The organism is Kitasatospora sp. NPDC041917, assembly GCF_055589745.1.
The window spans coordinates 132432-189833 of record NZ_JBVJBI010000011.1; the positions used below are offsets into that span (position 1 = coordinate 132432).

The 57402-nt window shown below is 74.5% G+C and carries 46 protein-coding genes and 1 riboswitch (1 of these 47 cut by a window edge); of the genes, 25 read left to right on the forward strand and 21 right to left on the reverse strand.

Annotated elements, in window-relative coordinates; translation table 11 throughout:
- Positions 1-122: 122 nt before the first annotated feature.
- Entirely contained in the window at positions 123-1208 is a 1086-nt protein-coding gene (locus ACZ6EM_RS16210) for a pyridoxal-phosphate-dependent aminotransferase family protein (protein ID WP_465772578.1), read from the reverse strand.
- Between the two features lie 93 nt (positions 1209-1301).
- On the opposite strand from ACZ6EM_RS16210, the gene ACZ6EM_RS16215 reads away from it, so the two are divergent.
- The 7 genes from ACZ6EM_RS16215 (at position 1302) to ACZ6EM_RS16245 (ending at position 8802) form a co-directional block, all read left to right on the forward strand.
- Positions 1302-2393 carry an amidohydrolase family protein gene (locus ACZ6EM_RS16215; protein ID WP_380553153.1) on the forward strand — a complete coding sequence of 364 codons (1092 nt, stop codon included), beginning with the start codon at positions 1302-1304 and terminating at the stop codon, positions 2391-2393.
- An 80-nt stretch (positions 2394-2473) separates the two neighbouring features.
- Positions 2474-3151 (forward strand): uracil-DNA glycosylase, encoded by a 678-nt coding sequence (locus tag ACZ6EM_RS16220; protein WP_359903447.1) that lies wholly within the window; start codon positions 2474-2476, stop codon positions 3149-3151.
- A gap of 176 nt (positions 3152-3327) precedes the next feature.
- Positions 3328-4320, forward strand: coding sequence for an SCO1860 family LAETG-anchored protein (locus ACZ6EM_RS16225; RefSeq protein ID WP_465772579.1), 993 nt, complete (start codon positions 3328-3330; stop codon positions 4318-4320).
- Positions 4321-4505: 185 nt separating this feature from the next.
- Entirely contained in the window at positions 4506-5528 is a 1023-nt protein-coding gene (glnII, locus tag ACZ6EM_RS16230; protein WP_401052120.1) for a glutamine synthetase, read from the forward strand.
- Between the two features lie 302 nt (positions 5529-5830).
- A complete protein-coding gene (locus ACZ6EM_RS16235; protein ID WP_465772580.1) occupies positions 5831-6928 on the forward strand; it encodes an LLM class flavin-dependent oxidoreductase in 1098 nt (365 codons plus the stop codon).
- Between the two features lie 116 nt (positions 6929-7044).
- Entirely contained in the window at positions 7045-7638 is a 594-nt protein-coding gene (locus ACZ6EM_RS16240; RefSeq protein WP_452179868.1) for an HAD domain-containing protein, read from the forward strand.
- Positions 7639-7734: 96 nt separating this feature from the next.
- Complete coding sequence (locus tag ACZ6EM_RS16245) at positions 7735-8802, forward strand: cobalamin-independent methionine synthase II family protein (protein ID WP_401050419.1); 1068 nt, start codon at positions 7735-7737, stop codon at positions 8800-8802.
- A gap of 189 nt (positions 8803-8991) precedes the next feature.
- On the opposite strand, the gene cobC is transcribed toward ACZ6EM_RS16245, so the two are convergent.
- Positions 8992-10629, reverse strand: coding sequence for an Rv2231c family pyridoxal phosphate-dependent protein CobC (gene cobC, locus ACZ6EM_RS16250; RefSeq protein ID WP_465772581.1), 1638 nt, complete (start codon positions 10627-10629; stop codon positions 8992-8994).
- A gap of 334 nt (positions 10630-10963) precedes the next feature.
- Here cobC and ACZ6EM_RS16255 point away from each other — a divergent pair, with 334 nt between their 5' ends.
- From ACZ6EM_RS16255 to ACZ6EM_RS16265, 3 genes are all read left to right on the forward strand, one after another.
- On the forward strand, positions 10964-12439 hold the full coding sequence (locus ACZ6EM_RS16255) for an MFS transporter (protein ID WP_465772582.1): 1476 nt from the start codon (positions 10964-10966) through the stop codon (positions 12437-12439).
- Positions 12436-13467 carry a TolB family protein gene (locus ACZ6EM_RS16260; RefSeq protein WP_465772583.1) on the forward strand — a complete coding sequence of 344 codons (1032 nt, stop codon included), beginning with the start codon at positions 12436-12438 and terminating at the stop codon, positions 13465-13467. The genes ACZ6EM_RS16255 and ACZ6EM_RS16260 overlap by 4 nt, the downstream gene beginning before the upstream one ends.
- A gap of 83 nt (positions 13468-13550) precedes the next feature.
- Positions 13551-14387, forward strand: coding sequence for a hypothetical protein (locus ACZ6EM_RS16265; protein WP_452179864.1), 837 nt, complete (start codon positions 13551-13553; stop codon positions 14385-14387).
- 138 nt (positions 14388-14525) lie between these two features.
- On the opposite strand, the gene ACZ6EM_RS16270 is transcribed toward ACZ6EM_RS16265, so the two are convergent.
- Positions 14526-15473: an EamA family transporter gene (locus tag ACZ6EM_RS16270; RefSeq protein WP_465772584.1), complete on the reverse strand. Its 948-nt coding sequence runs from the start codon at positions 15471-15473 to the stop codon at positions 14526-14528.
- 140 nt (positions 15474-15613) lie between these two features.
- On the opposite strand from ACZ6EM_RS16270, the gene ACZ6EM_RS16275 reads away from it, so the two are divergent.
- Entirely contained in the window at positions 15614-16123 is a 510-nt protein-coding gene (locus ACZ6EM_RS16275; RefSeq protein WP_359903417.1) for a MarR family winged helix-turn-helix transcriptional regulator, read from the forward strand.
- Between the two features lie 86 nt (positions 16124-16209).
- Positions 16210-16662 (forward strand): hypothetical protein, encoded by a 453-nt coding sequence (locus ACZ6EM_RS16280; RefSeq protein WP_452179861.1) that lies wholly within the window; start codon positions 16210-16212, stop codon positions 16660-16662.
- 108 nt (positions 16663-16770) lie between these two features.
- Here the strand turns inward: ACZ6EM_RS16280 and ACZ6EM_RS16285 are convergent, their stop codons facing one another.
- Entirely contained in the window at positions 16771-17952 is a 1182-nt protein-coding gene (locus ACZ6EM_RS16285) for an FAD-dependent monooxygenase (RefSeq protein ID WP_401050386.1), read from the reverse strand.
- Between the two features lie 141 nt (positions 17953-18093).
- On the opposite strand from ACZ6EM_RS16285, the gene ACZ6EM_RS16290 reads away from it, so the two are divergent.
- Positions 18094-18681, forward strand: coding sequence for a TetR/AcrR family transcriptional regulator (locus ACZ6EM_RS16290; RefSeq protein ID WP_401050389.1), 588 nt, complete (start codon positions 18094-18096; stop codon positions 18679-18681).
- 42 nt (positions 18682-18723) lie between these two features.
- Here the strand turns inward: ACZ6EM_RS16290 and ACZ6EM_RS16295 are convergent, their stop codons facing one another.
- On the reverse strand, positions 18724-18873 hold the full coding sequence (locus ACZ6EM_RS16295) for a hypothetical protein (RefSeq protein ID WP_452179858.1): 150 nt from the start codon (positions 18871-18873) through the stop codon (positions 18724-18726).
- 147 nt (positions 18874-19020) lie between these two features.
- Between ACZ6EM_RS16295 and ACZ6EM_RS16300 the strand changes: the two genes are divergently transcribed.
- Together ACZ6EM_RS16300 and ACZ6EM_RS16305 are read left to right on the forward strand one after the other, a co-directional pair.
- Positions 19021-19479, forward strand: a complete 459-nt coding sequence (locus ACZ6EM_RS16300; RefSeq protein ID WP_465772585.1) for a protein kinase domain-containing protein — start codon at positions 19021-19023, stop codon at positions 19477-19479.
- Entirely contained in the window at positions 19473-20141 is a 669-nt protein-coding gene (locus ACZ6EM_RS16305; RefSeq protein ID WP_465772586.1) for a protein kinase domain-containing protein, read from the forward strand. Before ACZ6EM_RS16300 ends, ACZ6EM_RS16305 begins: the two co-directional genes overlap by 7 nt.
- Here ACZ6EM_RS16305 and cpt read toward each other — a convergent pair.
- The 6 genes from cpt to ACZ6EM_RS16335 all read right to left on the reverse strand — a co-directional run bounded on the left by cpt (position 20057) and on the right by ACZ6EM_RS16335 (position 27483).
- Positions 20057-20593, reverse strand: a complete 537-nt coding sequence (gene cpt / locus ACZ6EM_RS16310; protein ID WP_465772618.1) for a chloramphenicol phosphotransferase CPT — start codon at positions 20591-20593, stop codon at positions 20057-20059. The two genes, ACZ6EM_RS16305 and cpt, sit on opposite strands and share 85 nt — an antisense overlap.
- Positions 20594-20639: 46 nt before the next feature.
- The gene (locus tag ACZ6EM_RS16315; RefSeq protein ID WP_465772587.1) at positions 20640-22079 is read right to left on the reverse strand and encodes a cobyrinate a,c-diamide synthase; all 1440 of its coding nucleotides are present in this window, start codon (positions 22077-22079) and stop codon (positions 20640-20642) included.
- A gap of 4 nt (positions 22080-22083) precedes the next feature.
- A complete protein-coding gene (gene cobO / locus ACZ6EM_RS16320; RefSeq protein WP_049655361.1) occupies positions 22084-22689 on the reverse strand; it encodes a cob(I)yrinic acid a,c-diamide adenosyltransferase in 606 nt (201 codons plus the stop codon).
- Positions 22690-22695: 6 nt separating this feature from the next.
- Positions 22696-24819: a putative cobaltochelatase gene (locus tag ACZ6EM_RS16325; protein ID WP_465772588.1), complete on the reverse strand. Its 2124-nt coding sequence runs from the start codon at positions 24817-24819 to the stop codon at positions 22696-22698.
- A gap of 136 nt (positions 24820-24955) precedes the next feature.
- A complete protein-coding gene (locus ACZ6EM_RS16330) occupies positions 24956-26494 on the reverse strand; it encodes a cobyric acid synthase (RefSeq protein WP_465772589.1) in 1539 nt (512 codons plus the stop codon).
- The gene (locus tag ACZ6EM_RS16335; RefSeq protein WP_452182124.1) at positions 26491-27483 is read right to left on the reverse strand and encodes a cobalamin biosynthesis protein; all 993 of its coding nucleotides are present in this window, start codon (positions 27481-27483) and stop codon (positions 26491-26493) included. The genes ACZ6EM_RS16330 and ACZ6EM_RS16335 overlap by 4 nt, the downstream gene beginning before the upstream one ends.
- Positions 27484-27590: 107 nt before the next feature.
- Positions 27591-27722, reverse strand: a riboswitch (cobalamin riboswitch).
- 424 nt (positions 27723-28146) lie between these two features.
- Here ACZ6EM_RS16335 and ACZ6EM_RS16340 point away from each other — a divergent pair.
- Both ACZ6EM_RS16340 and ACZ6EM_RS16345 read left to right on the forward strand, forming a co-directional pair.
- Entirely contained in the window at positions 28147-29253 is a 1107-nt protein-coding gene (locus ACZ6EM_RS16340; RefSeq protein ID WP_465772590.1) for an alpha/beta hydrolase, read from the forward strand.
- A gap of 870 nt (positions 29254-30123) precedes the next feature.
- Positions 30124-31449, forward strand: coding sequence for a hypothetical protein (locus tag ACZ6EM_RS16345; RefSeq protein ID WP_380545356.1), 1326 nt, complete (start codon positions 30124-30126; stop codon positions 31447-31449).
- Positions 31450-31660: 211 nt separating this feature from the next.
- Here the strand turns inward: ACZ6EM_RS16345 and ACZ6EM_RS16350 are convergent, their stop codons facing one another.
- The 9 genes from ACZ6EM_RS16350 to ACZ6EM_RS16390 all read right to left on the reverse strand — a co-directional run bounded on the left by ACZ6EM_RS16350 (position 31661) and on the right by ACZ6EM_RS16390 (position 43436).
- Entirely contained in the window at positions 31661-32539 is an 879-nt protein-coding gene (locus ACZ6EM_RS16350) for a CDP-alcohol phosphatidyltransferase family protein (protein WP_380354263.1), read from the reverse strand.
- Positions 32526-33218: a phosphatidylserine decarboxylase gene (locus tag ACZ6EM_RS16355; RefSeq protein ID WP_224280704.1), complete on the reverse strand. Its 693-nt coding sequence runs from the start codon at positions 33216-33218 to the stop codon at positions 32526-32528. Before ACZ6EM_RS16355 ends, ACZ6EM_RS16350 begins: the two co-directional genes overlap by 14 nt.
- Positions 33219-33707: 489 nt before the next feature.
- On the reverse strand, positions 33708-34910 hold the full coding sequence (locus ACZ6EM_RS16360; RefSeq protein ID WP_465772591.1) for an acyl-CoA dehydrogenase family protein: 1203 nt from the start codon (positions 34908-34910) through the stop codon (positions 33708-33710).
- A 230-nt stretch (positions 34911-35140) separates the two neighbouring features.
- Positions 35141-35644 carry a MaoC family dehydratase gene (locus ACZ6EM_RS16365; RefSeq protein WP_452178521.1) on the reverse strand — a complete coding sequence of 168 codons (504 nt, stop codon included), beginning with the start codon at positions 35642-35644 and terminating at the stop codon, positions 35141-35143.
- Between the two features lie 11 nt (positions 35645-35655).
- Positions 35656-36618 (reverse strand): HpcH/HpaI aldolase/citrate lyase family protein, encoded by a 963-nt coding sequence (locus tag ACZ6EM_RS16370; RefSeq protein ID WP_465772592.1) that lies wholly within the window; start codon positions 36616-36618, stop codon positions 35656-35658.
- A gap of 42 nt (positions 36619-36660) precedes the next feature.
- On the reverse strand, positions 36661-38691 hold the full coding sequence (locus tag ACZ6EM_RS16375) for a protein meaA (RefSeq protein WP_401052876.1): 2031 nt from the start codon (positions 38689-38691) through the stop codon (positions 36661-36663).
- Positions 38692-38700: 9 nt separating this feature from the next.
- A complete protein-coding gene (gene ccrA, locus ACZ6EM_RS16380; RefSeq protein WP_465772593.1) occupies positions 38701-40038 on the reverse strand; it encodes a crotonyl-CoA carboxylase/reductase in 1338 nt (445 codons plus the stop codon).
- A 369-nt stretch (positions 40039-40407) separates the two neighbouring features.
- Positions 40408-41331: a TetR family transcriptional regulator gene (locus ACZ6EM_RS16385; protein WP_465772594.1), complete on the reverse strand. Its 924-nt coding sequence runs from the start codon at positions 41329-41331 to the stop codon at positions 40408-40410.
- A gap of 329 nt (positions 41332-41660) precedes the next feature.
- Complete coding sequence (locus ACZ6EM_RS16390; protein WP_387685807.1) at positions 41661-43436, reverse strand: 3-hydroxyacyl-CoA dehydrogenase family protein; 1776 nt, start codon at positions 43434-43436, stop codon at positions 41661-41663.
- A 549-nt stretch (positions 43437-43985) separates the two neighbouring features.
- Here ACZ6EM_RS16390 and ACZ6EM_RS16395 point away from each other — a divergent pair.
- The 4 genes from ACZ6EM_RS16395 to ACZ6EM_RS16410 all read left to right on the forward strand — a co-directional run bounded on the left by ACZ6EM_RS16395 (position 43986) and on the right by ACZ6EM_RS16410 (position 51101).
- Positions 43986-46697 (forward strand): MXAN_6230/SCO0854 family RING domain-containing protein, encoded by a 2712-nt coding sequence (locus ACZ6EM_RS16395; protein WP_465772595.1) that lies wholly within the window; start codon positions 43986-43988, stop codon positions 46695-46697.
- Between the two features lie 77 nt (positions 46698-46774).
- Positions 46775-48238 carry a type I glutamate--ammonia ligase gene (locus tag ACZ6EM_RS16400; RefSeq protein WP_465772596.1) on the forward strand — a complete coding sequence of 488 codons (1464 nt, stop codon included), beginning with the start codon at positions 46775-46777 and terminating at the stop codon, positions 48236-48238.
- Positions 48239-48241: 3 nt separating this feature from the next.
- The gene (locus tag ACZ6EM_RS16405; protein ID WP_465772597.1) at positions 48242-49360 is read left to right on the forward strand and encodes an amidohydrolase family protein; all 1119 of its coding nucleotides are present in this window, start codon (positions 48242-48244) and stop codon (positions 49358-49360) included.
- Positions 49361-49613: 253 nt separating this feature from the next.
- Entirely contained in the window at positions 49614-51101 is a 1488-nt protein-coding gene (locus tag ACZ6EM_RS16410; RefSeq protein WP_401049560.1) for a S8 family peptidase, read from the forward strand.
- Between the two features lie 210 nt (positions 51102-51311).
- Here the strand turns inward: ACZ6EM_RS16410 and ACZ6EM_RS16415 are convergent, their stop codons facing one another.
- Positions 51312-52214, reverse strand: a complete 903-nt coding sequence (locus ACZ6EM_RS16415) for a HipA family kinase (protein ID WP_452178515.1) — start codon at positions 52212-52214, stop codon at positions 51312-51314.
- 91 nt (positions 52215-52305) lie between these two features.
- On the opposite strand from ACZ6EM_RS16415, the gene ACZ6EM_RS16420 reads away from it, so the two are divergent.
- The 4 genes from ACZ6EM_RS16420 to ACZ6EM_RS16435 form a co-directional block, all read left to right on the forward strand.
- Positions 52306-52746: an SRPBCC family protein gene (locus ACZ6EM_RS16420; protein ID WP_452178514.1), complete on the forward strand. Its 441-nt coding sequence runs from the start codon at positions 52306-52308 to the stop codon at positions 52744-52746.
- 262 nt (positions 52747-53008) lie between these two features.
- Positions 53009-54163, forward strand: a complete 1155-nt coding sequence (locus tag ACZ6EM_RS16425; protein WP_380353155.1) for a glycosyltransferase — start codon at positions 53009-53011, stop codon at positions 54161-54163.
- Positions 54164-54559: 396 nt separating this feature from the next.
- Positions 54560-56083: a sugar transferase gene (locus ACZ6EM_RS16430; RefSeq protein WP_465772598.1), complete on the forward strand. Its 1524-nt coding sequence runs from the start codon at positions 54560-54562 to the stop codon at positions 56081-56083.
- Between the two features lie 6 nt (positions 56084-56089).
- Positions 56090-57402: the 5' portion of an O-antigen ligase family protein gene (locus ACZ6EM_RS16435; RefSeq protein WP_465772599.1), read on the forward strand. The gene runs 34 nt beyond the window's last position; only the first 1313 of its 1347 coding nucleotides appear in the window; its start codon is at positions 56090-56092; its stop codon lies beyond the right edge, outside the window.

Consider the following 57402-nt stretch of genomic DNA (forward strand, 5'->3'; position numbering starts at 1 on the left):
GAACTCCAAGCAAAGCCTCGGTTGGGAGGGTGGGGGGGCCCCCCCGCCCCCCTCCCCCCCGCCCCCCCCCCCCCCCCCCACCCTCTTTTTGTGGCCCCCGCGGCCGTGGGAGCCCGGGCCGCTCAGGCCAGGACGGTCGCGCTCCAGGCGGCCTCGGCGGCGGCCAGGGCGGGCGCCGGGTCGGCGCCCGTCGCCCCGGCCAGGGCCGACACGCACGCGCGGACGGTGTCCAGCGCGGCCGCCCGCCCGTAGTGGTTGACCCGCAGCATCGAGCCGGCCAGGGCGCCGCCGCCCGGCTGGACGGGCAGGGCCGGGTCGAGGCGGGCGGCGAGGGCGGTCGCGTCGACGCCGTCCGGGGTGCGCAGGGTGGTGGCGACCGGGGCCGCGTGGGCGTCCTCGACGACGTACGGGGCCAGGGTGCCGAGCGCGCGGACGCCGGCCCGGGTGGCGGCCGAGGCGGCGCGGTGGCGGGCGATCACGGCCGGCAGGCCGTCGGCGGCGATCCGGTCCAGGCAGGCGCCGAGCGCGAGCATCTCCAGCTGGGCCGGGGCGTGCGGCAGCACCGCGCGGCCGGCGTCGGTCCAGCGCTCCTTCCAGTCGAGCAGCGAGAGGTAGGAGCGGCGCGGGGCGGCCGGGTTGGCGGCGATCCGCTCCCAGGCGCGCGCGGAGACGGAGACGGCGGAGACGCCGGCCGGGCCGCCCATCGCCTTCTGGCCGCCGATGACGCACAGGTCGACGCCCCACTCGTCGGTGAGCAGCGGCTCGGCGGCGACGGAGGCGACCGCGTCGAGCATCAGCAGCGCGCCGTGCTCGCGGACCACGGCACCGATCCCGGCGACCGGGTTGGTGTTGCCGGTGGCGGCCTCGGCGTGCACCAGGGAGACGAAGTCGATCTCCGGGTCGGCGTCGAGGGCCTCGGCCACCTGCTCGGCGCTCACCGCGCTGTCGAAGGGCACGGCCAGGTCGACGACCTTCGCCCCGCAGGAGCGCAGCCAGTTGCCGAAGGTCTGCCCGTACGGGCCGGTGACGATGTTGAGGGCGGTCGAGCCGGGGTGCGCGGCGCCGCGGATCGCGGCCTCCAGGGGGAGGAGCGCCTCGCCCTGGGTGACGATCACATCGGCCTCGGTGTGCAGCAGCGCGGCCACCCGGTCCTCGATCGCCGCGAACTCGGCGGCGCTGAGCGGGGGCAGGTCGAGGAAGGGACTCACGTCTTGATCGCCTTTCGCGGGGGTGGGGTGCGGAAACGAGTCTGCCGCATCATGACTGCTTACACGGAACCCGCCCGTCGGTAGAGTGCGGCCATGAGCGATGGCGCGGTGCTGCACGTGCGGGGTCGGGTGCTGGTCGGTCCGCAGGACGTCCGGGACGAACTCTGGGTGGTGGACGGCCGGGTGAGCTTCACCCGCCCGCCGACCGCCGGGGACGTGCGGACGGTGAACGGCTGGGTGCTGCCCGGCCTGGTGGACGCGCACTGCCACGTCGGCCTGGACGCGCACGGCGCGGTGGACGCCGCGACCAGCGAGAAGCAGGCGCTCACCGACCGGGACGCCGGCACCCTGCTGATCCGCGACGCCGGCTCGGCCGCCGACACCCGGTGGATCGACGAGCGCGAGGACCTGCCCCGGATCATCCGGGCCGGGCGGCACATCGCCCGCACCCGCCGCTACATCCGCAACTACGCGCACGAGATCGAACCCGGCGACCTGGCCGCCTACGTGCGGGCCGAGGCCCGGCGCGGGGACGGCTGGGTGAAGCTGGTCGGCGACTGGATCGACCGCGAGCGCGGTGACCTCGCCGCCTGCTGGCCCGGCGACGCGCTGGCCGAGGCGATCGCGGCGGCGCACGAGGAGGGTGCCCGGGTCACCGCGCACTGCTTCTCCGCCGAGTCGCTGCCGGACCTGCTGGCGGCCGGGATCGACTGCGTCGAGCACGCCACCGGGCTGACCGAGGAACTGATCCCGGCCTTCGCCGAGCGCGGGGTGGCGATCGTGCCGACGCTGGTCAACATCGCCACCTTTCCGGACCTCGCGGCCGGCGGCGAGGCCAAGTTCCCGGCCTGGTCGGCGCACATGCGGCGGCTGCACGAGCGCCGGTACGACACCGTGGGCGCCGCGCACGACGCCGGCATCCCGGTGTTCGTCGGGACGGACGCGGGCGGCTCGCTGGCGCACGGGCTGGTCGCGGACGAGGTGGCGGAGCTGGTGAAGGCGGGGCTGAGCCCGGCGCAGGCGCTGTCGGCGGCGAGCTGGGGAGCGCGCGAGTGGCTGGGACGGCCGGGGCTGGAGGAGGGCGCGCCGGCGGACTTCGTGGTGTACGCGCAGGATCCGCGGGCGGACGTCCGGGTGCTCGCGGACCCGCGGCTGGTGGTGCTGCGGGGGCGGCCGGTCGGGTAGCCGCGGACCCGGTCGACCTGCCTCGATCCCATGATCATCCGCTGAAAGCACTGTCGGCGTAGGCCGATAGGGTGGCGACCATGGCACCGCGTCCACTGAACGAGATCGTCGAGCCCGGCTGGGCCACCGCCCTGGAACCCGTCGCCGGACGGGTCGCCGCGATGGGCGACTTCCTGCGCGCCGAACTGGCCGCAGGCCGAACCTACCTGCCCTCCGGCCCGAACGTGCTGCGGGCCTTCCAACAGCCCTTCGCCGACGTACGGGTGCTGATCGTCGGGCAGGACCCGTACCCGACGCCCGGCCACGCCGTCGGGCTCAGTTTCTCGGTGGCGCCGGAGGTGCGGCCGATCCCGGCGAGCCTGATCAACATCTACCGGGAGTACGGCACCGACCTGGGCCTGCCGCAGCCGTCCAACGGGGACCTCACCCCGTGGACGCAGCAGGGCGTGCTGCTGCTCAACCGCGTGCTCACCGTGCAGCCGCGCAAGAGCGGCCAGCACCGCGGCAAGGGCTGGGAGGCGGTCACCGAGCAGGCGATCCGGGCGCTGGTGGCGCGCGGCGGCCCGCTGGTGGCGATCCTGTGGGGGAGCGACGCCCGCAACCTGCGCCCGCTGCTGGGCAACGTCCCGTCGGTGGAGTCGGTCCACCCCAGCCCGATGTCGGCCGACCGCGGCTTCTTCGGTTCGCGGCCGTTCAGCCGGGCGAACGAGCTGCTGGTGCGGCAGGGGGCGCAGCCGGTGGACTGGCGGCTGCCGTAGCCGCCGGTGCGGCGCGGCCGCGGTAGGCCGGTACGGCGCGGCTGCCGTAGCAGAACTGGGTCAGCGCAGAACGCCAATCTCACTCCAACGAGTGAAATGACTTTCTGTGTTACTCATGTGACGGATTGTTCGAGAAGACTGGCGGCTCATCGTTTCATCTGTGTGGGGGTATCGCCATGTCTTCTCGCCGAATCGTTTCCGCCGCCGCGGCCACCGCCGTGGTGGCGAGCACCCTGCTCACCGCCGCGCCCGTCCACGCGGCCGAGCCCGCCCCGTCACCCGGCAAGGCGCGCGCCGTCACCGCCGAACTCGACCTGGACGTCAGCCTGTTGAACAAGGCGGTGGACGTCCCGGTGAACATCGCGCTGAACAAGGTGGAGTCGCCGGCGCAGCGCGACGGATCGATCCTGACGGCCACGGTGGCCGGGGTCGACCAGACCGGCCCGGTCGAGCTCGTCAAGGCCGACATCGGCAAGTCGGTGACCAGGGTCGACGCCAAGGGCGCCACCGCCTCCGTCAAGCTGGTCAACGCCGACGTGCACGCCCCCGGCCTGCCCACCACCGCGCTGCTCGGCCTGGAGGCGATGAGCGCCGAGGCGACCTGTCCGGTCGACGGGCAGCCGACCGCCGACGTGGTCGCGCCGGTCAAGCTCAGCGTGCTCGGCAAGCCGGTCACCGTCGGCGTGTACGGCCCGACCAAGGTGGACGTGCCGCTGGTCGGCAGCGTCTCGGTGGAGTTCTCCAAGAAGACCGTCACCACGACCACCGCCGCCGCCTCCGCCCTGGAGGTGCAGGTGGAGGTGAACCCGCTCAACCTGAACGTCGCCAAGGTCACCGGGAAGGTCACCGTCGCCTCGGTGAGCTGCGAGAAGCCCTCCGCGCCGTCGACCGCCCCGACCGCCCCGACCGGCCCGGCCACCACGGGTACCGCGGGCACCGCGCCCGCCGGTGCGCCCGCCGCTCAGCCGGTCGCCGACACCACCACCTCGCGGGCCGCCGGCCCGCAGGCCGCGGTGGAGAAGTCGGAGAAGGGGGAGAAGCTGGCCGCCACCGGCGGCAGCAGTGCCACCGGCCCGCTCGCCGCGGGGGCCGCCGCCCTGGTCGCGGGCGGGGCGGCCGCGCTGTGGGCCACCCGGCGCCGTCGCGCCGCGCACGCCCGTCGTCACTGACCATGCCCGTGCCGTCACCGACGGCACCCGGAACGGCGGGAGTGCCACCCCCGGCACTCCCGCACCGTGACCGTGCCAATGCGGACGGTTGGTTCACATGCGCGTTACACGAGAGGAACAACCGGGAAACGGCGGCTTGCAACGCTACGCGGGCACCCACCACCCAGCAATGCGAGGGACACGACGTGGCAATCAAGGCCGAGTACATCTGGATCGACGGCACCAAGCCGACCGCGAAGCTCCGTTCCAAGACTCGCGTCCTGCCCAACGCCGACAAGATCCCCACCTGGGGCTTCGACGGTTCCTCGACCAGCCAGGCCGAGGGCCACGCCTCGGACCGCGTGCTGGACCCGGTGCGTGTGGTGCCGGACCCGATCCGCGGCGGCGACAACATCCTGGTCCTCTGCGAGGTCCTGGAGACGGACGGCACCCCGCACGTCTCCAACACCCGCGCCCTGCTGCGTGAGGTCGCCGAGAAGTACACCGCGCAGGAGTCGATCTTCGGCATCGAGCAGGAGTACACCTTCTTCAAGGGCTCCCGCCCGCTCGGCTTCCCGGAGGGCGGCTTCCCGGCCCCGCAGGGCGGCTACTACTGCGGTGTCGGCGCCGAGGAGGTCTTCGGCCGCGAGATCGTCGAGCTGCACCTGGACCGCTGCATCGACGCCGGCCTGGCCATCTGCGGCATCAACGCCGAGGTCATGCCCGGCCAGTGGGAGTTCCAGATCGGCCCGGTCGACGCGCTGACCGTCTCCGACGACATGTGGATCGCCCGCTACCTGCTGTACCGCACCGCCGAGGAGTTCGGCATCGACGCCACCCTGGACGCCAAGCCGGCCAGGGGCGACTGGAACGGCGCGGGCGCCCACACCAACTTCTCCACCAAGGCGATGCGCGAGGGCTACGACGCCATCATCACCGCCTGCGAGTCGCTCGGCGCCTCCCAGGAGAAGGTGCTGGAGCACGTCAGCCAGTACGGCGACGACATCCAGTCCCGCCTCACCGGCAAGCACGAGACCGCCCCGTGGAACGCCTACAGCTACGGCGTCTCCGACCGCGGCGCCTCCGTGCGCATCCCGTGGCAGGTCGAGGTGGACAAGAAGGGCTACATCGAGGACCGCCGCCCGAACGCCAACGTCGACCCCTACGTCGTCACCCGCCTCCTGATCAACACCTGCTGCGCCGCCCTGGAGAAGGCCGGCCAGGTCTGATCCACCGGCCGTACCCGGCACCCGCACCACGTCACGCCCGCAGGCCCCCTCCCGGTGCAGGAGGGGGCCTGCGGGCATTGCGGCGTCGGGGTGTCGAGGTGTCCGGGGGCGGGGCCGGGAGCCCGGGGGCTTGATAGGGGTGGGGGAGGCGCGGAGAATCGGGGCATGACTGCTCCGGGCCGCCCCCTTCTCGTGCGCAGGCTGCACGTGGACCTGGGGCGGGTGTGGGCGGACGGGTGTCGCCGCGAGTGGGTTCCGACAACCGACCGCAGGCAGCACCGGCCCCAGGAGTGTGTCCGTCCATGGCTCTCACCTTCCACTGGTTCCTCCCCACCAACGGCGACAGCCGGCTGATCGTCGGCGGCGGGCACGGCTCCACGCCCGGCGCCGCCGGGTCGGACCGGCCGCCGGGCATCGGCTACCTCGGCCAGATCGCCCGCAGCGCCGAGCAGTTGGGCTTCGAGGGCGTGCTCACGCCGACCGGGGCCTGGTGCGAGGACGCCTGGCTGACCACCGCGATGCTGAGCCAGGTGACCGAGCGGCTGAAGTACCTGGTGGCGTTCCGGCCCGGGCAGATCAGCCCGACGCTGGCCGCGCAGATGGCCGCGACCTACCAACGGCACTCCGGCGGGCGGCTGTTGCTCAACGTGGTGACCGGCGGGGAGTCCGCCGAGCAGCGCGCCTTCGGGGACTTCCTGGACAAGGACGCCCGGTACGCGCGGACCGGGGAGTTCCTGGACATCACCCGACGGCTCTGGGCGGGGGAGACGGTCGACCACCACGGGCCGCACCTGCGGGTCGAGGGCGCACGGCTGAACCGGCTGCTGGACCCGGTGCCGGCGGTGTACTTCGGTGGTTCCTCCCCGGCCGCCGGCGACGTCGCGGCCCGGTACGCGGACGTCTACCTGACCTGGGGCGAGCCGCCCGCCCAGGTCCGGGAGAAGATCCGCTGGATCCGTGAACTGGCCGCCGCCCGGGGCCGGACCGTCCGGTTCGGCATCCGCCTGCACGTGATCACCCGGGACACCGCCGCGCAGGCCTGGGCGGAGACCGAACGGCTGCTCGCCGCGATGGACCCGGCCCGGGTGCGGCAGACCCAACGGGCGCTCGCCGAGAGCGAGTCGGAGGGGCAGCGCCGGATGCTCGCGCTGCACGGCGGCTCCGCGCAGCGGCTGGAGGTGTACCCCGGCCTGTGGGCCGGCGTCGGCCTGCTGCGCGGCGGCGCCGGGACGGCACTGGTGGGCAGCCACCGGGAGGTCGCGGACCTGATCTGCGAGTACCACGCGCTGGGCATCGACGAGTTCGTGCTGAGCGGAATGCCGCACCTGGAGGAGGCGTACTGGTTCGGGGAGGGCGTGCTCCCGCTGCTCGCCGCCCGCAACCTGTGGGACCGCCCGTGACGCCTGGGGCCGGGGCGGGCCGGGCGGCGCGGCCGGGACGCCCCGGGGCTCCGTCCGACCGATCGCGGCCGGCAAATCGCTGGTCAAGCGCCCTCACCGGACCGAGAATTCATGGCATGACCCAGCAGCCCCTGCTCCTGCTCGACGTGGACGGACCGCTCAATCCCTACGCCGCGCCGAAGCGGAGGCCCGAGGGCTACGCCACCCACCGGCTGCGCCCCTCCTGGTGGGTGGCGAAGCAGGAGCACCTGGCGGCGGTCCGGGCCCGGCAGGCGACGCGCGCCAAGCACGCCAGGCCGCCCGCCGTCCGGGTCAAGCCGCTGCGGGTCTGGCTCAACCCGTCCCACGGCGAGGCGCTGCTGGCGCTGCCGTACGAACTGGTGTGGGCCACCGGCTGGATGGGCGAGGCGAACACCCACATAGGCCCGCACATCGGCCTGCCCGAACTGCCGTACATCCGCTGGTCCGACCTGTTCGGGGTGGATGCGGACGGGCTGCACTGGAAGACCAGGGACGTGGTCGCCTGGGCCGCCGGACGCCCGTTCGTCTGGGTGGACGACGAACTCGGCCCGCAGGACGAGGAGTGGATCGCCGCCCACCATCCCGGGCGGGCGCTGGCCCTGCACGTCAACCCCCGGATCGGTCTGCTGGCCGAGGACTTCGCCACGCTACGGGATTGGGCGGAGGGGTGTGCCGTTCCGGGGGCGTGAACGCAGAAGGGTGGGGCGCGCGGAGTGTGAACGGTCGGGCGGAATGCGCCGTGCGCCCCGTTGTGCTCGGGGCGCCGCCCTTTCTACCGTCCCGTCATGACCATTCTCACGGAGCCCATCGGCAGCATCCCCCGGCCGAGCACCCTGCTGAACGCCCTGACCGAACACGCCGAAGGGCGGCTGTCCGACGCCGACCTGAAGAAGCTGCAGGACGAGGCCACCGCCGACACCCTGGCCAGGCTGGCGGAGCTCGGCTGCCCCGTCCTGGTGGACGGCGAGCAGGCCAAGCCGAGCTTCGTCACGTACCCCCTCGCCGGTCTGACCTCCCTCGCCGGGGACGGCGCCGTCATCCCCTTCGCCGACGGGCACACCCGGCAGCTGCCGCGGCTGACCGCCGGACCCTTCCGGTACCGCGTCCGTGCCGAGACCTATCTGCGCGAAGCCCTGCGCCACACCTCGCAGCCCGTCAAGCAGGCCGTCATCGCACCCTCCGCGCTCAGCCTGCTCTACCCGGCCGGCGGCATCGACGGGTACTCGCGCGAGAACTTCCTGAAGGACCTGGCCGACGAGGCCGAGGCCGACATCCGCGGCTGCCTGGACGCGGGCGCCCACGTCGTCCAACTCGACTTCACCGAGGCCAGGTTGTCGCTCAAGCTGGACCCGTCGGGCAGCCTGCTGGACGACTTCGTGGCCCTCAACAACCAGGTGCTCGACCGGTTCACCGAGGAGGAGCGGGCCCGCCTCGGCGTGCACACCTGCCCGGGCGGGGACCAGGACTCCACCCACAGCCTGGACGTCGACTACGCCGAGCTGCTGCCGAAGCTCTTCCGGCTCAAGGTCGGCAACTTCTACGTGCAGCTGGCGAGCGAGGCCGACCCCGACCGCGTGCTCGCCGTCATCGCGGATCAACTCCGCCCCGGAATCCGGGTGTTCGTCGGGGTGACCGACCCGATCGACCCCAGGGTGGAGAGCCCGGAGGAGGTGCGCGACCGAGTGCTGGCCGCGGCCCGGCACATCCCGGTCGACCAGCTCGGCACGACCGACGACTGCGGATTCTCGCCGTTCGCCGACGACGCCTCCACCTCGCGGGACACCGCCTTCGCCAAGATCGCGGCCCGGGTGAAGGGCACCGCCATGGCGGCGGAGGCGCTCGGGCTCCAGTAGCGCTCGCCGCGTCGGTGGGGGCTGAGCTGTTTGCGCGTCGGGCCGGCTGGTTGCCTGGCCGCCCGTCCGCCCGTCCGCCCGTCCGCCCGTCCGCCCGTCCGCCCGTCCGCCCGTCCGGCCGTCCGCCCGTCCGGCCTGATGGGCGGGCGGTGGGCGGTGGGCGGCCGGAGGGCGCTGGTGCTGTGCCGGTCAGGCCGAACCGAGCACGGCCTCAAGGGCATTGAGGAATCGGTCGGTGGTCTCCTCGTCCCGGACGGCGATCCGCAGCCACTCCTCACCCAGCCCCGGGAAGGTGTCCCCGCGCCGGACGGCGAAGCCGTGCTCGCGCAACCGCTGCCGGACGGTCGCCGCATCCGGCAGTCGGACCAGGACGAAGGAAGCGGCCGGCTCGCCGTACAGCCGCACCGACGGGAAGGCGGCCAGGCCCTTCACCAAGTGCTCGCGCCGGAGCGCAAGTTCGGCCGCGGCCAGCTCGGCCTCGGCGAGCGCCGCCGGGCCACTGCACACCTCGGCGGCGGCCAGCGCCGGGGTGGAGACCGGCCAGAGCGGCTGGGCGGCGCCGAGGTCGGCGATCAGCGGTGCGGGCCCGAGCACATAGCCGATCCGCAGTCCGGCCAGCCCCCAGGTCTTGGTGAGGCTGCGCAGCACGACGACCCGGCCGGGCAGATCCCGGACGGAGGCGAGGGACTCCCGCTCGCCCGGCACGGTGTCCATGAACGCCTCGTCCACCACCAGGGTGCGCCCGGGCCGGGCCAGCGCGGCGACGGCCTCGGCGGGGTGCAGCACGGAGGTCGGGTTGGTCGGGTTGCCGAGGACGACCAGGTCCGCCTCCTCGGGGACGGCGCCCAGCCGGAACCCGTCCTCGGGGGAGAGCAGCACCCGGTGCACCCGGTGCCCGGCGTCCCGCAGGGCCGCCTCGGGCTCGGTGAACTGCGGGTGCACCACGACGATGTGATGCGGAGTCAGAACCCTTGCCAGCAGGACGAAGGCCTCCGCGGCCCCCGAGGTGAGCAGCACCTCCTCGACCGGGCGGGCGTGCCGGGCGGCCACCGCGGCGCGAGCGGCGCTCCGGTCGGGGTAGGCGGCGAGGTCGCCGAGGGTGGCCGCGAGGTGCTCGCGCAGCCACGCCGGGGGAGTGCCGGTGCGGACGTTGACGGCGAGGTCGACCAGGCCGAGCCCGTCGGCGCGTACCTCGGCGTCGCCGTGGTGGCGCAGGTCGGGTTCGGGGGCGGTCACGCGGGGTCTCCTTGCGGGTGCTTCGGGTTTCGGGCGGCTCAGGTGGCTCAGGTGGTTCGGCTGGTGCCGGTCGGGGCTGATGGTGCCGGCTGTGCGGCCGGGGTCGGTGCCGGTGTCGGTGCCGGTGCCGGTGGTCAGGGGCGGTGGCGGCGGGTCCGCGTCCACGTCGAGCGGTGCGAGGCGTCCGCGCGCCGCCGTCCGGGCGATCGCGACCGTGGCCCGCGCCGACTTCCGCTTGGTGACCACGAGCCGGCCGCCAGGCGCGCTCGCCAGTGCCGCCGCCTCGGCCACGCTCGCGGTGCCGACAGCCGTACCGACGGTGGCGGAGGGGTTCGGCACCGGTACGCCCGCCAGTACCTCGGGCGGGTGCTCGTCCACGGGCACCCCCGCGAGGTGGTCGGCCGCCCAGCGCACCGCCGGGTGGTTTGCCCTGCCCGTCACGGTGGCCAGCCGGGCCACGGCGGATGGCGTCAGGCCGGTCTCCCGGAGGGTGTCCGTGAGCAGTCGCAGGACCTCGGTCCGTTCGGCGCCGCTGCTCGCGCCGATCCCCACCACCAGAGTGCGGGGGGCGTCGGCGACCGGTTCGCTCACGTGCCGCACCTTTCGTCCCGAACTCCGGTGATCCCACCACGCCCGGCCGGAACGGGTCAATCGCGGTGGGTGTGACGTCCGACGCCGGTCCGCCGTCCGCCCCGGGGCCGCCGCGGCGCGGCAGCTGTTCGCCTGTTCTTCATCTGCGTTGTGCGGTACACGACACCACGGCGCTCCTACTGTTCTCGGCGCTCCCGCCCAGGAATCCCCGACCTCCGGAGGACCCCATGGCCTTCGCACGATTGCGCGCCCCCGGAACCCTCGCCCCCGGCAGTCGTCCCCGGCCGCGCTCCGCCGGCGCCGTCGGCCGCACCGGAATCCGGAACTGACGGCCGTGTACGTCGCGGACTCGCGCAGCTCGAAGGCCCCTGCCGGGCCGTCCCCCGCCGGGCCGTCCCCCGCTGGGCCGACCCCCGACGGCCCGTCCCCCGCCGGGCCGACCACCGCCGCGCCGGCCGTGGGCCCGGTGCGGCGGGGCGCCGTGCCCGGGGCGGTGGTCGCCCTCGGCGCGGTCAGCCTGGTCACCGACATCTCCTCGGAGATGGTCACCGCCGTCCTCCCGCTCTACCTGCTCACCGGTCTCGGCCTCTCCCCGCTCGGCTTCGGTCTGCTCGACGGCATCCAGAACGGCTTCAGCGCACTGGTCCGGCTGGTCGGCGGCCACCTCTCCGACCGCCGCGGCCGCGACGGCGCGGCTCGCCACAAGACCGTCGCGGCCGTCGGGTACGGGCTGTCCGCGCTGTGCCGGCCGCTGCTGCTGTTCGTCCACACCGTGCCGCTGATCGGTGCCGTGATCGCCGTCGACCGCACCGGCAAGGGCCTGCGCACCGCCCCCCGGGACGCGATGATCTCGCTCGCCACCGAACCCGCCCACCGCGGCCGGGCGTTCGGGGTGCACCGGGCGATGGACACGGCCGGCGCCCTGCTCGGGCCGCTCACCGCGTTCCTGGTGCTGCGGCTGGCCGGCGGCCCGCTGCTCGCCGACGGCGGCGAGCGGCACGGCTACGACGCGGTGTTCGCGGTCAGCGCGTGCGTCGCGGCGCTCGGGGTGCTGATCCTGCTGCTGTTCGTGCCGAACCGGCAGCAGGGTGACGACTTGTCGACTTCCGCCCCCTCGCTGCGCGACAGCCTCACCCTGCTGCGGCTGCCGGGGCTGCGCCGGCTGACGCTCTGCGCCGTCCTGCTCGGCCTCACCACCGTCAGCGACTCCTTCCTCTACCTGCTCGTCCAGCGCCGGCTGGACCTGCCCGTCGGCCTCTTCCCGCTGCTGCCGCTGGGCACCGCCGCCGCCTTCCTGCTGCTCGCCGTCCCGCTCGGCGCGCTCGCCGACCGGATCGGCCGCCACCGGCTCTTCCTCGCCGGGCACGGGGTGCTGCTGCTCGCGTACGGACTGCTGCTGTCACCGCTGCGCGGGCTGCCGGCGGTGCTCTGCGTGCTGGTGCTGCACGGGACCTTCTACGCGGCCACCGACGGCGTGCTCGCCGCCGCGGCCGCCGACGCCGTACCCGCCGAGCAGCGCGGCGCCGGACTCGCCCTGGTCGGCACCGGACAGGCACTGGCCCGGTTCGCCTGCTCGCTGCTGTTCGGCGCGCTGTGGGGGGTGGTCGGCGGCCCGGCGGCGCTGGGCTGGTCGGCGGGGGCGCTGGCGCTGTGCGTGCTCGGCGCGGCGGCGGTGCTGCGCCCGTCCGGGCCCGCCGCGGGGCCGGCCGGGCCCGTCACAGGGCGGCCCGGGTCCGCCGCCGGTCAGCCCGTCCCCGTCGCGGAGCAGCCCGGACCCGTCGCCGCGAAGACCCCGGAGGAGACCCGATGAACCTGCGGAACCGCACCAGGATGATCATCCTGCTGGTCGCCGTCGTGCTGCTCGGCGCGGTCGGCACCGGGGCCGTCCTCAACGCCGCCGACCGCACCGCCCGCCGGGACCAGGCCCAGCCCGGCGGGCCGTCCGTCACGCCCGGCCCGGTGTCACTACAGGTGCAGTCCGGCGGACGACAGCTGTTGTTCCGCAACATGGCCTGGGGCCCGCACCGGGACGAGATCACCTCCGTCGCCGCCGACCGCCCCGACGGCCCGCGCACCGCCTCCGGCGTCCAGTGCCTGCGCTTCCACGCGGCCGCCGGCACCGGCATCTGCCTCCAGGCCCAGCACGGCGCGCTGGAGGACACCTACCGCGCCGTCGTCCTGGACGACCACCTGCGCGAGCTCCGCTCGTTCCAGGCGGCCGGCATCCCCACCCGCTCCCGGGTCTCCCCGTCCGGGCACCTCGCCGCCTGGACGGTCTTCGTCAGCGGCGACTCGTACGCGGGCAGCGACTTCTCCACCCGCACCTCGATCGTGGACGTCCGGGACTGGAACCTGCGGGAGAACCTGGAGGACTTCTCGGTCGTCCTGGACGGCCACCCGTACCAGGCGCACGACATCAACATCTGGGGCGTCACCTTCGCCGACGACACCACCTTCTACGCCACCCTCGCCAGCGCCGGGCGGACCCACCTCGTCCGCGGCGACCTCGGCGCCCGCACCCTCACCACCCTGCACGACAACGTCGAGTGCCCCTCGCTCTCCCCGGACGGCACCCGCGTCGCCTACAAGAAGCGCGTTCCCGGCCTGCCCGCCGACGCCCCGTGGCGGCTGTACGTGCTCGACCTCGCCACCATGACCGAGACCGCCACCGCCGAGCAGCGCAACATCGACGACCAGGCGCTCTGGTCCGGCGAGGGCACCCTGGTCTACGCCCTGCCCGGCGACTACGGCGCCGACCTGTGGACCGTCCCGGCGGACGGTTCGGGCAGTGCGCAGCCGGTCACCAGGGCTGCGGTCGCCCCCGCCTACCTGGGCTGAGGAACTCTCGGCTACGGTCCCACGTCGAGCAGAGTGTGACGTCCTGATCAGGCGTCCTGAACGAACGGGGGAGCGAGACGACCGTGGACGGCATTCCACCCGAGCGCACGGTGACCGACTCCTGGCCCGCCCTGCACGGCCGCCCGGTCCTGCGGCGCACCGTCGCCGTCGGGCTGGTGCTCTGCGTGTCCGTCGTCGCCGCCCTCGTGGTGCGCGGAGTCAACGCGCTCACCGCCGGCGGCACCGGCCGCGAGACCGACCGCGACCGCGCCGAACGCCTGGCCGGCCTGCACCCGTCCCAGCATCCCGGCGTCGGCCGCTTCTACGTCCCGGTCGGCGCCGTCTACACCCACACCTCCGGTGGCGCCCCGGTCGCCTACCTGCACTACCGCCTCGGCGGCGGCAGGGCCCCCGGCCTCGGTGACTTCCTCAGCGCCTACGACCTCCCCTCGCCCGGGCCGGCCGCCCCGCTCCCGGCCGACCTGCTCGCCGCCCTCGGCGGCGACGAGCCGGCCGAGGCCCCGGAGCTTCCCGAGTCCGCGCCGACGCCCGCGCCCGGCCCGTCCGCCACCGCCGACCCCGCCGCCGCGCCCACCGAGAGCCCGTCCCCGGACGCCGAGCCCATCGACCCGGCCGGGCCCTCCGACCCCACCGCCGCCGCCCCGGACCCCGGCGACCCCGATGCCGACCCCGAGGACCCCACCGTCGAACCGGCCCCCGCGGCCGCCCCGGACGAGCCCACCCCCGACGACCCCGCCCCCGCCCCCGCCCCGCTTCCCACCCAGACCTGGACCCCCACCCCCACCCCGACCCCCACCGACCTCCCCACCCACGCCCCCACCGCCCGCCGCATCTACGTCGCCACCATCCCCGGCGGCCTGCCGGGCGCCGCCGACATCTACATCCGCGCCACCGGCTGACCCGCCGCCCGGGGTCCGGGTTCCGCCGTCCGCGCGGCCCGTCCGTCATCGCTCGCCGCCCGCCGAATACGCCTGCACCCCGCCGGGACGGCGGGGCGCAGGCGTTCAGGGAGATGCCGGCCTTCGGGAGGAGCCCGGTCAGCGGGCGGTGGCCGGTTCGGGCTGGGGGGTGGGCGCGGTGGCCGGTGCCGATGCCGGTGCCGGTGTCGGGGCGGGGGTGCGGCGGGCGGGGGCCTGGCCGACGAGCATGGCGGCGAGGGCGAGGAGAAGGCCGAGGAGCTGCCAGGGGGTGAGGGTCTGGCCGAGGACGACGAGGCCGCCGAGGGTGGCGACGACCGGGTTGATCAGGCCGAGGAAGGAGGCCGGGCCGGCGCCGAGGTGCTCGATGCCGCGGAACCAGAGGAAGTAGCCGAGCGCGGTGCCGAACAGGCCGAGGTAGGCGAAGCCGGCCAGGTTGGCGGCGCTCAGGGCGGGCGGCGCGCCCTCGACCACGGCGGCGAGCGGCACGAGGAAGACCGAGCCGGCCAGGAGCTGCCAGGCGGTGAGGTCGAGCAGGGTGGCGCCCTCGGGGCGGCCCCAGCGGCGGGTGAGGACGGTGCCCATGGCCATCAGGGAGATCCCGGCGACCATCGAGGCGATCCCGACGCCGTCCAGCCGGGCGCCGCTCTTGAGCACCAGCAGGGCCACTCCGCCGACCCCGACCAGTCCCGCGATCACCGCCCGCCGTCCGGGCCGCACCCGCAGCACGCCGATCGAGAACCCGGCGACGAGCAGCGGCTGGATCGCCCCGATGGTGGCGGCGACGCCGCCGGGCAGGCGGTACGCGCCGACGAACATCAGCGGGAAGAACAGCCCGATGTTGAGCATCCCGAGTGCGGCCGCGCGTCCCCACCAGCGCCCCTTGGGAAGTCGGCGGCCGATCAGCAGCAGGAGCAGTCCGGCCGGCAGGGCGCGCAGGGCGGCGAGCAGCAGCGGGCGACCCTCGGGCAGCAGCTGGGTGGTGACGAGGTAGGTGGTGCCCCACGCGGCCGGGGCGAGTGCGGCGGTGACGGCGATCCCCGCGCGCTTGCGGTCCATGACGGCCATGACGTCCCCCTGAACGTTGATTATCTGAACGTTGAGATACTTTCTACGCCCAGGATCGGAGAACGTCAAGTATGTGAATGTTAAGATATCTGCGTTGGACGGAAGGCTTCGGATCGGACGGCCCCGGGAGGGCGGCGGACATGCAGCAGCGCGACACCGTGGACGACATCGTCGAGCAGTGGGCCCGGGCCCGACCCGACCTGGACGCCGGGCCCATGGCCCTGATCGGCCGGCTCCGACGGCTCAACGTCCGGGTCGACAACGCCCTGCGCGAGTACTTCACCGCCTGCGGCCTGGACTCCTCCGAGTTCGACGTGCTGGCCACCCTGCGCCGCTCCGGCGAGCCGTACGAGCTCAACGCCCGCGCGCTGCTCAAGTCCGCGATGGTCACCTCCGGCGCCATCACCAACCGGGTCGACCGGCTGTCCGCCAAGGGCCTGGTCGAGCGCAACCCGTGCCCGAGCGACCGCCGCGCCGTCCTGGTCCGCCTCACCCCGGCCGGCAAGGAGCTGATCGACGGCGCCCTGGCCGGCCACGTCGGCAACGAGGAACGCATCCTCTCGGCCCTCGACGCGGACGAGCGCACCCGGCTCGACGCCCTGCTGCGCAAGCTGCTCATCGCGCACGGGGACACCGAGCCGCTCCTCTGAACCGGGGCCGGGTGCGCCGCGCCGCGTGTCCGGCGGTGTCCCGGCCGCGTTGTCCTCTGCGGAAGCCCAGCGGAGGAGAGACCCCGATGAACGAGAAGACGCCCAGGGACATCGCCGTCGACGACCAGCTGCGGGCCGCCGGCGCGGAGGGCGCCCGGTGGCTCACCGCCTCCGGGTGGGGGCCGCCCGTCAGGGTGCCTTTGCAGCACGCGGCGAAGTGGCAGCAGGAGACCCGGGCCCGGATGCTGGCGGCCCAGCAGGACGAGTCCTGCACGTGGTGCGACCACCTGCTGTACGGCGGCCCCCAGCCCGTCGTCGTGCACGCGGAACACCCGACCCACCTGATCTGCCGCGCCTGCTCGGTCGCCGCCCGCCCCCGCCGCATCTGCCTGGACTGTGGGGAGCCGGCCTCCTCCGAGTCCCCGGCCGACGGGCGCGAGGACGTCTTCATGGGCGCGGTGGCGATCTACACCCGGCTGCGCTGTGTCGCCTGCCACCGGTCCGACCCGCTCGACGGCACCTTCGGCAAGCTCGCCTGACGGCCGCCCCGCCCCGCCCCGGCTCCGCCCCCGGCCCCGGCCCCGCCCCCGCCCCCGGCCGCGGCTCCGAGTGCCGCGGCGGACGTGCTCGGCGGAGGGCGGGTCCCCTTACGCCGCCCCGCCCGGGGTCGGCGGCCGCCAGTTGTACGTCCGGGCCGCGCGGCTCAGCAGGGCGCGGGCGGGGAGGAGGCCGGCGAGGGTGAGGGCGGTGGTGCGCAGGAGCGCGGCGGCGGGGGAGCGGAGGGCGACGAGGTCGCCGATGCGGCGGGAGCCGGCGACCACGGCGGAGGTGCGGGGCAGTCGGGCGGCGGTGTAGGCGGGCAGGGCGGCGGCGGGGTCGGTGCCGGGGGTGAGCGGGGAGGCCAGGACGAGGGCGTCCTCGATGGCCTGGCAGGCGCCCTGGCCCTGGAAGGGGCACATCGCGTGGGCGGCGTCGCCGAGGAGGGCGACCCGGCCGTAGTGGTGGGCGGGCAGCGGGTCGGCGAGGTCCCGGACGTCGTGGCGCAGGACCCGCTCGGGCTCGGCCAGGGCGAACAGTTGCGGTACGGGGGCGCACCAGTCGCCGTACCGGCGCAGGAGTTCGGCCCGCTCGTCCCCGTCGGCGGCCCGTTCACCGGCCGGGGCGAGGGCGGCGCCGTACACGTAGACCCGGCCGTCGGCGAGCGGGACGATCCCGGCGAGCTTCCCGCGGCCCCACACCTCGCCGGCGGCGGCCGGGAGGCGGCCGGGGGTGACGATGGTGCGCCAGGTGGTGAATCCGCTGTAGCGGGGGCCGGGGTGCCGGGGGAAGAGCAGGCTCCGGGTCGCGGAGTGGATGCCGTCGGCGGCGACGACCAGGTCGGCCGTCTCCTCCCCGTCGGCGGTGCGGACGACGGCGGGCCCGGTCGTGCTGCCGGGGGTGACGAGGGTGGCGGGCGAGCCGGTGCGGACGGTGCCCTCCGGGAGCGCGTCGACCAGGGCGGTGATGACGTCGGCGCGGGCGACGGCGGCGATGGTGTCGCCGAAGCGGGCCTCGAAGGCGGACGTGCTGGTGCGGACGAGCCAGCGGCCGGAGGGGTGGCGCAGGCCGACGGCGGGGTGCGGGGTGGCGAGGGCGCGCAGGTGCCCGCCGATGCCGAGCCGGTCGAGGCAGCGCAGGGCGTTGGGGGCCAGGGCGAGTCCGGCGCCGACGGGTTCGAGGGAGTCGGCGCGCTCGTGGACGCGGACGGGGACGCCCTGTCGGTGGAGGGCGAGGGCGGCGGCGAGGCCACCGATGCCGCCGCCGATGACGATCGCCTGGTGCAGGCCCATGAGGGGACTCCTCTTCTCGCGCGCTCTGGCCACTACAGGTGTAGTGTCCGGCGCTCGAAACGGTACTACATATGTAGTGAGTCGTAAACTACGGCTGTAGTGAGTTGGGGGAGCCTCTCCGGAAAGGCCATGATCGGACCCATGACACCCCCGCGCCCGACCCTGATCGCCGACGCCGCCATCGACCTGATCGCCGACGCCGGCCTGCGCGGGCTCACCCACCGCGCCGTGGACGACGCGTCCGGCCTGCCCGCCGGCTCGACCTCCAACCTCGCCCGGACCAGGGCCGCCCTGCTGGAGCTCGTGCTCACCCGGATCGTCGAGCGGGAGACCGCCGACTACCCCGTCCTCGTCGAGGGCGAGCTGCCGGAGGCCGCCGTCCCGCCGCGCGAGCTGCTGGCCGAGGTCGGCGCCGAGGTGCTCTTCCAGGCACTCACAGGCGGCCGCCGGATCACCCTGGCCCGCCTGGAGCTCGCCCTGGAGGCCACCCGCAGGCCCGAACTGCGCTCCCTCTACGACCGTCTGGGCGCGCGCTTCGCCCAGCGCGCCGCCGAGCTGCTCGCCGCCGCCGGTTCGAGCGACCCGACGGGTGACTCCCGCCGGTTGATCCGCTGGTGCGACGGCGTGCTGTTCAACGCGACGGCCGGCAGCGGGCACTGGCACGTGCCGATGCCCGAGGAGCTGCGCGAGGAGATCGACCGCTACCTCGCCGTGCTGCTCGACCGGTAGGCCTGGGATCCGGCGGCGCCCGCCTGTACTCCCGCTGCTCGATCAGGCAGGGGGAAGCATGGTGAACACGCTCGACATCGCGGTGCTGATCGTGATCGGGACGGCGCTGCTGTCGCGGCCGGCGACGCCGGCGGTGCTGGTGCGGGCCCAGGCGGCAACGCGCCGCCGGGCGTTGGCGGCCACCGGCGCCACGCCGCCCAGGCGCTCCCGGCACCGCCGAACCCGTACGCGCCCACCGCGCCGCCGCAGCCCCCGTACGTCCAGTCCCAGGCGCCGTACGTCCCCACGCAGTTCGCGCAGCCCGGCCCGCTCGCCCGGCCCGTCCCGGCCGCCCCGCCGGTGCTGCCGAGTCCCGTCGGCAACCCCCTCAGCCTCCACGAGCCCCGCACGATCGGCGGCTACCAGCTCCTCGGCCGGATCGGCTCCGGCGGCATGGGCACGGTCTACCTCGCCCAGCGCCAGGGCTCCGCCACCCAGGTCGCGCTCAAGACCATCAACCTCGAACTCCTCGACGACGCCGACCTGTTGCGCCGCTTCCAGCGCGAGTCCGAAGTGCTGGCGATGGTGCCGGGCGCCTGCACCGCCCGGGTGCTCGACACCGGCGTGGACTCCGGACGCCCTTACCCGGCCATGGAGTTGCTGGACGCCCGCCCGCTGGACGCCTACCTGCGCGAGCAGGGGCCGATCCGCTCCGCGGAGGCGCTGCGCACCCTCGCACTGGCGCCGGCCGTGGCGCTGTCGGGGGTGCACCGGTTGGGGCTCGTCCGCCGGGCCTCAAGCCCGCCGACATCATGCTGACCACGGCCGGCCCGCGTCTGCTGGACTTCGGCATCGCGGCGATCGTGGACGGCACCCGGCCGACCGCCACCGGCGGCGGCCCGGGCACCCTGACGTACATGGCGCCGGAGCGGTTCGGCGAGGAGCGGGTCGGTCCGGCGGCCGACGTGTGGGCCTGGGCGTGCTGCGTGGTGTGCGCGGCGCACGGCTCCAGCCCGTTCGCGGCGACCAGCACCGGAGCGGTGATCCGCCGGATCGTGGAGACCGGGCCCGAGCCCGCGGCGACGGCGGCGGTCCGGGCCGTCGAGCCGGCGCTCGCCGCCGTCGTCACCCGCGCGCTGGCCATCGGCCCGGAGCAGCGCCCGGCGGACGGTACGGCCCCTGCTGGCGGCGCCGGCGGCCGCCCAGTCGCCGGCGCCGGACCCGGCGGCCGTCCACGACCAGATCACCCGGGGTTGGCAGACCCTCGCGCTGTAGCGGAGGCGGCGAGCCCGGACCCGGCGCCCCGGCGACGGGGTGCGGTCCCGGACCACGGGACGGGGTGCGGCCGGGCACGACGGGGTGCGGCCGCGTCCGACAGGGTCCGGCCGGGGGCGGCTCAACCGTCGGACGCCACCCGCCCGGCGACGAGCCGGGCGCAGTCGTCCACCGAGGCCCGCGAGGTGTCGACGACCAGGTCGTAGCCGACGCCCTGGTGCACCGCCGAGGCCTGCGCGGCGGCCATCCCGGCCACCCGGTCGCCGCGCGCGGCCTCTCGCGCCGCGGCCACCGCAGGATCGCAGCGCACCCCGACCCAGAGCACGTCCAGACCCTCCAGTGCCGCCCGCCACCGGGCCTGCGAAGCAGCGCCGCCGAGGAACACCTCGTCCACCACGATCCGCGCCCCGGCCCGGGCCATCGCCGCCACCCCGAGCGTCCAGGCGGCGTCCAGCGCGGCGAAGACCGGGCCGACCTCGACCGTCCCGTTCCCGCCCTCCAGCCCGCCGATCCCCTCGCCGCCGTCGCGCAACGACGCCGGCAGCGCCTCGACCATGGTGTCCGCGCCGAGGTGCAGCCACGGGGCCGGCAGCAGGTCCTGCAGGCGCCGGGCGATGCTCGACTTGCCGGAGCTGGAACCGCCGTTGAGAACGATCACATGCATGGGCGGAGCCTATGGCCGCACACCCCGCGGCGTCGCCGCGTTATCCGGGGGCGCCCCAGGGGACGGGACGAGCCGTGGACTGCACGGCTCCGGAGGCTCCCGCCGCGAAGCCCGCCCCGGCCGCGAAGCCCGCCGCCGCGGCCGTGAAGGAGGACGCCAGCGCCGGCGCGCCCGCCCAGTGCAGGTGCAGGTAGGAGGCGTGCACGTTGCCGCCCGCGAAGCCCTCGGTGCGAGGGCCGGCGGGAAGGCGCCAGCCCCAGGCCGGGAGTTCGCCCGCCCCGGGTTCGCAGACCGTGCGGTGGAACTCGTGGCCGCGCAGCCTGGTGCCGGCCGGGCCCAGCGGGGAGTCGTGCAGGGCGACCGCCTCCCGGTAGCCGAGGGTGAGCCGCTCGGTCATCCGGGCGTCGGTGGCCAGCACGCCGCACATCGGCAGGCCGTCCAACTCCCGCCCCAGGTAGAGCAGTCCGGCGCACTCGGCGGCGATCGGCCCGCCCGCGGCGGCGAACCCGGCGATGGCGGCGCGAAGTTCGGCGTTGCCGCTCAACTCGCGTACGTACAGCTCCGGGAAGCCGCCGCCGATCACCAGGCCGGCCGTCCCCTCGGGCAGCGACGAGGCGCGCAGCGGGTCGAACGGGACCACCTCCGCGCCCGCCGCGCCGAGCAGTTCGGCGTTCTCCGCGTACGAGAAGGAGAAGGCCGCGCCGCCCGCCACCGCGATCCGCGGCCGGCCGGCCACCGGGGTGACCTCGGCCGACGGGTCCCACGGTTCGGCGTCCAGGTCCGGCGCCGTCCGGGCGAGTTCGAGCAGGGCGTCCAGGTCGACCGAGGAGGCCACCAGTTCACCCATGTCGGCGACCGCCCGCAGGGCCTCCGCCGAGCGCTCCACCGCCGGAATCAGCCCGAGGTGGCGGGACGGCGTGGCGACCGCCGCGGAGCGGCGCAGCGCGCCCAGCACCGGCACGCCGGAGCCCTCCTCCAGGGCCTCGCGCAGGAGGTGCTCGTGCCGGTCGGAGGCGACCCGGTTGAGGATCACTCCGGCGAGCCGCACCTGTGGGTCCCAGGAGGCGAAGCCGTGCACCAGCGCGGCGACCGAGCGGGACTGCGAGGAGCCGTCCACCACCAGCACCACCGGCGCCCGCAGCAGCTTGGAGACGTGCGCGGTGGAGGCCAGCTCCCCGCGCCCGGAGGCCCCGTCGAACAGGCCCATGACCCCCTCGACCACCGCGACGTCCGCCCCCGCCGCGCCGTGCAGGAACAGCGGTGCGATCCGCTCCGGCCCGCACAGGAATGCGTCCAGGTTGCGGCCCGGGCGCCCGGCGGCGAGCGCGTGGTAGCCCGGGTCGATGTAGTCGGGGCCGACCTTGTGCGGCGACACCGCCAGCCCGCGCGCGGCGAGCGCCGCGATCAGGCCGGTGGCGACGGTGGTCTTGCCGGCGCCCGAGGAGGGCGCGGCGACGACGAGGCGGGGGACGGTGCTCAACGGCCTACCACTCGATACCGCGCTGGCCCTTGCGGCCGGCGTCCATGGGGTGCTTGACCTTGGTCATCTCGGTGACCAGGTCGGCGAATCCGGTCAGCGCCTCGGGCGCGTACCGGCCGGTGATGACGACGTGCTGACTGCCCGGACGGTCCTTGAGTACGGCCACCACCTCGTCCGGGTCGACCCACCCCCAGTGCATCGGGTAGGTGAACTCGTCCAGCACGTAGAAGCGGTAGGTCTCGGCCGCAAGGTCCCGCTTGACCTGCTCCCAGCCCTCCTTGGCCGCCTCCTCGCTGGACATCTCCTGCTCGGCGGAGCGCTGGATCCAGGACCAGCCGGAGCCCATCTTGTGCCAGTCGACGGTGCCGCCCTCGCCGGAGGCGCCGAGCACGCGCAGCGCGTTCTCCTCGCCGACCTTCCACTTGGCGGACTTCACGAACTGGAACACCCCGACCGGCCAGCCCTGGTTCCAGGCCCGCAGCGCCATGCCGAACGCGGCCGTGGACTTGCCCTTGCCGGGGCCGGTGTGCACGGCGGTGATCGGCAGTGTACGGCGCTGACGGGTCGTCAGGCCGTCGTCGGGGACGCTCTCGGGGACACCCTTGGGCATGTCGGCTCAGGCCGCCTTTCGCATCGCGGTGGTTGCACGGTTCGCAGAACGGTTGTCGGACCGGCTCTCGCGGACGAGCGAGGCCACGCCCTCGGCGCGCAGCTCGTCCAGGCCGACGGTGGTGCCGCCGAGCAGCCCGGCCAGGGTGCGGGCCAGGCCCAGGCGGACCGGGCCGGACTCGCAGTCCAGCACCACGCTCGCCGTGCCCTGCGCCGCGAACAGCGCGGCCGCGCGGTGCGAGCGGGCGAGCGCGTCCCGCCCGCCGGTGGCCCGGCCGTCGGTCACCACGACCAGCAGCGGGCGCCGGCTCGGGTCGCGCAGCCGCTCCACCCGCAGCACCTCGTGCGCGCGCAGCAGGCCGGCGGCCAGCGGGGTCCGCCCGCCGGTGGGCAGCGACTCCAGCCGGGCCGCCCCGACCTCCACCGAGGAGGTGGGCGGCAGTGCCAGCTCGGCACCCGCGCCCCGGAAGGTGATCATGCCGATCTTGTCGCGGCGCTGGTAGGCGTCCATCAGCAGCGACAGCACCGCGCCCTTGACGGTGGTCATCCGCTGCCGGGCGGCCATCGACCCGGAGGCGTCCACCACGAACAGCACCAGGTTGGACTCCCGCCCCTGGCGCACCTGTTCGCGGAAGTCGTCCTTGTGCACCACCAGCGCCCGCCCGCTGCGCCCGCGCGCAGCCTGGTGCGGCGCGGCGGCCTGGAGGGTCGCGGTCAGGTGCAGCCGGCCGAGCGCGCCCTGCGGGCGGCGGGCGCGGATGGTGTGTCCGCCGGTGGTCTCGGCGGGGGAGCGGCGGCCCTGGGCGCCGTGACCGGTGCCCTTGACGGTGAACAGCTGGGTCCGGTACGGGTCCCCGGCCGCGACCGGCGCCGACTCCCGCGCGGGGGAGGGGTGTTGGGCGGGCACGGGCTGCCGCGCCGACTCCTCGGGGCCCTCGGGGGAGGGTGCCTCGGGGGCCGACGGCTCGGGAGCGGACCCCTCGGGGCCGCCGTCGGACGGCTCGGGCGCGCCGCCGCCGTCGGGGCCGCCCCCGTCCGGGCCGCCCTCCGGCCCGTCGCCGTCCGGCCCGTCGCCGTCCGGGCCGGACCCGTCGCCCTCGGGCTCAGGCTCCTCCTGCTGCGCGTGCTCCTCCAGCGTCCGGTCCAGCTGTTCCTCGTCCAGCCCCGGCGCGTCGAAGGGGTTGCGGCGGCGCCGGTGCGGCAGCGCCAGCTGCGCCGCCTTGCGGACGTCCTCCTCCTGCACCTCGGTGCGCCCGTCCCAGGCCGCCAGCGCGACGGCGGTGCGGGCCATCACGATGTCAGCGCGCAGCCCGTCCACCTCGAACGCGGCGCACACGGCGGTGATCTGACGCAGCGCCACATCGGTCAGCTCGACCTTGGGCAGCAACTCCCGCGCCGCGACGATGCGTTCGGCGAGAGCCCGCTCCTCCGCGGCGAACCGCTCGGCGAAGCCGGTCGGATCCGCGTCGTAGGCGAGCCGGCGGCGGACCACCTCGGCGCGCTCGGCCGGATCCCGGGTGGCGGCGATCTCGACGGTCAGGCCGAACCGGTCGAGCAGCTGCGGCCGCAGCTCGCCCTCCTCCGGGTTCATCGTGCCCACCAGCAGGAACCGGGCCGCGTGGCGCACCGACACGCCCTCGCGCTCGACGTAGGAGCGGCCCATCGCGGCGGCGTCCAGCAGCAGGTCCACCACGTGGTCCTGGAGCAGGTTCACCTCGTCGATGTAGAGCACGCCGCGGTGCGCCCTGGCGAGCAGCCCGGGCTCGTACGCCTTGACGCCCTCGGCCAGCGCCCGCTCCAGGTCGAGCGAGCCGACGATCCGGTCCTCGGCCACGCCGACCGGCAACTCGACCAGCTGGGCCGGCCGTTCGGAAGCGGGCGGGGAGACGTGCGGCCCGTCCGGGCACTGCGGGTCGGGCGCGGCCGGGTCGCAGGCGAAGCGGCAGTCGTCCACGGTGGCGATGGACGGCAGCAGGCCGGCCAGCGCGCGCACCATGGTCGACTTCGCGGTGCCCTTCTCACCGCGCACCAGCACGCCGCCCACGGCCGGGGAGACCGCGTTCAGCAGCAGCCCGAGCCGCAGGTCGGCCATGCCGACGATCGCGGTGAACGGATAGCGGACGTCACTCATGCCGTACCCCACTCCTGTCGTGCCCGGTTCCGCGGCACCGTCCGGTCCTGTGATCCTGCCCGGCTCCGTGATCCTGCCCGGCTCCGTGATCCTGCCCGGCTCTGCTGCCGTACTCGGCACTGCCGCCGTACCCGGCTCATGCGTCACTCCCAGGGGCCCCGGGCGGGACGAACGGCAGCGATCCGGCCGCCGGCACCCCGCCCTCGATCAGCTTCCACAGCGCGTCGGTGTCGGCGTGCTCCTCGATCAGGTCGCCCAGCCGGTCCAGCCGGGCCTCGCGCGCCGCGGCGAAGGAGGTGTCCGGGGCCGGGACGAACGCCCGGCCCGACAACGCGGCGACCTCGCGCAGGAGTTCGCGGCGGAACCCGTCGTTCTCCAGCGCGCCGTGCCAGGTCGTGCCCCAGGCCGGGCCCACCCGGCAGCCGTCCAGACTCCGCCCCCGGCCGTCGGAGACGAACGTGTCCCCGCCCTCGACGGTGACCACGCCGTGGTGGATCTCGTAGCCCTCCACCCGCTGCCCGTACGCCTCGCCGACCGGCCGCGCCAGCACCTTCTCGGCGCCGAACCGCACCTGCGTCGGCAGCAGGCCGAGGCCCTCGACGGCCCCCGCCCTCGACTCGACCTCGTCCACGATCGAGCGCGCCAGCATCTGGTAGCCGCCGCAGACCCCGAGGACCGGCAGCCCGGCCGCCGCCCGGGCCCGCAGCGCCGGCTCCAGACCGCGCTCGCGCAGCCAGGCGAGGTCGGCGACGGTGGCCCGGGTGCCGGGCAGCACCACCAGGTCGGCGTCGGCCAGCTCCTCCGGGCGGGTCGCCCAGCGCACCAGCACGCCCGGCTCCTGCGCGAGCGCGTCCATGTCGGTGAAGTTGGACAGCCGCGGGAAGCGCACCACGGCCACCCGCAGCACGTCCGCGCCGTACGGCCCGGGCCCGTCCGCCCGGTCCACCACCGTCGACAGGTCCAGCGAGTCCTCGGCGTCCAGCCAGAGCCCGGGCAGCATCGGCAGCGTGCCCAGCACCGGACGGCCGGTCAGCCCGTGCAGCATCTCCAGCCCGGGCGCGAGCAGCCGCGCGTCACCGCGGAACTTGTTGACGAACCAGCCGGCCACGTGCCGCTGGTCCTCCGCCGACAGCAGCGCCAGCGTCCCGTACATCGCCGCGAAGACCCCGCCGCGGTCGATGTCCCCGACCACCACCACCGGCAGGGCGGCGGCCGTCGCCAGGCCCATGTTGGCGATGTCGCGGTCGCGCAGGTTGATCTCGGCGGGCGAGCCCGCGCCCTCGCAGACCACCACGTCGTAGCGGCCACGCAGGTCCGCCAGGCACTCCAGGGCGCGCTCCAGCAGGACGGGCTTGCGCTCGCGGTAGTCCAGCGCGCCCACCTCCGCCACCGGCCTGCCGAGCAGCACCACCTGGCTGCGGCCGTCCGCGCCCGGCTTGAGCAGCACCGGGTTCATCGCCGCCTCCGGCTCCACCCGGGCGGCCTGCGCCTGCATCGCCTGGGCGCGGCCGATCTCGGCGCCGTCGGCGGTGACGAAGGAATTGAGCGACATGTTCTGCGCCTTGAACGGCGCGACCCGCACGCCCTGGCGGACGAGCCAACGGCAGATCCCGGCCGTCACCACGCTCTTGCCCGCGTCCGAGGTCGTCCCCGCGACCAGCAGCGCCTTGCTCATGCCCGTCCCCTCTTCCTCAGCAGCATCCGCAGCAGGACGTGCCCCGCGACCGTCGTACCCAGCGCCAGTGCGCCCACCCGCCGGGAGAGCGCACAGGCGCGCTCGATGTCGTCCACCGTCACCGGCCGCAGCTCCGCACCCAGTACGGGCCGGTGCTCCACCCTCTCGCCGTACCGCAGCGCCCCGCCCAGCCGTACGCCCACCGCGCCGGCGAACGCCGCCTCGGCCTGGCCCGCGTTCGGGCTCGGGTGCGCGGAGCCGTCGCGCCGCCAGACCCGCCAGGCCGTACGGGGCTCGGGCGCGGCGGCCACCGTCAGCAGCGCCGTCAGCCGGGCGCCCGGCCAGCCCGCCAGGTCGTCCAGCCGGGCCGAGGCCCAGCCGAACCGGGCGTAGCGCGGCGAGCGGTGGCCCACCATCGCGTCCAGGGTGTTCACGGCGCGGAAGGCCAGCAGGCCGGGCGTGCCGGCCAGGGCGCCCCAGGTCAGCGCGTTCACCACGGCGTCGGCGGTGTTCTCGGCCACCGACTCGACCACCGCCCGGGCGATCTGCTGCCCGTCCAGCGCGCTCGGGTCCCGCCCGCACAGGTGCGGCAGCCGCTCCCGGGCGGCCGCGAGGTCGCCCGCGGCCAGCGAGCGGCCGATGGTGCGCGCCTCCCGGGTCAGCGAGGTGCCGCCGAGCACCGTCCAGGTCGCGGCCGCCGCCAGCACCGCCCGGCCCAGCGGACGCCGGCCCACCGTACGGTCCAGGGCGAGCGCGCCCGCCGCGACCGCGCCCACGCACAGCGCCGTGTACCCGGCCCCCGCGCCGCGGTCGTCGCGCCACAGCCGACGCTCCAGCCGGGTCGCGGCGCTGCCGAAGACGGCCACCGGATGGCCCCGGCGGGGGTCGGCGAAGCGGGCGTCGGCGACATGGCCCGCGACGGCGCCGAGCGCGAACGCGGCGGCGCGGGCCAGCGGGCGCGGCGAGGAGGAGGGCCCGAGCGGGGTCATCGGGGGCACGGCGGAAGGCAGCTCGGAGTCCGGTGGGGCGGGGCAGCCTGCATCGCGTGCGTGTCCTCACTCAGGGTCCGCGCCCTGGATCGACGTGACGGGGGCGAGAGTCTCCTGGCTTCCGGGTCGAACGCACCCCCGGAGCCTTCCAGCGGCCGTCGACGGCCGCCGTGGCGATGTTCCGAGCGTGCTCCCCGGTGACAGTGGCGGGACCGCGCCGGAATTCCACCGGCTTCCTCTCCATGCCTCCGTTTGGCCCCAGGATCCCATCACGGGCCCGAACCGGGAGTCAACCGAGGTCACGGAGGGGTTGGTCACACGCGGACGCCGCCGACAGGCCGGGGATCGTCCGGCGCGGGGCCGCTGACACGCCGGGGGATCCCCGGCGCGGCACCGGGCCGCGGCCGGGCCGCTTCGTGCGTTCGGCGGCTGGGGCAGGACCGGGGCCACGCCTGCGGTTCGGTGGCAGGCACCGCGGAAAGCCCCCGCCGCCGCCCTCGCCGCCCTCGCCGCCCTCGCCGCCCGCTTCCGGTACCTCCTCGGCGCCGCCGGGCCGCCGCCCGGGTGACCCGGACGGCCCAGCCCGGTGGCCGGGCGGACGGAGCGCCGGTGAACTGGTGCCCGAACACCGTCCGGTCCGTGAGCAACAGAGCGGGGAGCGAAATGCGTTGGGGAACCGCCGCCGTCGTGGCGGCCGCCGCGGTCGGGGCCGCCGTGCTGGTGATCGGCCGTCGGGCCTCCGAGCGGACGGTCCGTCCGGTGGCCGCCGTCCCGGAGTCCGGGCCGGTCGTGGTCCGCGGCCTCGCCCCCGGCCGCGTCACCTTCACCCGCGGCCCCGAGAGCCTGCGCCCCGGCCGCTGGGCGGTCGAGTGGGCGGACGGCGGGCACGCGGTCGTCGAGGAGGTCCTGCACAGCGACGAGCGGGGCGTCACCCGCCGGCTGCTCCGCGCCGACCGGGGCACGCTCACCCCCGGCACCGAGGTCCGCTTCACCCCCCGGGTCCACCTCGGCGACCCCACCGAGGCACTCGGCCTCCCCTTCACCGACACCACCGCCGACGGCGAGCTCGGCGCCCTTCCCGCCTGGCGGCTCGACGGCAAGCGCGGCACCTGGGTGATCCTGGTGCACGGCCCCGAGGCCGACCGCCAGCAGACCCTCCCGGTGCTCCCCGTCCTCGACCGGCTCGGCCTGCCCGCCCTCGCCGTCACCTACCGCGGCGACCAGGGTGCCCCCGCCTCCCCGGACGGGCTCAGCCACTTCGGCGAGACCGAGTGGCGCGACATCGAGGCGGCGGTACGGCTGGCGCTCGACAGCGGCGGGGGCAAGGTGATCCTCTACGGCTGGTCGGTCGGCGCGACCACGGCCCTCCAGACCGCGGCCCGCACCGCCTGGCCGCACGCCGTCAGCGGCCTCATCCTCGACTCGCCGGTGCTCGACCTCCCGGTCTCCGCCCGCCGGGACGCCGCCCGGGCCGGCTTCCAGGGCGTCGCCGCCGAGCTCGGGGCCCTGGCCGCGGAGGGCCGCACCGGCGTCGACCTCGCCGACTTCGCCCGCATCGCCGACGGCACCGACCTGCGGGTGCCCACCCTTCTCCTGCACAGCCCCGAGGACCGGATCGCGCCCTTCGGCACCGCCGAGAAGCTGGCCGCCGCCCGTCGCGACGTGGTCAGCCTCCAGGCCTTCCCCGGTGCCGACCACGCCACCCTCTGGAACACCGCTCCCGACCGGTACACCGAACTGCTCCGCCGCTGGCTCACGCCGCTGCTGTAGGGCGCCGCCGGCGGGTCCTCGCCGGCACGTCTCCCGGACGTGCCGCGGTCGGTGCTCCGCTTCCGCCCCTGCGGATCGGAACGCGGCCCCACCGCCGAGGTCGGAGCGGGCCCGTTGGGTCGACCCGTCGATCCGATCCGTCCGATCCATCCGATTCGTCCGACAGGATCCGCGAGGCCCGCAAGACCCACGGGCCGCGCCCTCGCCCCCCTCCTCGTGCGGGCGTTTCCGGCTGGGCCGCGCCGGCTTTTCCGGCGCGCTTCCCCCCTGCCCACGAATGAACGTTTCCCCCATTCCGCCGTAGGCGCGCGAGAAGTCGGCCGGTCCGACTTCTCGCGCGGCACGATCCCCCCGCCCCGCCCGTCATCCGTCCGGATTCGGACTGGACAGCTCCGCCGGAAGTCGGCGGAAGGGGATTCCCCGTGCGACCGGCGCGAAAACCACCCCGATGTCAGGGGCAACAATTTGCCCGGCCACTGACCCCCCACCCGTACGCACGGTAACCGCCCGAGCATTCCCGGCGACCAGGATGATGCGAGTGGCATGGGCAGGTCACACGTTTCCGGCCAGGCGGTTTGCCGCTGTTGCCCGATCTTGCGGAGGTGCCGCCACCGGTCGCCCGGTCGTACGGACAACCGGATGTGACAGAAGGCCGGTACAAGGGGAAGACTGCTCGACGTGACGTCTCGGAACCCGCGCGACCGTGATGCCCCGCTCCCGCCGACGATCGGTACCGGTGCGACGGTGACCCGTCTCCCCGGAACGGCCCAACGGCCCGCCGGTGGCAGGCCGGGCGGGGCGGGTGTCCCCCGTAACGGAGTACCCCGGCGGCGAGGGCCCGCTCCGGCTCCCGGGCGGGGCAGGGTTCCCGTGCCCGAGGGCTTCCCGGCACCCGCCGAGCTGGCGCCGCTGGCCCGCCGGATGCTGGTGGACGCCGTCCGCGTCGCCCGCTGGGCCGGTGAGCTGGCCGAGGTCGACAAGCGCGGCGAACTGCTCCCCGAGGACGCCCGCGAGGCCGGCCGGGCGCTGGCCATGACGGTCGGCGCCGCCGCCAAGGCATGGGGGCAGGCGCTGCTGGTGGGCCTCGTGGAGCCCCGGGACGGCGGAGCCGGCCCCGGCTGGCGCCTGCACGCCTGGGAGCACGACGACGAGGCCGTGGTGCGCGGATGGTCGGCGATGTTCGACGCCTGGACCCTGCTCGCCCCGGTGCCGCCCGCCGCGCTGCGCGGCGTGTTCGCCGTGCTGGCCGGGCAGGCCGTGGACCAGGCCCCGCAGCTGCTCTCCTTCCTGCACCTGGTGGACGGCCCCGTCGCCGAGAGCGAACTGCTGGAACTGCTGCGCCGGGGCCTGGACGAGCGCCGGGTCGGCACCGGCCTCGGCGGACCGGGGCTGTCGCCGGTGCCGCACGCGGCCTCCGCCGTCTCCGCCGTCCGCGGCACCTGCCGCGCGCCGCAGATCGACACCCCGGCCGCGCCGGCCGACGTGGCCGCCGTCCTGGACTGGATGCTCGACGGCCTGGAGGCCGTCGGCGCCCTGGTGCGCAGGAACGATGCCGCGGAGCTGTCGCCGCTCGGCCACTGGGCGGTGCGGGCCAAGCTGGAGGAGATCTGCACGGTCGCGCAGACCGCGGCCGGGCACATCGAGCAGAGCGCCTTCGAGCTGCTGAACGCGTGTGCGGACTACTCGCCGGGCCCGGCCCGCGCCGAGTTCCGGGCGTGGGTCGCGGCCCGTCCGGCGGACCGGGCCGTGGGCGAGCTGCTGGAGGCCGCCCGGGGCGACGACGCGCTGGTGCGCGGACTGGCCTTCGAGGCGCTGAGGGTGGCCGGTGGCCCGGCCGAGCAGGCGGTGCGCGCGGCGGTGGACGCGCCGGTGCTGCGCCCCTATGCGCTGCTGTGGCTGGCGGAGCGCGCCGACGAGGGCGTCTCCCCGGCGGACGTGCTGGGTGCGGAGGACGCGGCCTGGCTCTGGGTGGACACCGCGGCCGCGGTGCTCGACCACGGCGAGACCGAGCTGCTGGTGGGCCATGTCGAGGGCGCCTCGGCGGGCGACCCGGTCCGGCTGTTCGCCCGGGCCCGGCAGTCCGGTCACCCGCGGGCGGCCTCGGTGCTGACGGCGGTCTCGGGCGTGCACCCGGACCCGGGCGTGGCCCGGGCGGCCCGCCGCTCGGCGTTCAGCGTGCACACCGGTGGCGCCTGAGTTTTATGACTTTTGCGGGGACGTTCGGGGTCCACGGCGACCGCGACGGCGGCTCCGGCGTCCGCCGTCGAGGTCCGCTCCGCTCTCCGCTCGGGTCTCCGCTCGGACGGCGCCTGAGCCCCGCACCCGCGCCGCTCGATTGTTATGACATACGAGAAGGGCCCGGAACCAATAGGTTCCGGGCCCTGACTCTTATGACTTTTGCGGGGACTCAGCCGAGCCGGGACTCCGCCCGCCGGGCGCGGACGTCGCCGACCTTCTGCCCCACCTTGCGGCGGATGACCAGCAGCGGTGCCATCGCCGCGAGCGTGATCTGGGCGAACGCGCCGACGTGCATCAGCTGGTTGCCACCGGGCAGGCCGGTGGCCCAGGCGGCCAGGCAGCCGATGGAGACCACGATCCAGCAGAGCGTCGCGGTGGCCAGCAGCCCCTGCGGCTTCGGGTACTCGATCCGGCTGACCATCAGGTACGCGGCGCCGAAGATGGCGAGCAGACCGGGCAGGAACGGCGGGTCGAGCAGCACGATGGCGATCACCGTCATCGCGCCCATCGGGCAGGGCATGCCCTGGAACACCCCGGGCCGCATCTTGACGGCCGAGAAGCGGGCCAGCCGCAGGACCACCGCGAGCAGCACCGTGATGGCGATGAGCGCCGACAGCTTGCTGTTGGAGCCCTGGGAGACCATGCCCCAGACCGCGACGAAGTAGGCCGGCGCGATGCCGAAGCTGATCAGGTCCGCCAGGTTGTCCAGTTCCGCTCCGAGGGCGGAGGAGCGCAGCTTGCGCGCCACCAGGCCGTCGAAGAGGTCGCACATCGAGCCGATCAGCAGCAGCGTGACCGCGGTGGCGGCGCTGTGCCGGTCCGGAGCGGCGTCCGGGTTGGTGATGTGCGGGACCAGGACCCCGGTGGTGATCGAGTAGATCGCCAGGAAGCCGCAGACGGCGTTCCCCAGGGTCAGGAAGTCGGCGGTGGACAGGTGCTGAGGAGAGCGCGGGGCGCGCAGCTCGCGGTCGCGCGCCCAGCGGCGGCGGCGCAGGGCCGTCTCCTCGTCGTCCAGGCCGACGATTGTCTCAGGATCAGTCACGGTCAAGGCGCGTCACCCCGGCTGTGGTCTTCTGGCCGACCTCGACGCCGACCTCGACGCCGGCCGGCAGGTAGGTGTCGACCCGGGACCCGAACCGGATCAGACCGATCCGGTCGCCCTGCTCGACCTTGGTTCCGGCGTCCACGTACGGCACGATGCGTCGGGCCACGGCCCCCGCGATCTGCACCATCTCGATGTCGCCGAGCTCGGTGTCGAAGTGCCAGACGACCCGCTCGTTCTGGTCGCTGTCCTTGTTGAACGCGGGGACGAAGCCGCCCGCGACGTGCTCGACCGACGTCACCGTGCCCGGCAGGGGCGCGCGGTTGACGTGGACGTTGAGCGGGCTCATGAAGATCGCGACCCGGGTGCGGCCGTCCGGCCAGGCGTCGATGCTCTGCACCACGCCGTCGGCGGGGGAGATCACTCTGCCCGTGCCGATCTCACGCTCGGGGTCGCGGAAGAACCACAGCATGCCCGCGCTGAGCGCGCAGGCGGGTACCGCAGCCAGGGCCCACTTGCCGCTGCGCCGGGTGAGGGCGGTGGTCACGGCGGCCGTGGCGAGAGTGGGGACGAACCAGGGGGTGGCTCCGCGCGCGATGGTCACGCGGGGTCGCCGACCGGCCGTCGGGGCTGCGAGGGCATCGCGGTCCGTGACGGAGGTGTGAGGGGACGGGCTGATGGGCATCGAAGACCTTTGTCGCGGGGGATCATGGCCGCTGGACGGGGGCCACCGCGGGATCGGTAATAGAGGGACGGCTTGCTGTCCCGGTGGATGCTATCGGGAGCACACGGTGGGTGGGCAACCCGCCTGCTCGTTCATGTGTCCGGTGGCGGCGCGTGTGCGCGTCCACTCCTACGACCGTAGCTCGACCCGGTCCGGTTCCCAAGGGACCCGACAGGGCTGGTGACTCTTGTCTCAACGGGTACGCCGACGGAACCCGGCGGGGCGAAACGGCCGTAGCGGCCGCAAGCGGGTGTGCGGAAGCGGCCGCCGGGCGTGTCGTTGCAGCTGTACGCCCTGCGGCCGCTTCCGGAGGGCCGTGCCGGACCCAGGCGGACCAGGCCGGGCCCGTGACGGGGCACGGCGCTCCGCCGGCGCGGGCCCGCACGCCCGTCGACCGGCGGTTCGAGGGGGCCGCACGGCGACGTGGTCCGTCGGCGGGCGGCCCGGGGATCAGTCGGCGATCCGGTACTCCTCCAGGAGTCGGCGTCCGACGATCATCTTCTGGATCTCCGCAGTACCTTCACCGATGAGCAGCATCGGGGCCTCGCGGTAGAGGCGCTCGATCTCGTACTCCTTGGAGAAGCCGTAGCCGCCGTGGATGCGGAAGGCGTCCTCGACGACCTCCTTGCAGTACTCGGAGGCGAGGTACTTGGCCATGCCGGCCTCGAGGTCGTTGCGCTCGCCGCTGTCCTTCTTGCGGGCGGCCATGACCATCATCTGGTGGGCGGCCTCGACCTTGGTGGCCATCTCGGCGAGCTTGAACTGGATCGCCTGGTGCTCGGCGATCTTCTTGCCGAAGGTGGAGCGCTGCTGGGCGTAGGAGATACCGAGCTCGAAGGCGCGGCGGGCGACGCCGCAGCCGCGGGCGGCGACGTTGACGCGGCCGACCTCGACGCCGTCCATCATCTGGTAGAAGCCGCGGCCCGGGACGCCGCCGAGGATGCGGTCGGCCGGGATGCGGACGTCCTGGAGGACCAGCTCGGTGGTGTCGACGCCCTTGTAGCCCATCTTCTCGATCTTGCCGGGCACGGTCAGGCCGGGAACCGTGGGGTTCGGGCCGAAACCGGCCTCCTTCTCGATCAGGAAGGTGGTCATGTTCTTGTACGGCGTGTTGCCGCCCTCGTCGGTCTTGCAGAGGACCGCGACCAGGGTGGAGGTGCCGCCGTTGGTGAGCCACATCTTCTGACCGTTGAGGACGTAGAACTCCCCGTCCCTGACGCCCTTGGTGGAGATGGCCGAAACGTCGGAGCCGAGGCCCGGCTCGGACATCGAGAAGGCGCCGCGGATCTCGCCGGCGGCCATCCTCGGCAGGAAGTGGTCCTTCTGCTCCTGGGTGCCGTGGGCGTTGATCATGTGCGCCACGATGAAGTGGGTGTTGACGATGCCGGAGACCGACATCCAGCCGCGGGCGATCTCCTCGACCACCAGGGCGTAGGTGAGCAGCGACTCGCCGAGGCCGCCGTACTCCTCGGGGATGGTGAGGCCGAACAGGCCGAGCTGCTTCATGCCCTCGACGATGGCGGTCGGGTACTCGTCCTTGTGCTCCAGCTCGGTCGCGACCGGAATGATCTCCTTGTCGACGAAATCCCGCACGGTGGCGAGGATGTCCCGCTGGATCTCGGTGAGGCCGTCGGTCTGTGCGAGGCGTCCCATCGTGCGGCTCCGGAAAGGTCTGAGGGGCTACGGAAAGTCGGGGATTCCCCCCCGGGGGGGGATTGCGGGGGCCCTGCCGGCGTGGCTGCGGCAGCAGGGCCCCCGGTACCGGGTGGGGCGCGGCCGATGACGGCGGCCTGCCCGTCCGGGGTCTCTCGAGGGGGCTCTCCGTCCGTGGAGGGAGAGCCCCCTATAGAGGGGAGAGGCCGAGAAGGTGGGGAGGGAGGGGCTCAGGAGAGCGGGGTCGGACGACCGGGCTGCTCGCCGCCGCGCTCCTTGATGTACGTCTCGGTCGGCACCATCACCTTGCGGCGGAAGACGCAGACGACCGTGCCGTCCTGCTTGTACCCCTTGGTCTCGACGTACACGATGCCGCGGTCGTCCTTGGACTTGGACGGCCACTTGTCGAGCACGGTGGTCTCGCCGTAGAGGGTGTCGCCGTGGAAGGTCGGTGCGACGTGCCGCAGCGACTCGATCTCCAGGTTGGCGATCGCCTTGCCGGAGACGTCCGGGACGGACATGCCGAGCAGCAGCGAGTAGATGTAGTTGCCCACCACGACGTTCCTGCCGAAGTCCGTCGTCATCTCCGCATAGTTGGTGTCCATGTGGAGCGGGTGGTGGTTCATGGTGAGCAGGCAGAAGAGGTGGTCGTCGTACTCGGTGACCGTCTTGCCGGGCCAGTGCTTGTAGACCGCGCCGACCTCGAACTCCTCGTAGGTGCGTCCGAACTGCATGCCGTGGGCCCTCAGCTTTCCGGGATCTCGAACTTGGTGGTGCGCTGCATGCCCGCGGCCCGGCCCTTGCCGGCGACGACCAGCGCCATCTTGCGGCTGGCCTCGTCGATCATCTCGTCGCCGAGCATGGCGGAGCCCTTGGCGCCGCCCGCCTCGGAGGTGCAGTAGTCGTACGCGTCGAGGATCAGCTCGGCGTGGTCGTAGTCCTCCTGCGAGGGCGAGTAGATCTCGTTCGCGGCGGCGACCTGGTCCGGGTGGAGCACCCACTTGCCGTCGAAGCCGAGGGCGGCCGAGCGGCGGGCGACCTCGCGGTAGCCCTCCTGGTTGCGGATCTGGAGGTACGGGCCGTCGATCGCCTGGAGGTCGTTGGCGCGGGCGGCCATCAGGATGCGCATCAGGATGTAGTGGTAGGCGTCGGCGTTGTAGCCGGGCGGCTGCTCGCCGACGACCAGCGACTTCATGTTGATGGAGGCCATGAAGTCGGCGGGGCCGAAGATGATGGTCTCCAGCCGGGGCGAGGCCTCGGCGATGGCGTCGACGTTGATCAGGCCCTTGGCGTTCTCGATCTGCGCCTCGATGCCGATCCGGCCGACCTCGAAGCCCATGGTCTTCTCGATCTGGGTGAGCAGCAGGTCGAGCGCCCTGACCTGCTCGGCGTCCTGCACCTTGGGCAGCATGATGCAGTCGAGGTTGGGGCCGGCGCCCTCGACCACGGTGATCACGTCGCGGTAGGTCCAGTGCGTGGTCCAGTCGTTGACGCGCACGACGAGGGTCTTGCCGCCCCAGTCGCCGTTGTTGAGCGCGTCGACGATGTTGTGGCGCGCGCTCTCCTTGACCAGCGGGGCGCAGGCGTCCTCCAGGTCGAGGAAGACCTGGTCGGCCGGCAGGCCCTGGGCCTTCTCCAGGAAGCGCGGGTTGCTGCCCGGCACGGCGAGACAGGAGCGGCGCGGGCGCAGACGGTTCACAGCAGTCATAAGAATCGAGGGTTCCTTCCCAGTGGTCAGCTGGTCAGCTGTTCAGTTCGTGGCCGCGGTCGGTGCGGGCGTCCACGGCTGGAGCTTGTTGGCCAGCCGGATCTCGTCCACGATCCGGCCGATGATGGTGGTGATGCCGAAGTCCTTCGGGGTGAACACGGCGGCGACGCCGGCGGCCTTGAGGGCCTCGCCGTCCGCTGCCGGGATGATGCCACCCACGATCACCGGGACATCCTCCACCCCGGCGCGGCGCAGCCGCTTCAGGACGTCGGGCACCAGCTCGCTGTGCGCGCCGGAGAGGATGGACAGGCCCACGCAGTGCACGTCCTCCGCGACGGCGGCGGAGACGATCTGCTCCGGGGTCAGCCGGATGCCCTGGTAGACCACCTCGAAGCCGGCGTCGCGGGCCCGGACGGCGATCTGCTCGGCACCGTTGGAGTGCCCGTCCAGGCCGGGCTTGCCGACCAGCAGGCGCAGCTTGCCGGCGCCCAGCTCCGCGGCGGTGGCGGCGACCGCGGCACGGACCTGCTCCAGCTCGCCGCCGGGCTCGGCGGCCACGGCGACGGGCGCGCCGCCGACGCCGGTGGGCGCGCGGTACTCGCCGAAGACCTCGCGCAGGGCGAAGGACCACTCGCCGGTGGTGACGCCGGCCCGGGCGCAGGCGAGCGTGGCCGGCATCAGATTGGTCCCGGTGGCGGCGACGGCCTTGAGCTCGGCCAGCGACGCCTGGGCGGCGGCCTCGTCGCGCTCGGCGCGCCAGGCCTCCAGGGCGGCGAGCACGGACCGCTCGGAGGCCGGGTCGACCACCATGATCGCGGTGTCGAGGTCGGCGGTGAGCGGGCTCGGCTCGGTGGTGTCGAAGCAGTTCACCCCGATGATCTTGTCCTCGCCGGACTCGATCCGGGCCCGGCGGGCGGCGTGCGAGGCGACCAGGTTGGACTTCAGGTAGCCGGACTCGACGGCCGGGATCACCCCGCCCATCTCCAGCACCTTGGCGATCTCCGCCTCGGCGCCGGCCAGCAGCTCGTCGGTCTTGGCCTCGATCACCTCGGAGCCGTTGAAGATGTCGCCGTACTCCAGCAGGTCCGACTCGTACGCCAGCACCTGCTGGATGCGCAGCGACCACTGCTGGTCCCAGGGCCGGGGCAGGCCGAGCGCCTCGTTCCAGGCGGGCAGCTGGACGGCACGCGCGCGGGCGTCCTTGGAGAGGGTGACGGCCAGCATCTCCAGGACGATCCGCTGGACGTTGTTCTCCGGCTGGGCCTCGGTCAGGCCGAGCGAGTTGACCTGGACGCCGTAGCGGAAGCGGCGCTGCTTGGGGTCGGTGACGCCGTAGCGCTCCAGGGTGACCTTCTCCCACAGCCGGGCGAAGGCGCGCATCTTGCACATCTCCTCGACGAAGCGCACGCCGGCGTTCACGAAGAAGGAGATCCGGGCGACCACCTCGCCCATCCGCTCGGCCGGCACCTGGCCGGAGTCGCGCACGGCGTCGAGCACCGAGATGGCGGTGCACATCGCGTAGGCGATCTCCTGGACGGGCGTGGCCCCGGCCTCCTGCAGGTGGTAGCTGCAGATGTTGATCGGGTTCCACTTGGGGATGTTACCGACCGTGTAGGCGATCATGTCGGTGATCAGCCGCACCGACGGGCCGGGCGGGAAGACGTGCGTCCCGCGCGACAGGTACTCCTTGACGATGTCGTTCTGGGTGGTGCCGGTGAGCTTGGCGACGTCCGCGCCCTGCTCCTCGGCGACCACCTGGTAGAGCGCCAGCAGCCACATCGCGGTGGCGTTGATCGTCATGGAGGTGTTGGTCCGTTCGAGCGGGATGCCGTCGAACAGGGTGCGCATGTCGCCGACGTGGCCGACCGGGACGCCGACCCGGCCGACCTCGCCGCGGGCGAGGACGTGGTCGGAGTCGTAGCCGGTCTGGGTCGGCAGGTCGAAGGCGACGGACAGGCCGGTCTGGCCCTTCGCCAGGTTCCGCCGGTAGAGCGCGTTGGAGTCGCTCGCGGTGGAGTGGCCGGCATAGGTGCGCATCAGCCAGGGCCGGTCGCGCTTCTGGGGCTCAGTCATCGGCGGGTCTCACACGTTCCTGAAGCGGTTGATGGCCGGCAGGTGCTTCTCGCGCAGCTCGGGGTCGGTGATGCCCAGGCCCGCCTCGGGGGCCAGGCAGAGCACGCCGACCTTGCCCTGGTGCTTGTTGTGGTGCACGTCCAGGGCGGCCTGGCCGGTCTCCTCCAGGGAGTAGACCTTGGACAGGGTCGGGTGGATCTTGCCCTTGGCGATCAGGCGGTTGGCCTCGAAGGCCTCGCGGTAGTTGGCGAAGTGCGAGCCGACGATCCGCTTGAGCGACATCCACAGGTACCGGTTGTCGTACTGGTGCATGTAGCCGGAGGTGGAGGCGCAGGTGACGATGGTGCCGCCCTTGCGGGTGACGTACACCGAGGCGCCGAAGGTCTCCCGGCCCGGGTGCTCGAAGACGATGTCCACGTCCTCGCCGCCGGTGAACTCGCGGATCTTCGCGCCCAGCCGCTTCCACTCGCGCGGGTCCTGGGTGTGCTCGTCCTTCCAGAACCGGTAGCCCTCGGCGGAGCGGTCGATGATCGCCTCGGCGCCCATGGCGCGGCAGATCTCGGCCTTCTGGTCGTTGGAGACCACGCAGATCGGGGTGGCGCCGCCGGCCAGCGCGTACTGGGTGGCGTACGAGCCGAGGCCGCCGCTGGCGCCCCAGATCAGCACGTTGTCGCCCTGCTTCATGCCGGCGCCGTTGCGCGAGACCAGCTGGCGGTAGGCGGTGGAGTTGACCAGACCGGGGGAGGCGGCCTCCTCCCAGGTGAGGTGCTTGGGCTTGGGCAGCAGCTGGTTGGTCTTCACCAGGGCCAGCTGGGCCAGGCCGCCGAAGTTGGTCTCGAAGCCCCAGATGCGCTGCTCCGGGTCCATCATCGTGTCGTTGTGGCCGTCCGCGGACTCCAGTTCGACCGAGAGGCAGTGCGCGACGACCTCGTCGCCCGGCTTCCAGGCGTTGACCCCGGCGCCGGTGCGCAGCACCACGCCGGCGAGGTCGGAGCCGACCACGTGGTACGGCAGGTCGTGGCGCTTGGTGAGCGGCGACAGCCGGCCGTAGCGCTCCAGGAAGCCGAAGGTGGAGACCGGCTCGAAGATCGAGCTCCAGACGGTGTTGTAGTTCACCGCGCTCGCCATGACGGCGACCAGGGCCTCGCCGGGGCCCAGCTCGGGCAGGGCGACCTCGTCGAGGTGAAGGGACTTCCGGGGGTCCTTGTCGCGGCTGTCGAGGCCCGCGAACATCTGCTCCTCGTCCTTGTGGAGCGTCACCGCGCGGTAGGACTCGGGGAGCTTGATCGCCGCGAAGTCCGCCGACGTGGTGTCGGTGCTGATGATCGCGTCGAGGATTTCCTGCATGGCTGCCTCCGAAGGCGTACCTGTGTGAGGGCACAGGGCGTCTGGGGGAGCCGGGAGCGGACACCGGCTTCGCTGAGGTGGGTGGTGGGCGGGTCAGACTGGGCACCCGGGGTGGACCGGGCCGTTCTGGCTCTGCTCCCGGGGTGTGGGAACGCCGGACGACGGCGCGCCGAGGTGGGGAGCCGCGGCGCCGCGACTGGTGAGTAACAAGGTAATGGCACCCTGTGCCACTCGTAAAGACACCGGGTGTCACGAATTCCGGCGGCCTCCGGGGCGGCGTGACGCGCGTTGCGCGGGCATGCGAAGGGCCCGCGCCGACTTCTCGGCGCGGGCCCTCGATACCCGCTCTGACCTGCGTGAATACTGCGCTTATGGCTCCCGGGCGCCACTCAGTGCGGCCCGGATGCTGTCCACCACGACCTCCAGTGGAGCGTCCGTCCGGGCGACTGTGATGAGCACCTCACCTCCGGGACTGGCACTCAGTGCGCTCTCCGCCCCGGTGTCCCCCGGGGTCCCATTGGCACCCGGTGCCACCACCGATCCCCGACGCCTGGCACCCGGCGCGCTGGCGGCCCAGAAGGTCCGCCGGATCACCTCGAAGGAGTGGTCCAGCTGCGCCTCCACGTCGCCCCGGCCGCCGGCCCGCAGCCAGCGCCGCAGCACGTGGTTGTGCGCCGCGACCACCGCCGCCGCCGAGACCTCGGCCAGCATCGAGTCGTCCTCGCCGCCGCGCTGCCAGCCGGACGGGATGGACTCGCCGGTGTCGAAGCGCCCCAGCAGGTAGCGGGTGAACAGCCGCTCGTAGCGGGCCACCACGGCGATCTCCCGCTCGCGCAGCGCCGGGACCTGACGGATCAGCTGGTACCGCGCGACCGACACCCCCGGGGTGGAGGCGTACATCCGCAGCACCTCCTTGATGCCGCGACAGACCACGTCCAGCGGGTGCTCCTCCGGCTCCGCACTGGCCAGCAGGTCGGCCACCCGCACCAGGGTGTCGTCGTGGTCCGGGAAGATCGCCTCCTCCTTGGACCGGAAGTACCGGAAGAAGGTGCGCCGGGCCACCCCGGCGGCGGCCGCGATCTGGTCGACCGTGGTCTCCTCGTAGCCCTGCGAGGCGAACAGCTCCATCGCGGCCGTGGCCAGGTCCTGGCGCATCTGCTGGCGCTGCGCCGCCGCCCGGCGGCTGCCCGGCCCGCCGTCCGGCCCGGTGCCCCCGGTCGAGGGGGCGGTCCGGCCGTCGCCGCCGTGCGGCCCGGCGGGGTGCTGCGGGGAGCTTGACTGAACCCGATCCATGTCCGGAACGCTACACGGCCCGGACGGCGCGGCCACGGCCCTTCCCCGCCGCACCGGTGCGACCGGACCGGTCACGGCCGGGCGGGGCCAGCGGGAGGACACCGTCCCGGGGCTCCAACCAGGGCGCGCGGAGGCCGCGGAGGGCGCGGATCCCTGCGGCGGGGCGCCGTTGCCGGAAGCCGCGCCGCCGTAGGGCTGCGTCCCGTGCGGTGGCGCCCCGTACGGCGGGGATCCCTGCGGCGGGGATCCGTACGGCTGTGCCGCGTGCGGTCCGGCCGGCGGCGCCCCGTACGGCGTCTCGTACGGGCCGCCCCCGGCCTGCGGCGTGGTCATCGGCGCGCGTGGTCGCGGAAGCCGCGGCCGGTCTTGCGGCCCAGGCAGCCCGCCGCGACCAGGTGCTCCAGCAGCGGCGCGGCGGCCAGGCCGGGCTCGCGGAACTCCTGGTGCAGCACCTGCTCGATCGTCAGCGAGACGTCCAGGCCGACCACGTCCAGCAGTTCGAACGGGCCCATCGGGTAGCCGCAGCCGAGCTTCATCGCGGTGTCGATGTCGTCCACCGTCGCGTAGTGCTCCTGGAGCATCCGCACCGCGTCGTTCAGGTAGGGGAAGAGCAGCGCGTTGACGATGAAGCCGGCCCGGTCGCCGCACTCCACCGGGTGCTTGCGGACCCCGGCGGTCAGCTCCAGCACGGTGGCGGTGACGTCCGGCGCGGTCAGCACGGTGGAGACCACCTCGACCAGCTTCATCGCCGGGGCCGGGTTGAAGAAGTGCATGCCGATCACGTCCTGCGGCCGCGAGGTGGCGGTCGCGCAGCTGATCACCGGCAGCGAGGAGGTGGTGGTGGCGAGCACCGCGCCAGGCCTGACGATCTTGTCCAGGGTGGCGAACAGCTCCCGCTTGACCGCCAGGTCCTCGGCGACCGCCTCGACCACCAGGTCCACCTCGGCCAGCTCGGCGTACTGGCCGACCGGGGTGACCAGCGCCAGTGCGGCGTCCCGCGCCCCGGCGGACAGCCGGCCCTTGGCCACCGAGCGCTCCAGCGACTTCGCCAGCTGCGCCTTGGCCTTCTCGGCCTTCTCCTGGCTGCGGGCGGCCAGCAGCACCGGGTGCCCGGCCTTGGCGAACACCTCGGCGATGCCGGTGGCCATCGTCCCCGAGCCGCAGACGCCGACGGTGCGCACCGGCCGGCCCGGCACCTTCGGCCGGGCCGGCCCGGTGGCCGCGTCCACGGCCCGGGACGAGCCCGGCGCCTCGTAGGTGTAGAAGCCGCGGCCGGTCTTGCGGCCCAGCAGCCCGGCGGCGACCAGCTGGCCGAGGATCGGGGCGGGCGCGTGCAGGCGGTCCCGGGACTGCTCGTACATCGCCTCCAGCACGGTGCGGGCGGTGTCGATGCCGATCAGGTCGAGCAGCGCCAGCGGGCCCATCGGCAGGCCGCAGCCGAGCCGCATCGCGGCGTCGATGTCCTCCCGCGACGCGTACTTGGACTCGAACATCGCGGCGGCCTGGTTCAGGTAGGCGAACAGCAGGCCGTTCACCACGAAGCCGGCCCGGTCGCCGGCCGCCACCGGCTCCTTGCCGAGGTCGCGGGCGAAGGCGGCGGCGTCCTCGGCGGTCCGCGGGGAGGTCAGTACGGTGCGGACCACCTCGACCAGCTTCATGCCGTGCACCGGGTTGAAGAAGTGCAGGCCGAGCACCCGCTCCGGACGGGAGGTCGCGGCGGCGATCCGGGTCACCGACAGCGCGGTGGTGCCGGTGGCCAGCACGGTGGCCTCCGGGCAGATCCGGTCCAGCTCGGCGAAGACCTCCCGCTTCAGCTCCAGCTGCTCGGGCACCTCCTCGATCACCAGGTCCGCCCCGGCGGCGGCCGCCAGTTCGTGGCCGACGGAGATCCGGGCCAGCAGCCCGGTGCGCTCCTCGGCGGTCAGCCGCTCCCGGTCGACCGCGTGCGCGGTGGCCTCCTCGATCCGGGCCAGTGCCCGGGCGGCCGAGTCCTCGGTGGCCTCGATGCCGATCACCCGGCGGCCGCTCTTGGCGACCGCCACCGCGACGCCGGCACCCATCGTGCCGAGGCCGACGACGGCGACAGTGGGGAAGGGACGCTCCATCTGTCCTGACTCCTAGTCATGAAGGGCCCACGCGTGCTCCGGCGGGCGCGCCGCCGCGCCCGGACGCGCGCCGGGGGCGGCCGCCGCCGGAGGAGGGTCCACGCGCGGGGGCTGGGGAGATGACGGGGTGCGGCGCATCCGGGCAGGGGCCGGTCCGCTCCGGCCGAACTGCGGGTGTGCCGTGGTGCTCAGGCGCTCGAAGGTGAAGGAAGCGGCTCTGATACGAGGAGGAACCCGGCCCGCCGCGGTCCGCGGCACCTGCCGGTGAAAGCGCACCGCGCGGGCGCCGGAGAAGCGGCGACCGCGGCCTGCCGCCGGTGCGGCTCCCGAAGCCCGGCGGAGGTGCGTGTCCGGCCACTGTAGCGAAGCTACTGATGAGTAGGAAGGGGGCGTGGGCGGAAAACCGTTCGGGGCCGCGGGCGGGCGTTCGCTAGGGTGATCGACGCGGGGGCGGCTCCGCGGCGTGCTTCCTTCTCACTCATCTGCAAAATGAACCCGAGTGCGCCCACTCTCCGCCCCCGCTTCGTCGTATCCACCGGGGGAAGAGCAGTGAAGAAGCAGAACGCCGTGGCGCCCGAGGCCGCACTGGACGCCTACCTGCTGCACCGCCACGGGATGGTCCGGGTCGAGCCCGGAGCCGGGCCCGACGAGCCCCTGCCGTGGTCCGCCCAGGGGCTGGTCGCCCTGGAGGCCGACCTCGTCCGGCGCGGCCACGTGCTCACCGCCCCGCTGCGCGCCGCGCTCGGCCGGCTGCGCCCGCTCGACCTCGCCGCGGCCGGCACCCGGCTGCTGCGCGGCATCGACGCGATGCTCGGCGCCGACCGCGGCCACACCCCGCTGTTCCGCCGCTTCCCCGAGGGCGTGCCCTCCCACGCCCACGCCGACTACTCCGCGCTCGTCCGCGGCCACCTCCTCTGCCAGGCGAGCCAGATCTGCCCGGTCTGCGAGCGCGACAGCCTGGAGGCCGGGATCGGCGCCCTCGCCCCCTGCGCCCACCTGCTGTGCGGCGACTGCTACCTGGAACTGGTCGAGAACGGCGGCGACCCCCACTGCCCGCTCTGCCGCACCCCGCTGGAGCGCAGGCGCCGCCTGTCCAACGACACCAGGGCCGCCCGCAACGCCGCCCGCGAACTGCGGGCCGGCCGGCAGCTCACGCCACTGCGCCAGGCCGGCCCCGAGGACGTGGGCCTCCTCGCCGCCACCGGGCTGGCCGCGCTGCTCGCCCGGCAGACCCCGCTGAGCCCGCAGGACCGCGAGGACCTCGCCCTGCTGCTCCACCACGCCCCGGACGACCCGGCCGGCTGGCTGCCCGCCGAGATCCCCGTCCGGGAGACCCGCGCCACCGTGCTGGCCGCCCTGCTGCACCGCGACCGGGAGGCCGCCCGGCCGCTGCTGGCCGCCCACCTCACCACCGCCACCGACGTCCTGCGGCTGATCTGGGCGTGGTCCGGCGCCGAGCCCGACCTGCTGCCCGAGACCGCCCGCACCCTGCGGCTGCGCAACCTGCCCCGCCCGCTGCGCCGCGACCTGCTCGCCGTCCTGGACGCGTTCCCGGTCGGCACCCTCGCCGAGGACCTGCGCCGCCACCGCGAGCCCTGGCTGCGGGCCGGCGAACTGCTGCACCCGTACGAGCACCGCGCCCGCTTCCCGTACGCGGCGGCCGCGTTCGCGGTGGTCCGGCAGAGCGATCTCGACCTCCACGGCCTCGGCGCGCTGCTGCGCGAGGCGCCCGCCCCGCTGCGGGTGAGCGAGACGCCCGGCGGCCACACCCGGCTGACCGTGGAGACCTTCGCCGCCCGGGTCGAGCGCGCCCTCGGGCAGGGCGACCTGCCCGCCGCCGTCCGGCTGCTGGCCGGCCGTCCGGGCGAACTGGTGCGCCGACTGCACCACCTGCTGCGGGTCCACGCCGCCTGGCTGCCCGGCGAACCGCTGCCCGCCGAACTCGCCGAGGCGCTGCCCGGCGCCCTGCGCGCCGTCGCCCCCGGCCCGCTGCTCGGCGCGTACGGACGGCTGCGCGCGCCGCGCGAGTACGGCGAGCGGCGGCTGTACTTCCCGCGCGGCCGGGTCGCCTCGGCGCACGCCCGGGCCGACCGGGGCACGCCCGTCCCGGCCGCTCTCAGCGCGCCCGTCTGCGCCCTGATCGAGGCCGAACTGCTGCGCCGGGCCGGGCGGTCGGCCCACGGGCCGGAGCGCTACCAGGTGGCCGTACTGGACGCCGCGCTGGCCGACCTGGTCGTCCCCTTCGCCGAGCGTGCCAGCGCCAAGACCCTGGTCGCCGTGCCGCGCGGCAGCGTGCAGCGGATCCCGGACGGGCAGCGGCTGCGGCTGTTCCTGCACTGGACGCAGCGCCCGCACCAGCGGGTGGACCTCGATCTGTCGGTCGCCTTCTACGACGAGGAGTGGCAGTTCGTCGGCCTGTGCGACTACACCCGGCTGGTCACCGGGCCGCGGGCCGCCGTCCACTCCGGGGACTACACCAGCGCCCCGCCGCCGCACGGCGCCACCGAGTTCGTCGACCTCGACCTGCCGGCGCTGGGCGAGGCCGGCGCCCGGTACGCCGTGGTGGTGGTGTTCAGCTACAACGACATCCCGTTCGAGGACCTCACCGACGCCTTCGCCGGATTCATGGCCCTGACCCCGTCCGAGGCGGCCCGGCAGCGCAAGAGCGGCTTCCACCCCAAGGGCGTCCGCCAGCGCCTCGACCTCGCCGGGGACGCCAGGATCTGCGTGCCGATGATCGTCGACCTGCGGCGCCGCGACTACACCTGGACCGACCTCAACGCGGGCGCCGGCAGCGGGTTCCACAACCTCGACCGGCACCACGCCAGGATCGGCTCGCTGGCCGCCGACGTCCTGACGCACTTCGCCCCCGGCTCCCGGGCCACCCTCTGGGACCTCGCCTGCGCCACCGCCGCGGCGGGCAGCGACGAGGTGCTGGTCCGCGACCGGACCGGCCGCGGGCTCGACGTCTACCGGCGGGGCGCGGACGAGCCGGTGAGCGCCTTCGCCGAACGGCTGCGCGCCCGCCACGAGAGCGACCGGCGCACCGAGCTGCCGCCGGACGACACCGCCCGGCTGATCGCCGAACGCCTCGACGGCGCCCGGGCGTTCGCCGCCCTGGTGCACGCCGACGTGCCCGCGCCGGCGGAGGCGCGCGGGACGCTCTACCGGCTCTACCCGGGCCCGACCGACGCCGCCCCGGACACCCTGGAGCGGATCACCGCGGGGGAGTGGACGGCCAGGTTCGCCCCGAACGGGTGAACGGGTGAACACGGCCGCCAAGAGGACCACCCGATAGGGGAGTTATCCGACCCCGACCGGCGGGGCAGCATGGGGACATGACCACCGGAACCGCCACCGCCGGCCCCACCGCGCCCGGTCCCGACGAGCCGCCCGTCACCGCCGAACGGCTCGCCGCCGCCGCCGCGGCGGCCGTCGCGCTGCCATCGCGCGCCGACCGGGCCGAGCGCGCCGAGAAGGCCGTCGACCGGCTGCGCACCGAGGCCGTCGAGGCGGTGGCCGTCACCTGGGTGGACAACGCCGGCATCACCCGGGTCAAGGCCGTGCCGCTCGGCGGTCTGCTGCACGCCGCGCAGTGGGGCGTCGGCACCGCGCCGTGCTTCGACGTGTTCCTCGCCGACGACGCGATCACCACCAGCGCGATCATCGGCGGTCCCACCGGGGACCTCAGGCTCTACCCGGACCTCGACCGGGTCGTTCCGCTGGCCGCCCAGCCCGGCTGGGCCTGGGCCCCGGGGGACAGGTACACCCAGGCCGGCGCCCCGCACCCCGGCTGCCAGCGGCTGTTCGCCCGCCGGGCGGAGGCCACGGCGGCCGCGCGCGGCCTGGGCCTCAAGGCCGGCATCGAGGTCGAGTGGACGGTCGCCCTGGCCGGCGCCCCGAAGGAGGACCCGCAGTACCCGACGCACGGCCCGGCGTACGGGATGCACCGGGTCACCGACCTCTCCGACTACCTGCGCGACGTCCTGCGAGCCCTCGGCCGGCAGGGGCTGACCGTCCTGCAGATCCACCCCGAGTACTCCCCGGGCCAGTTCGAGGTCTCGGTCGCCCCCGAGGGCCCGGTCGCCGCCGCCGACACCTCCGTCCTGGTCCGGCACACCGTCCGGGCCGTCTCCGCCCGGCACGGCCTGCGGGTCTCCTTCGCCCCGGTGGTCGAGACCGGCGGCGTCGGCAACGGCGGGCACCTGCACCTCAGCCTCTGGCGCGACGGGCGCAACCTCGGCCACGGCGGCCCCGGTCCGCACGGCCTGACGGCCGAGGCCGAGGGCTTCCTCGCCGGGGTGCTGGACGCGCTGCCCGAACTGCTGGTGCTGGGCTGCTCCAGCCCGGCCGGGTACCTGCGGCTGGTGCCCTCGCACTGGGCCGGCGCCTACCAGTGCTGGGGTCTGGAGAACCGCGAGGCCGCGTTGCGCCTGGTGACCGGCTCCACCGGGGAGCGGGCCGCCGCGGCCAACGCCGAGGTCAAGTGCTTCGACGCCAGCGCCAACCCGTACCTGGCGGTCGGCGGGGTGATCGCCGCCGGTCTCGCCGGGCTGGACCAGCGCCGCGCGCTGCCACCGGAGTTCACCGGGGATCCGGCGGCCGCCGAGCCCGGCACGGTGCCCCGGCTGCCGGCGGGCCCGGCCGAGGCGATCGCCGCGTACGAGCGCTCCGCGGTGCTGCGCGAGGCGCTCGGCGAGCCGCTCTACCAGGCGGTGCTGGCGGTGCGACGGGCGGAGCAGGAGCAGTACGCGGCCGTCACTCCCGAGGAGTTGGTCATGGCCACCCGCTGGCGGTACTGAAGGGTGGCCCGGCCGGGGGCGCCCGCGCTGGTCGACCATCACTGCCACAGCGTGGTGGCGGCCGAGCTCACCGACGAGGCCCTGGCCGGGCTGCTCACCGAGTCCGACCGGCCGCCCGCTCCCGGCTGTTCGCCCTTCGACAGCGCGCTGGGCCTCGCGGTGCGGCGCTGGTGCCCGCCCGTGCTCGGCCTGCCGGTGCACGCCCCGGCCGCCGACTACCTGGCCCGGCGGCGGGAGTTGGGCGCGGCCGAGGCCACCGGGCGACTGCTGGCGGCGGCCGGCCTGGACACCTGCCTGGTGGACACCGGGCTGGCCACCGCCGCCGGCCACGAGCTGCTGCCGCTGGCCGAACTCGCCGCGGCCACCGGGGCGTCGGTGCGCGAGGTGGTCCGGCTGGAGTCGGTCGCCGAGACGGTGACGGCCGGCGCCGGGGACTGGCCGCGGGCCGTCGCACAGGCGCTCGCGTCGGCCGCGGCCGGGGCCGTCGCGGTCAAGTCGGTGCTCGCCTACCGGCACGGTCTGGCCGCGCCCGCCGAACGCCCCGCCGCCGCGGCCGTGGTGGCCGCGGCCGGCGCCCACCTGCGCGGCGGGCGGGGCCGGCTGACCGACCCGGTGCTGCTGCACCACCTGCTCTGGACGGCGGTGGACGTCTGCGCCGAGCTCGGCCTGCCGCTCCAACTCCACACCGGCTTCGGCGATCCGGACCTCACCCTGCACCGGGCCGACCCGTCGCTGCTGACGGACTTCGTGCGGGCCGCCGAGCCCAGCGGCGTCCCGCTGGTGCTGCTGCACGGGTACCCGTACCACCGGCAGGCCGCCTGGCTGGCCCAGGCCTTCCCGACGGTGTACACCGACCTCGGGCTCACCGCCTCCTACACCGGGCCGCGGGTGGCCGCGGTGCTGGGCGAGATGCTGGAGCTGGCCCCGTTCGGCAAATTGCTGTTCTCCACCGACGCCTACGGGCTGCCCGAACTTTATTTGGTGGGCACCTGTCAGTTCCGGTACGGACTGGGTGCGGTGCTCGCGGACTGGCGTGCCGACGGCGCCTGCTCCGCGGCCGATGCCGGGCGGGTGGCGCGGCTGCTCGCGGCCGACAACGCGCGTCGGCTGTACGCGTTGTAGGGGTGCGATCCGTCCTGGTGGTGGATGCCGTGACGGGTGTGGCGGCACGTCGGCGAACCATCACTTTTTAACACTCTTGACCTCTGTTTCCTTGTTGACCGCCGGGCGGCGGTAACCCCTGTTCCTGGTCAAGATGTGACGATTAGATGACTACCCCTTGCGCTTATAACCAAATATTCATTAGCGTCCCGGTCATTCCCAAGCGCACCTGCCCACCGCAGCTGCCGCCTGACGCCTCGGGAGGCCAACCCTCATGCGTGTTCCTCGGATCAGCCGTACCCGGTACGCGGCCGTGGGCGTCGTGCTCGCCACCGCCGGTGCCCTCGCGCTGCCGGCCGGCACCGCCGTCGCGGCTCCCGCGGCCGACTCGACGACCGGTCCGCTGATGAGCTACGTCGTCAACACCAAGGCCAACCACGGCCAGGTGCAGAAGGTCGAGAAGGCCATCACCGGCCTCGGCGGCACCGTCGTCCAGTCCTACGAGCAGGTCGGCGTCGTCGTCGCCCGCTCGAACGACACCAAGTTCGCCGAGAAGCTGCGCCTGGCCAAGGGCGTCGACTCGGTCGGCGCCAGCCGCACCAAGGGCATCCAGGCCTCCGACCAGGGCAAGGCCGAGGTCGCCACCGAGTCGGCCGCCGTGGCGGCCGCCCCGGGTGAGGACCCCGACGAGGCCTACCAGTGGGACATGCGTCAGATCGGTGCCGACAAGGCCCACAAGATCTCGCTCGGCAGCCGCAACGTCACCGTCGGCGTGCTGGACTCCGGCATCGACGCCACCCACGAGGACCTGGCCGCCAACGTGGACGCCTCGCAGTCGGTCTCCTGCATCGACGGCAAGACGAACACCGACTGGAAGGCCTGGCAGCCGACCACCAGCGACCACGGCACCCACGTGGCCGGCACCATCGGCGCCGCCAAGAACGGCAAGGGCATCGTCGGCGTCGCGCCGAACGTGAAGCTGGCCGCCGTCAAGGTCGTCGACGACGGCGGGTTCATCTACCCGGAGAACGCGGTCTGCGGCTTCGTCTGGGCCGGCGAGCACGGCTTCAAGGTCACGAACAACAGCTACTTCGTCGACCCGTGGATGTTCAACTGCAAGACGGACAAGGACCAGGCGGCCATCTCGGACGCCGTCCGCAAGGCCGTCGCCTTCTCGCAGCGCAAGGGCGTGCTCAACATCGCCGCCGCCGGCAACGAGAACATCGACCTGGCGCACAAGACCGTCGACGTGGCCAGCCCGGACGACACCACCCCCGGCACCCGCCCGGTCACCAACGACTGCCTGTCGCTGCCGACCGAGCTGCCCGGCGTCGTGGCCGTCTCCGCGGTCGGCTCCGACGGCGTCAAGGCGTACTACTCCAGCTACGGCAAGGGCGTTGTGTCCGTCACCGCGCCGGGTGGCGACCGCCGCTTCCAGTTCCCGAACACCCCGGACAAGGACGGCCGCATCCGGTCGACCATCCCCGGTGGCAAGTACGGCTACATGCAGGGCACCTCGATGGCCACCCCGCACGTCGCCGGCGTGGCCGCGCTGCTCGCCAGCACCTTCCCGTGGGCCAGCCCGGACGAGCTGACCGAGCTGCTGACCACCCACGCCGAGTCCGTCCCGTGCCCGAAGGGCGAGTTCAACCCGGGCGGTGCCGGCACCTGGAAGGCCACCTGCGAGGGCGGCGCGGACGACAACGGCTTCTACGGCGCGGGCCTGGTCAACGCCGAGAAGGCGGTCCAGTGGTGGCGCTGACGCGCTGACCGCGGACAGCACTGAACAGTAGAGCCGGGGAGCGGGACCACTGGGTCCCGCTCCCCGGCCGCGTTCGCGCACCGGCCGGTCGCGGGTGATCGCCCTTCGGTCGCTGTTCGGTCGCATTCGAGCACCAGGGCACCGCGGCACCGCGGCGCCGGAGTGCCGGAGCACCGGCCGCGGTCGCCCCGCGCCCGACCCGACGAAGAACTACCGCTCCTCGTCGAAGTGGTGCTCCCAGACCGTCTCCACCGACGGCTTGCCGTGCAGGTCCGGCACCTCCTGGAGCCAGGCCGGCCGCCCCGCCCTGGTCCGGGCCGCCCGCCGCCGCTCCGCCTCGCGCAGCTGCTCGGGCGTGGCGAAGCCCTCCGGCAGCCACTCCTCGGAGAGCACCACCCGGGCGGCCAGGTGCGTGACGTAGGCGTGCCGGACGGCGTCCACCGAGTCGAAGCCGGGCTCGCCGGCCAGCCACTCGTCCGGGACCAGCGCCACGACCTCCTCCAGCAGCGGCACGGTGACCAGCGGCCCGAGCTCCTCGTCGGCCAGCCGGACGTCCGGGGCCGAGCCGCCGAGCGCGTGGGCGCTGAGGTCGTACCGCTTGCCGACCGCCGCCCCGGCCCCCGCCCAGCGGTGGTGGAAGATCAGCGCGGCGCCGTTGTCGATCAGCCAGAGCCGCCCGTGCCAGACCACCAGGTTGGGGTTGTGCACGGTGCGGTCGACGTTGCCGGTCAGGGCGTCCAGCCAGACCACCCGGCCGGCCTCGGCGGAGTCCACCGCGATCATCCCCGGCGTGAAGTCCCGCGCGCCGGGCAGCAGGTCCATCCCGAGGTTGAGGCCGGCGCTGGCCTTGAGCATGTCCTGGATCTCGGTGTCCGGCTCCTGGGCGGCGACGGCCGGGTCGAAGTCCACCAGCCGCAGCTCCGGCACCCGCAGGCCCAGCCGCCGGGCCAGCTCGCCCACGATCACTTCGGCGATCAGCGCCTTGCGGCCCTGCGCGGCCCCGGTGAACTTGACCACGTACGTTCCCAGGTCGTCGGTCTCCACCACGCCGGGGACGGAGCCGCCGGCCCGCAGCGGATCGACGTAGCGCACGGCAGTCACCAGATCGAGCACACCGGCCACCCTATCCCGCCGCGTCGCGGGCGTGAGCCTGTGATTGGCTTGCCGGACAGAGCGGTTCCCACCGGATGAGGAGAGCAAGGTCATGGGACAGGTGCAGGCCACCACGGAGCGGGTCTACGACGCGGCCCCCGAGCGGGTGTACGAGGCGCTGGCCGACTACCAGGTGACCCGCCCGAAGCTGCTGCCCGCGCAGTACAGCGAGTACGAGGTGCGGGTCGGCGGCACCGGTGCCGGCACCCAGGTGCACTGGCGGCTCCAGGCCACCGAGAAGCGGGTGCGCGACTGCCTCTTCACCGTCTCCGCGCCCGAGCCCGACCAGCTGGTGGAGAAGGACGCCAACTCCAGCATGGTGATCACCTGGACGGTCTCGGCCGTCGGCGAGGGCCGCTCCAAGGTCACCGTGATCGCCACCTGGCAGGGCGCGACCGGCATCGGCGGCTTCTTCGAGCGCACCTTCGCCCCGAAGGGCCTCAACCGGATCCACGACCAGGTGCTGGCCAACCTGGCCGCCGAGGTCCGCTGAGCCTGAGCCCGCTCAGGGACCACCGGGACCTCCCGAGAACCGCTGCGGCCGCCGAGGGCCGCCGCGGCCGTCCGGCCCCCGCCGGAATCGCCAACCGCGCGATTCGCGCGCGTGGATCCATCGAAGCGCTCGAATCGCCTGCCGATTCGAGCGCTTCGGTCTCCCGTACGAGCAGAAAGCCGTACGGGTGGCCGAACCGCCACCTGCGGGTGACGAGAGCCGCCCGGAACCGGCGAGCCACCCTAGGCTCGCCGCCGTGCATATGACGATCCTTCACATTTCACAGCCGGTGGACGGCGGGGTCGCCCGCGTCGTCGCCGATCTGGTCAGGGGCCAGCGGGAGGCCGGCCACCGGGTCATGGTCGCCTGCCCGCGCGGTGGGCGGCTGGCCGGGGAGGCCGCCGCGGTGGGCGCGCTGGTCCAGGACTGGCCCGCGCGGCGCTCGCCCGGCCCGGGCACCCCCGCCGAGGCCTGGCGGCTGCGCCGGATCGTCCGGGCGGCGGCGCCCGACGTGGTCCACCTGCACAGCGCCAAGGCCGGGCTGGCGGGCCGGCTCGCGGTGCGCGGCGCGGTGCCGACCGTCTTCCAGCCGCACGCCTGGTCGTTCGCCGCCGTCGACGGTGCGCTGGGCGCCGCCACCCTGCGCTGGGAGCGGTTCGCGACCCGCTGGGCGCACCGGGTGCTGTGCGTCAGTGTCCAGGAGCGGGCCGACGGCGTGGCGGCGGGGGTGCACGCCGACTGGGCGGTGGTGCCCAACGGCGTGGACGTGCGCCACTACGCGCCCGCCGACCGCCGCGCCGCCCGGATCGCGCTCGGTCTGGACCTGGACGCCCCGCTCGCGGTGTGCGTCGGGCGGCTGTGCCGGCAGAAGGGCCAGGACGTGCTGCTGGCCGCCTGGCCGGAGGTGCTGCGCCGGGTGCCGCGGGCCCGGCTGGCGCTGGTCGGCGGCGGGCCGGAGGAGCAGCGGGTGGCGGAGCTGGTCCGGCAGACCGCCGAGCCCGCCCGGATCCGGCTGGTCGGGGACGTGCCGGATCCGCGCCCGTGGCTGGCGGCGGCCGATCTGGTGGTGCTGCCCTCGCGCTGGGAGGGGATGGCGCTGGCCCCGCTGGAGGCGATGGCGGCCGCCCGTCCGGTGCTGCTGACCGATGTGCCCGGTGCCCGGGAGTGCCTGCCGCCGTCCGAGCTCGCGCGGGCGGTGGTCCCGCCCGAGGACGCGCGGGCCCTCGCCGCCCGAATGGGGGACGCGCTGTCCGATTCGATCGAATGCGAGCGCCGCGGTGCCCGGTTGCGCGACCACGTGATCGGTCGGCACGACGTGCGCACCGTGGTCGAACAGGTGGACGTTCTCTACCGTCACCTGCTGGGTGCGGGCCCGGCGTCGGGGCGCCGCCGGGCCCGTGTCCCAGAGCGGATCTGATCGTTTCACATGCCGTGAACGCCCGCCGTTTCCGGTGTTGTCGTATTCGCACCCTCAACTGGATGCGGAGGCGAGGCATTAAATCCGAAATACCTATTAATGGGCGGCTGGAATGAATCGGCAAGTCAACTTCCGCTCCGTACGGCCCGGTTCTGTATTGTCGGATTTTGCCTGCTTCGTTCTGATTTCATGCCGGGAATTCACGGCTGAGCTCCGTGCGACCGACTCCTTCGTGACCGGTTCCTTCGCAATCGGCCCCGCCACCGGACATCCGGAAGCCGCCAGCGGCAGCAGGCGCTGTCAGGACCGCGCCCACCGGGCCGGGACGGCAGCCCCGCGCCAGCCGGTGCCGGGGCACCGTCACCCCGGGCACACAGCAGGGGAGATCGTGCGCTGATGACCATTGACCACGACAGTGTGCCGCGCTCGGGAGGGCCCCTCTCCGGTCCCCGCCGGCCCGGTACCGGGCTGCTCGACCGGCCGGCGGGAGCGGCGCGCCCTGGGGTGGTCACGTCGCCGCGCCGGCCCCGCGGGGCGGTCCGCTCCCGGCTGGCCCTGTCGCTCGCCCTGGTCCAGGCCGACATCATCGCGCTGTGCTCCGCCGGCGGCATCGCCAACCACGCCGTCGACCCCGCCGCCCCGCTCGACCCCCTGCTCGGCGTCCCCGCCGTCCTGCCCCTGCTGCTCCTGCTCAACCTGGCCGGCGGCCTCTACCGCTCCCGGCTCACCCTCTCCGTCCTGGACGAACTGCCCGCCCTCACCGCCCGGGCCGTGGTCGCCACCGCCTTCGCCGTCACCCTGTCCGGCTGCCTCGACGGCCGCTGGCCCGACTGCGGCCCGGCCAGCCCCGCCCGGCTCACCGTCCTGCTCGGCGCCCAGCTGCTGATCGCCGCCGTCGGCCGCGCCGTCCTCTACCACCTGGTCCGGCGGATCCGCCGCAGCCGCCCCAGCCCCGTCCTGGTGCTCGGCGCCGGCCGGCTCGGCCGCCGGGTCGCCACCGCCCTGCGCGAGCACGGCGAGTACGGGATGCGCCCGGTCGGCTTCCTCGACGCCGACCCGCCGCTGCTGCCCGGCGGCACCGACCTGCCCGTCCTCGGCGGCCGCGAGGCACTGGAACGCGAAGTGCGCCGGCACGGTGTCCAGCAGGTGGTCGCCACCGCCGGCGCCGCCGACGAGGCCGAGACCGCCGCGACCCTGCGCGACGCCGCCCGGCTCGGCTGCCAGGTCTGGCTGGTGCCCGCGCTGCGCGAGTACGGCTCGCTGCCCGCCACCCCGGTCACCGGCGGCGACCACCTGTGGGGCTTCCCCTGTCTGCGGGTCGGCCGCCCCGCGCGGCGCCGCCCCGGCTGGGCCGTCAAGCGCGCCCTGGACGTCACCGCCGCCACCGTCGGCCTGCTGCTGCTCGCCCCCGTCCTGGTGCTCTGCGCGCTCGCCGTCCGCTTCGACACCGGCCCCGGCGTGCTCTTCCGCCAGCAGCGCACCGGCCTGGACGGCAGGGTCTTCACCGTCCTCAAGTTCCGCACCCTGCGCCCGAGCAACGAGCACGAGTCGGCCACCCGCTGGAACATCTCCCAGGACCACCGGATGGGCACCGTCGGCCGGCTGCTGCGCAAGAGCTCGCTGGACGAGCTGCCCCAGCTGTGGAACGTCCTGCGCGGCGACATGAGCCTGGTCGGCCCGCGTCCCGAACGGCCGTACTTCGTCATGAGGTTCGGCCAGGCCTACCCCGAGTACGCCGACCGCCACCGGGTCCCGGTCGGCCTCACCGGCCTGGCCCAGGTCAACGGTCTGCGCGGGGACACCTCCATCGAGGACCGGGCCCGCTTCGACAACCGCTACATCGAGAGCTGGAGCCTCTGGCAGGACGTCAAGATCCTGTGCCGCACGGCGGCCCTGATGCTCCACCCGGACGGGAGCTGACCCCGCGTGGCCCTGACCCTCCCCGCCCTCCACCGCCCGGTCTTACGCGGGGCCCTGCCCGCGCTCGCGCAGCGCACCAGCCCGCTGGCCGCCGCCACCGTCCTGCTGGTCTGCGTGCCCACCGGCCAGAAGGACGTCGCCGCCGCCGTCCACATCACCGCCGCCGACCTCGCCTCGCTGGCCCTGGTCGCCCTCACCGCGTTCGACCTGCTGCGCGGACGCCTGCCCGCGATCAGCCGCACCGCCTGCGCCCTGTTCGGCGCGGTCGTGGTCGCCGCCGCCGTCGCCACCGTCGGCTCGATCGACCCCGCCGCGAGCGCCACCGGCTTCGTCCGCCTCACCCAGGTGTTCGTCCTGGTCCCCGCCGCCGTCCTCTGCTCCCTGCGCGACCGCACCGACCAGCGCCTGGTCCTCGGCTCCTTCGTGCTCGCCGCACTGATCCAGGGCGTGGTCGGCGCCAAGCAGTACCTCACCCACACCGGCGCCTCCTACACCGGCCAGCCGATCCGGGCCGTCGGCACCTTCGGCGCCCTCGACATCATGGCGATGTCCAGCGTGGTCAGCTACGGGCTGCTCGCCGCCCTCGCGCTCGGCCTCGCCGAGCGCGGCCCCGACGGCAACGCCCGGCTGCGCCGCGCCATGTTCGCCGCCGCCGTCTTCCTCGCCTTCCCGCTGGCCGTCTCCTTCAGCCGCGGCAGCTGGATCGCCACCGGCCTCGCCGCCACCGTGCTGCTGCTGCGCGTCGACGCCCGGCTGCTGGTGCGCGGCGCGGTCCTCGGCCTGGCCGCCGTGGTCGTCCTGGTCGGCGGCCTCGGCCTCGGCGGCTCCGGCGTCACCAAGCGGCTCAGCTCGATCGGCTCCGTCTCCGCCGCCCCCGACCAGTCCGTCTCCGACCGGTACGACCTGTGGTCCACCGCCGGACGGATCTGGCAGGACCACCCCGTGCACGGCGCCGGACCCAAGGCCTTCCAGCAACTGCGCGACAGCCACGCCCCGCTGCGGCTGTCCTCCGGCAGCGACGCCGCCGACGCCACCATCGGCTTCCAGCGCGAACCGCTGCTCTCCCCGCACAACATGTACCTCCTGGTGCTGAGCGAGCAGGGCCTGATCGGCATCACCGCCTACGCCGCGCTCTTCCTCGCCCTGCTGACCGGCTGCCTGCGCCACCGCCACGGCCCCGGGCTCGCCGCACTCGCCCTGCTCACCTGGGTGCTGGTCGACTTCCTGTACGCGGACATCGGCGGCGCCACCACCGTACTGACCTCCGTCGTCCTCGGCCTCGCCGCCCGCGCGGCCGCCCACCGACCCGAGCGTCCCGC

Coding starts and splice junctions, on each gene's coding strand:
- ACZ6EM_RS16240 (WP_452179868.1), top strand. CDS start 7,045: ATGACCCAGCAGCCCCTGCTCCTGCTCGACGTGGACGGACCGCTCAAT.
- ACZ6EM_RS16375 (WP_401052876.1), bottom strand. CDS start 38,691: ATGACTGAGCCCCAGAAGCGCGACCGGCCCTGGCTGATGCGCACCTAT.
- ACZ6EM_RS16285 (WP_401050386.1), bottom strand. CDS start 17,952: ATGGGCCTGCACCAGGCGATCGTCATCGGCGGCGGCATCGGTGGCCTC.
- ACZ6EM_RS16420 (WP_452178514.1), top strand. CDS start 52,306: ATGGGACAGGTGCAGGCCACCACGGAGCGGGTCTACGACGCGGCCCCC.
- cobO (WP_049655361.1), bottom strand. CDS start 22,689: ATGCCCAAGGGTGTCCCCGAGAGCGTCCCCGACGACGGCCTGACGACC.
- ACZ6EM_RS16430 (WP_465772598.1), top strand. CDS start 54,560: ATGACCATTGACCACGACAGTGTGCCGCGCTCGGGAGGGCCCCTCTCC.
- ACZ6EM_RS16245 (WP_401050419.1), top strand. CDS start 7,735: ATGACCATTCTCACGGAGCCCATCGGCAGCATCCCCCGGCCGAGCACC.
- ACZ6EM_RS16335 (WP_452182124.1), bottom strand. CDS start 27,483: ATGACCCCGCTCGGGCCCTCCTCCTCGCCGCGCCCGCTGGCCCGCGCC.
- ACZ6EM_RS16425 (WP_380353155.1), top strand. CDS start 53,009: ATGACGATCCTTCACATTTCACAGCCGGTGGACGGCGGGGTCGCCCGC.
- ACZ6EM_RS16290 (WP_401050389.1), top strand. CDS start 18,094: ATGACACCCCCGCGCCCGACCCTGATCGCCGACGCCGCCATCGACCTG.
- ACZ6EM_RS16370 (WP_465772592.1), bottom strand. CDS start 36,618: ATGACTGCTGTGAACCGTCTGCGCCCGCGCCGCTCCTGTCTCGCCGTG.
- ACZ6EM_RS16280 (WP_452179861.1), top strand. CDS start 16,210: ATGAACGAGAAGACGCCCAGGGACATCGCCGTCGACGACCAGCTGCGG.
- ACZ6EM_RS16355 (WP_224280704.1), bottom strand. CDS start 33,218: ATGCCCATCAGCCCGTCCCCTCACACCTCCGTCACGGACCGCGATGCC.
- ACZ6EM_RS16215 (WP_380553153.1), top strand. CDS start 1,302: ATGAGCGATGGCGCGGTGCTGCACGTGCGGGGTCGGGTGCTGGTCGGT.
- ACZ6EM_RS16385 (WP_465772594.1), bottom strand. CDS start 41,331: ATGGATCGGGTTCAGTCAAGCTCCCCGCAGCACCCCGCCGGGCCGCAC.
- ACZ6EM_RS16390 (WP_387685807.1), bottom strand. CDS start 43,436: ATGGAGCGTCCCTTCCCCACTGTCGCCGTCGTCGGCCTCGGCACGATG.
- ACZ6EM_RS16220 (WP_359903447.1), top strand. CDS start 2,474: ATGGCACCGCGTCCACTGAACGAGATCGTCGAGCCCGGCTGGGCCACC.
- ACZ6EM_RS16330 (WP_465772589.1), bottom strand. CDS start 26,494: ATGAGCAAGGCGCTGCTGGTCGCGGGGACGACCTCGGACGCGGGCAAG.
- ACZ6EM_RS16340 (WP_465772590.1), top strand. CDS start 28,147: ATGCGTTGGGGAACCGCCGCCGTCGTGGCGGCCGCCGCGGTCGGGGCC.
- ACZ6EM_RS16260 (WP_465772583.1), top strand. CDS start 12,436: ATGAACCTGCGGAACCGCACCAGGATGATCATCCTGCTGGTCGCCGTC.
- ACZ6EM_RS16365 (WP_452178521.1), bottom strand. CDS start 35,644: ATGCAGTTCGGACGCACCTACGAGGAGTTCGAGGTCGGCGCGGTCTAC.
- ACZ6EM_RS16360 (WP_465772591.1), bottom strand. CDS start 34,910: ATGGGACGCCTCGCACAGACCGACGGCCTCACCGAGATCCAGCGGGAC.
- ACZ6EM_RS16270 (WP_465772584.1), bottom strand. CDS start 15,473: ATGGCCGTCATGGACCGCAAGCGCGCGGGGATCGCCGTCACCGCCGCA.
- ACZ6EM_RS16305 (WP_465772586.1), top strand. CDS start 19,473: ATGCTGACCACGGCCGGCCCGCGTCTGCTGGACTTCGGCATCGCGGCG.
- ACZ6EM_RS16325 (WP_465772588.1), bottom strand. CDS start 24,819: ATGAGTGACGTCCGCTATCCGTTCACCGCGATCGTCGGCATGGCCGAC.
- ACZ6EM_RS16225 (WP_465772579.1), top strand. CDS start 3,328: ATGTCTTCTCGCCGAATCGTTTCCGCCGCCGCGGCCACCGCCGTGGTG.
- ccrA (WP_465772593.1), bottom strand. CDS start 40,038: ATGCAGGAAATCCTCGACGCGATCATCAGCACCGACACCACGTCGGCG.
- ACZ6EM_RS16400 (WP_465772596.1), top strand. CDS start 46,775: ATGACCACCGGAACCGCCACCGCCGGCCCCACCGCGCCCGGTCCCGAC.
- ACZ6EM_RS16235 (WP_465772580.1), top strand. CDS start 5,831: ATGGCTCTCACCTTCCACTGGTTCCTCCCCACCAACGGCGACAGCCGG.
- ACZ6EM_RS16275 (WP_359903417.1), top strand. CDS start 15,614: ATGCAGCAGCGCGACACCGTGGACGACATCGTCGAGCAGTGGGCCCGG.
- ACZ6EM_RS16410 (WP_401049560.1), top strand. CDS start 49,614: ATGCGTGTTCCTCGGATCAGCCGTACCCGGTACGCGGCCGTGGGCGTC.